65 protein-coding genes, 2 riboswitches and 1 other annotated feature (1 of these 68 running past the window's edge) are annotated in these 57671 nt (G+C 35.9%); of the genes, 12 read left to right on the forward strand and 53 right to left on the reverse strand.

Annotation, left to right across the window (positions count from 1 at the left end; genetic code table 11):
- Nucleotides 1-212 (forward strand): transposase (locus HF990_RS06235; RefSeq protein ID WP_168412228.1); only part of this gene is annotated, 212 nt, incomplete at its 5' end.
- Nucleotides 213-271: 59 nt separating this feature from the next.
- Here HF990_RS06235 and HF990_RS06240 read toward each other — a convergent pair.
- On the reverse strand, nucleotides 272-1372 hold the full coding sequence (locus HF990_RS06240; protein WP_168412229.1) for a Glu/Leu/Phe/Val dehydrogenase: 1101 nt from the start codon (nucleotides 1370-1372) through the stop codon (nucleotides 272-274).
- A gap of 289 nt (nucleotides 1373-1661) precedes the next feature.
- Between HF990_RS06240 and HF990_RS06245 the strand changes: the two genes are divergently transcribed.
- Nucleotides 1662-1922: a DUF2627 domain-containing protein gene (locus HF990_RS06245; RefSeq protein ID WP_016837762.1), complete on the forward strand. Its 261-nt coding sequence runs from the start codon at nucleotides 1662-1664 to the stop codon at nucleotides 1920-1922.
- Nucleotides 1923-1978: 56 nt separating this feature from the next.
- Here HF990_RS06245 and HF990_RS06250 read toward each other — a convergent pair whose 3' ends face one another.
- From HF990_RS06250 to HF990_RS06380, 27 genes are all read right to left on the reverse strand, one after another.
- Nucleotides 1979-3544 carry a FapA family protein gene (locus HF990_RS06250; RefSeq protein WP_016837761.1) on the reverse strand — a complete coding sequence of 522 codons (1566 nt, stop codon included), beginning with the start codon at nucleotides 3542-3544 and terminating at the stop codon, nucleotides 1979-1981.
- Nucleotides 3545-3706: 162 nt separating this feature from the next.
- Nucleotides 3707-4498 (reverse strand): sporulation transcription factor Spo0A, encoded by a 792-nt coding sequence (gene spo0A, locus HF990_RS06255; RefSeq protein WP_016837760.1) that lies wholly within the window; start codon nucleotides 4496-4498, stop codon nucleotides 3707-3709.
- 264 nt (nucleotides 4499-4762) lie between these two features.
- Nucleotides 4763-5719 (reverse strand): SpoIVB peptidase S55 domain-containing protein, encoded by a 957-nt coding sequence (locus HF990_RS06260; RefSeq protein ID WP_168412230.1) that lies wholly within the window; start codon nucleotides 5717-5719, stop codon nucleotides 4763-4765.
- 145 nt (nucleotides 5720-5864) lie between these two features.
- Nucleotides 5865-7583, reverse strand: a complete 1719-nt coding sequence (gene recN, locus HF990_RS06265) for a DNA repair protein RecN (RefSeq protein ID WP_096550976.1) — start codon at nucleotides 7581-7583, stop codon at nucleotides 5865-5867.
- 15 nt (nucleotides 7584-7598) lie between these two features.
- Nucleotides 7599-8048: a transcriptional regulator AhrC/ArgR gene (gene ahrC, locus HF990_RS06270; RefSeq protein WP_016837756.1), complete on the reverse strand. Its 450-nt coding sequence runs from the start codon at nucleotides 8046-8048 to the stop codon at nucleotides 7599-7601.
- Nucleotides 8049-8155: 107 nt separating this feature from the next.
- Nucleotides 8156-8974 (reverse strand): TlyA family RNA methyltransferase, encoded by an 819-nt coding sequence (locus tag HF990_RS06275; RefSeq protein ID WP_168412231.1) that lies wholly within the window; start codon nucleotides 8972-8974, stop codon nucleotides 8156-8158.
- Nucleotides 8971-10872 carry a 1-deoxy-D-xylulose-5-phosphate synthase gene (gene dxs, locus HF990_RS06280; RefSeq protein WP_016837754.1) on the reverse strand — a complete coding sequence of 634 codons (1902 nt, stop codon included), beginning with the start codon at nucleotides 10870-10872 and terminating at the stop codon, nucleotides 8971-8973. The genes HF990_RS06275 and dxs overlap by 4 nt, the downstream gene beginning before the upstream one ends.
- Nucleotides 10873-10964: 92 nt before the next feature.
- Nucleotides 10965-11849 carry a polyprenyl synthetase family protein gene (locus HF990_RS06285; protein ID WP_016837753.1) on the reverse strand — a complete coding sequence of 295 codons (885 nt, stop codon included), beginning with the start codon at nucleotides 11847-11849 and terminating at the stop codon, nucleotides 10965-10967.
- Nucleotides 11850-11853: 4 nt separating this feature from the next.
- Complete coding sequence (locus HF990_RS06290; protein WP_016837752.1) at nucleotides 11854-12081, reverse strand: exodeoxyribonuclease VII small subunit; 228 nt, start codon at nucleotides 12079-12081, stop codon at nucleotides 11854-11856.
- The gene (gene xseA, locus HF990_RS06295) at nucleotides 12074-13429 is read right to left on the reverse strand and encodes an exodeoxyribonuclease VII large subunit (protein ID WP_016837751.1); all 1356 of its coding nucleotides are present in this window, start codon (nucleotides 13427-13429) and stop codon (nucleotides 12074-12076) included. The genes HF990_RS06290 and xseA overlap by 8 nt, the downstream gene beginning before the upstream one ends.
- Before the next feature lie 109 nt (nucleotides 13430-13538).
- Nucleotides 13539-14393, reverse strand: a complete 855-nt coding sequence (gene folD / locus HF990_RS06300) for a bifunctional methylenetetrahydrofolate dehydrogenase/methenyltetrahydrofolate cyclohydrolase FolD (RefSeq protein ID WP_016837750.1) — start codon at nucleotides 14391-14393, stop codon at nucleotides 13539-13541.
- 56 nt (nucleotides 14394-14449) lie between these two features.
- On the reverse strand, nucleotides 14450-14833 hold the full coding sequence (nusB, locus tag HF990_RS06305; protein WP_016837749.1) for a transcription antitermination factor NusB: 384 nt from the start codon (nucleotides 14831-14833) through the stop codon (nucleotides 14450-14452).
- Nucleotides 14834-15037: 204 nt separating this feature from the next.
- Nucleotides 15038-15172, reverse strand: a complete 135-nt coding sequence (locus HF990_RS06310; RefSeq protein WP_016837748.1) for a YfhE family protein — start codon at nucleotides 15170-15172, stop codon at nucleotides 15038-15040.
- A gap of 71 nt (nucleotides 15173-15243) precedes the next feature.
- Nucleotides 15244-16734 (reverse strand): glycerol kinase GlpK, encoded by a 1491-nt coding sequence (gene glpK / locus HF990_RS06315; RefSeq protein WP_026019025.1) that lies wholly within the window; start codon nucleotides 16732-16734, stop codon nucleotides 15244-15246.
- A gap of 186 nt (nucleotides 16735-16920) precedes the next feature.
- Nucleotides 16921-17334, reverse strand: coding sequence for an Asp23/Gls24 family envelope stress response protein (locus HF990_RS06320; protein ID WP_016837746.1), 414 nt, complete (start codon nucleotides 17332-17334; stop codon nucleotides 16921-16923).
- Nucleotides 17335-17458: 124 nt separating this feature from the next.
- Entirely contained in the window at nucleotides 17459-18445 is a 987-nt protein-coding gene (locus HF990_RS06325) for an LLM class flavin-dependent oxidoreductase (RefSeq protein WP_168412232.1), read from the reverse strand.
- A 127-nt stretch (nucleotides 18446-18572) separates the two neighbouring features.
- Nucleotides 18573-19949, reverse strand: a complete 1377-nt coding sequence (accC, locus tag HF990_RS06330) for an acetyl-CoA carboxylase biotin carboxylase subunit (protein ID WP_016837744.1) — start codon at nucleotides 19947-19949, stop codon at nucleotides 18573-18575.
- Nucleotides 19950-19961: 12 nt separating this feature from the next.
- Nucleotides 19962-20495 (reverse strand): acetyl-CoA carboxylase biotin carboxyl carrier protein, encoded by a 534-nt coding sequence (accB, locus tag HF990_RS06335; protein ID WP_016837743.1) that lies wholly within the window; start codon nucleotides 20493-20495, stop codon nucleotides 19962-19964.
- A gap of 177 nt (nucleotides 20496-20672) precedes the next feature.
- Nucleotides 20673-21212: a SpoIIIAH-like family protein gene (locus HF990_RS06340; protein WP_016837742.1), complete on the reverse strand. Its 540-nt coding sequence runs from the start codon at nucleotides 21210-21212 to the stop codon at nucleotides 20673-20675.
- A complete protein-coding gene (locus HF990_RS06345) occupies nucleotides 21209-21610 on the reverse strand; it encodes a hypothetical protein (protein WP_016837741.1) in 402 nt (133 codons plus the stop codon). The genes HF990_RS06340 and HF990_RS06345 overlap by 4 nt, the downstream gene beginning before the upstream one ends.
- Nucleotides 21611-21814: 204 nt before the next feature.
- The gene (locus tag HF990_RS06350) at nucleotides 21815-22726 is read right to left on the reverse strand and encodes a stage III sporulation protein AE (RefSeq protein ID WP_016837739.1); all 912 of its coding nucleotides are present in this window, start codon (nucleotides 22724-22726) and stop codon (nucleotides 21815-21817) included.
- A 12-nt stretch (nucleotides 22727-22738) separates the two neighbouring features.
- Nucleotides 22739-23116, reverse strand: coding sequence for a hypothetical protein (locus tag HF990_RS06355; protein ID WP_016837738.1), 378 nt, complete (start codon nucleotides 23114-23116; stop codon nucleotides 22739-22741).
- A gap of 3 nt (nucleotides 23117-23119) precedes the next feature.
- Nucleotides 23120-23323, reverse strand: a complete 204-nt coding sequence (locus HF990_RS06360; RefSeq protein ID WP_016837737.1) for a hypothetical protein — start codon at nucleotides 23321-23323, stop codon at nucleotides 23120-23122.
- Between the two features lie 110 nt (nucleotides 23324-23433).
- A complete protein-coding gene (gene efp, locus HF990_RS06365) occupies nucleotides 23434-23994 on the reverse strand; it encodes an elongation factor P (RefSeq protein ID WP_016837736.1) in 561 nt (186 codons plus the stop codon).
- Nucleotides 23995-24010: 16 nt separating this feature from the next.
- Nucleotides 24011-25072: a M24 family metallopeptidase gene (locus HF990_RS06370; protein ID WP_168412233.1), complete on the reverse strand. Its 1062-nt coding sequence runs from the start codon at nucleotides 25070-25072 to the stop codon at nucleotides 24011-24013.
- A 14-nt stretch (nucleotides 25073-25086) separates the two neighbouring features.
- Nucleotides 25087-25515 carry a type II 3-dehydroquinate dehydratase gene (aroQ, locus tag HF990_RS06375; protein ID WP_016837734.1) on the reverse strand — a complete coding sequence of 143 codons (429 nt, stop codon included), beginning with the start codon at nucleotides 25513-25515 and terminating at the stop codon, nucleotides 25087-25089.
- A 38-nt stretch (nucleotides 25516-25553) separates the two neighbouring features.
- A complete protein-coding gene (locus tag HF990_RS06380) occupies nucleotides 25554-26006 on the reverse strand; it encodes a hypothetical protein (RefSeq protein WP_016837733.1) in 453 nt (150 codons plus the stop codon).
- A 133-nt stretch (nucleotides 26007-26139) separates the two neighbouring features.
- Here HF990_RS06380 and HF990_RS06385 point away from each other — a divergent pair, with 133 nt between their 5' ends.
- Together HF990_RS06385 and HF990_RS06390 are read left to right on the forward strand one after the other, a co-directional pair.
- Nucleotides 26140-27072, forward strand: coding sequence for a DUF1385 domain-containing protein (locus HF990_RS06385; RefSeq protein ID WP_016837732.1), 933 nt, complete (start codon nucleotides 26140-26142; stop codon nucleotides 27070-27072).
- Between the two features lie 128 nt (nucleotides 27073-27200).
- Nucleotides 27201-27962, forward strand: coding sequence for a TSUP family transporter (locus tag HF990_RS06390; protein ID WP_016837731.1), 762 nt, complete (start codon nucleotides 27201-27203; stop codon nucleotides 27960-27962).
- A 116-nt stretch (nucleotides 27963-28078) separates the two neighbouring features.
- Here HF990_RS06390 and HF990_RS06395 read toward each other — a convergent pair whose 3' ends face one another.
- Nucleotides 28079-30643, reverse strand: a complete 2565-nt coding sequence (locus tag HF990_RS06395) for a vitamin B12-dependent ribonucleotide reductase (protein WP_168412234.1) — start codon at nucleotides 30641-30643, stop codon at nucleotides 28079-28081.
- A 253-nt stretch (nucleotides 30644-30896) separates the two neighbouring features.
- On the reverse strand, nucleotides 30897-31676 hold the full coding sequence (locus tag HF990_RS06400) for a lipoate--protein ligase family protein (protein ID WP_168412244.1): 780 nt from the start codon (nucleotides 31674-31676) through the stop codon (nucleotides 30897-30899).
- Nucleotides 31677-31833: 157 nt separating this feature from the next.
- On the opposite strand from HF990_RS06400, the gene HF990_RS06405 reads away from it, so the two are divergent.
- The gene (locus HF990_RS06405; RefSeq protein WP_016837728.1) at nucleotides 31834-32220 is read left to right on the forward strand and encodes a rhodanese-like domain-containing protein; all 387 of its coding nucleotides are present in this window, start codon (nucleotides 31834-31836) and stop codon (nucleotides 32218-32220) included.
- Nucleotides 32221-32378: 158 nt separating this feature from the next.
- Here HF990_RS06405 and gcvPB read toward each other — a convergent pair whose 3' ends face one another.
- The 10 genes from gcvPB to comGA all read right to left on the reverse strand — a co-directional run bounded on the left by gcvPB (nucleotide 32379) and on the right by comGA (nucleotide 40945).
- A complete protein-coding gene (gene gcvPB, locus HF990_RS06410; RefSeq protein WP_016837727.1) occupies nucleotides 32379-33842 on the reverse strand; it encodes an aminomethyl-transferring glycine dehydrogenase subunit GcvPB in 1464 nt (487 codons plus the stop codon).
- On the reverse strand, nucleotides 33835-35181 hold the full coding sequence (gene gcvPA / locus HF990_RS06415) for an aminomethyl-transferring glycine dehydrogenase subunit GcvPA (RefSeq protein WP_016837726.1): 1347 nt from the start codon (nucleotides 35179-35181) through the stop codon (nucleotides 33835-33837). The genes gcvPB and gcvPA overlap by 8 nt, the downstream gene beginning before the upstream one ends.
- 20 nt (nucleotides 35182-35201) lie before the next feature.
- Nucleotides 35202-36302, reverse strand: a complete 1101-nt coding sequence (gene gcvT, locus HF990_RS06420; protein WP_016837725.1) for a glycine cleavage system aminomethyltransferase GcvT — start codon at nucleotides 36300-36302, stop codon at nucleotides 35202-35204.
- An 88-nt stretch (nucleotides 36303-36390) separates the two neighbouring features.
- Nucleotides 36391-36471, reverse strand: a riboswitch (glycine riboswitch).
- 3 nt (nucleotides 36472-36474) lie between these two features.
- A riboswitch (glycine riboswitch) is annotated at nucleotides 36475-36565 on the reverse strand.
- A 123-nt stretch (nucleotides 36566-36688) separates the two neighbouring features.
- A complete protein-coding gene (locus HF990_RS06425; RefSeq protein WP_168412235.1) occupies nucleotides 36689-37204 on the reverse strand; it encodes a shikimate kinase in 516 nt (171 codons plus the stop codon).
- Nucleotides 37205-37390: 186 nt separating this feature from the next.
- Nucleotides 37391-37840 (reverse strand): competence type IV pilus minor pilin ComGF, encoded by a 450-nt coding sequence (gene comGF / locus HF990_RS06430; protein WP_016837722.1) that lies wholly within the window; start codon nucleotides 37838-37840, stop codon nucleotides 37391-37393.
- Nucleotides 37813-38124, reverse strand: a complete 312-nt coding sequence (locus tag HF990_RS06435) for a hypothetical protein (RefSeq protein ID WP_016837721.1) — start codon at nucleotides 38122-38124, stop codon at nucleotides 37813-37815. Before HF990_RS06435 ends, comGF begins: the two co-directional genes overlap by 28 nt.
- Nucleotides 38114-38539: a competence type IV pilus minor pilin ComGD gene (gene comGD, locus HF990_RS06440; protein WP_016837719.1), complete on the reverse strand. Its 426-nt coding sequence runs from the start codon at nucleotides 38537-38539 to the stop codon at nucleotides 38114-38116. Before comGD ends, HF990_RS06435 begins: the two co-directional genes overlap by 11 nt.
- 15 nt (nucleotides 38540-38554) lie before the next feature.
- Nucleotides 38555-38860: a competence type IV pilus major pilin ComGC gene (comGC, locus tag HF990_RS06445; protein WP_016837717.1), complete on the reverse strand. Its 306-nt coding sequence runs from the start codon at nucleotides 38858-38860 to the stop codon at nucleotides 38555-38557.
- A gap of 13 nt (nucleotides 38861-38873) precedes the next feature.
- Complete coding sequence (gene comGB, locus HF990_RS06450) at nucleotides 38874-39941, reverse strand: competence type IV pilus assembly protein ComGB (RefSeq protein ID WP_016837715.1); 1068 nt, start codon at nucleotides 39939-39941, stop codon at nucleotides 38874-38876.
- Nucleotides 39914-40945, reverse strand: coding sequence for a competence type IV pilus ATPase ComGA (gene comGA / locus HF990_RS06455; protein WP_016837713.1), 1032 nt, complete (start codon nucleotides 40943-40945; stop codon nucleotides 39914-39916). The genes comGB and comGA overlap by 28 nt, the downstream gene beginning before the upstream one ends.
- Before the next feature lie 264 nt (nucleotides 40946-41209).
- Here comGA and HF990_RS06460 point away from each other — a divergent pair, with 264 nt between their 5' ends.
- Both HF990_RS06460 and HF990_RS06465 read left to right on the forward strand, forming a co-directional pair.
- On the forward strand, nucleotides 41210-41911 hold the full coding sequence (locus HF990_RS06460) for a helix-turn-helix transcriptional regulator (protein WP_016837711.1): 702 nt from the start codon (nucleotides 41210-41212) through the stop codon (nucleotides 41909-41911).
- Between the two features lie 111 nt (nucleotides 41912-42022).
- Nucleotides 42023-42268: a DUF2626 family protein gene (locus HF990_RS06465; RefSeq protein ID WP_016837709.1), complete on the forward strand. Its 246-nt coding sequence runs from the start codon at nucleotides 42023-42025 to the stop codon at nucleotides 42266-42268.
- Between the two features lie 151 nt (nucleotides 42269-42419).
- On the opposite strand, the gene HF990_RS06470 is transcribed toward HF990_RS06465, so the two are convergent.
- Complete coding sequence (locus HF990_RS06470) at nucleotides 42420-43058, reverse strand: MBL fold metallo-hydrolase (protein WP_168412236.1); 639 nt, start codon at nucleotides 43056-43058, stop codon at nucleotides 42420-42422.
- Between the two features lie 207 nt (nucleotides 43059-43265).
- Between HF990_RS06470 and HF990_RS06475 the strand changes: the two genes are divergently transcribed.
- Nucleotides 43266-43445, forward strand: a complete 180-nt coding sequence (locus HF990_RS06475; protein ID WP_016837707.1) for a DUF2759 domain-containing protein — start codon at nucleotides 43266-43268, stop codon at nucleotides 43443-43445.
- A 251-nt stretch (nucleotides 43446-43696) separates the two neighbouring features.
- Here HF990_RS06475 and HF990_RS06480 read toward each other — a convergent pair whose 3' ends face one another.
- The 4 genes from HF990_RS06480 to rpmG form a co-directional block, all read right to left on the reverse strand.
- Nucleotides 43697-45592 (reverse strand): LTA synthase family protein, encoded by a 1896-nt coding sequence (locus tag HF990_RS06480; RefSeq protein WP_168412237.1) that lies wholly within the window; start codon nucleotides 45590-45592, stop codon nucleotides 43697-43699.
- Nucleotides 45593-45916: 324 nt separating this feature from the next.
- Complete coding sequence (locus HF990_RS06485; RefSeq protein WP_016839241.1) at nucleotides 45917-46132, reverse strand: YqgQ family protein; 216 nt, start codon at nucleotides 46130-46132, stop codon at nucleotides 45917-45919.
- Entirely contained in the window at nucleotides 46129-46716 is a 588-nt protein-coding gene (locus HF990_RS06490) for a 5-formyltetrahydrofolate cyclo-ligase (RefSeq protein WP_168412238.1), read from the reverse strand. The genes HF990_RS06485 and HF990_RS06490 overlap by 4 nt, the downstream gene beginning before the upstream one ends.
- A 61-nt stretch (nucleotides 46717-46777) precedes the next feature.
- Nucleotides 46778-46927 (reverse strand): 50S ribosomal protein L33, encoded by a 150-nt coding sequence (gene rpmG, locus HF990_RS06495; RefSeq protein WP_016839239.1) that lies wholly within the window; start codon nucleotides 46925-46927, stop codon nucleotides 46778-46780.
- Nucleotides 46928-47083: 156 nt separating this feature from the next.
- On the opposite strand from rpmG, the gene HF990_RS06500 reads away from it, so the two are divergent.
- Nucleotides 47084-47473, forward strand: coding sequence for a hypothetical protein (locus HF990_RS06500; RefSeq protein ID WP_016839238.1), 390 nt, complete (start codon nucleotides 47084-47086; stop codon nucleotides 47471-47473).
- On the forward strand, nucleotides 47470-47964 hold the full coding sequence (locus HF990_RS06505) for a hypothetical protein (RefSeq protein ID WP_016839237.1): 495 nt from the start codon (nucleotides 47470-47472) through the stop codon (nucleotides 47962-47964). Before HF990_RS06500 ends, HF990_RS06505 begins: the two co-directional genes overlap by 4 nt.
- Nucleotides 47965-47968: 4 nt before the next feature.
- On the opposite strand, the gene HF990_RS06510 is transcribed toward HF990_RS06505, so the two are convergent.
- Entirely contained in the window at nucleotides 47969-48919 is a 951-nt protein-coding gene (locus HF990_RS06510; protein WP_168412239.1) for a LysR family transcriptional regulator, read from the reverse strand.
- Nucleotides 48920-49099: 180 nt separating this feature from the next.
- Here HF990_RS06510 and HF990_RS06515 point away from each other — a divergent pair, with 180 nt between their 5' ends.
- Complete coding sequence (locus HF990_RS06515) at nucleotides 49100-50290, forward strand: MFS transporter (RefSeq protein ID WP_016839235.1); 1191 nt, start codon at nucleotides 49100-49102, stop codon at nucleotides 50288-50290.
- 21 nt (nucleotides 50291-50311) lie between these two features.
- The gene (locus tag HF990_RS06520) at nucleotides 50312-50782 is read left to right on the forward strand and encodes a glutathione peroxidase (RefSeq protein ID WP_016839234.1); all 471 of its coding nucleotides are present in this window, start codon (nucleotides 50312-50314) and stop codon (nucleotides 50780-50782) included.
- Nucleotides 50783-51140: 358 nt separating this feature from the next.
- Here the strand turns inward: HF990_RS06520 and HF990_RS06525 are convergent, their stop codons facing one another.
- From HF990_RS06525 to HF990_RS06555, 7 genes are all read right to left on the reverse strand, one after another.
- Nucleotides 51141-51710 (reverse strand): anthranilate synthase component II, encoded by a 570-nt coding sequence (locus HF990_RS06525; RefSeq protein WP_016839233.1) that lies wholly within the window; start codon nucleotides 51708-51710, stop codon nucleotides 51141-51143.
- A complete protein-coding gene (trpE, locus tag HF990_RS06530) occupies nucleotides 51707-53083 on the reverse strand; it encodes an anthranilate synthase component I (RefSeq protein WP_016839232.1) in 1377 nt (458 codons plus the stop codon). The genes HF990_RS06525 and trpE overlap by 4 nt, the downstream gene beginning before the upstream one ends.
- Nucleotides 53084-53144: 61 nt before the next feature.
- Nucleotides 53145-53356 (reverse strand) — a binding site (T-box leader).
- Nucleotides 53357-53432: 76 nt separating this feature from the next.
- Entirely contained in the window at nucleotides 53433-54095 is a 663-nt protein-coding gene (gene phoU / locus HF990_RS06535; RefSeq protein ID WP_168412240.1) for a phosphate signaling complex protein PhoU, read from the reverse strand.
- 16 nt (nucleotides 54096-54111) lie between these two features.
- Complete coding sequence (gene pstB / locus HF990_RS06540) at nucleotides 54112-54957, reverse strand: phosphate ABC transporter ATP-binding protein PstB (RefSeq protein WP_409373610.1); 846 nt, start codon at nucleotides 54955-54957, stop codon at nucleotides 54112-54114.
- A 12-nt stretch (nucleotides 54958-54969) separates the two neighbouring features.
- Nucleotides 54970-55851 carry a phosphate ABC transporter permease PstA gene (pstA, locus tag HF990_RS06545; protein WP_016839228.1) on the reverse strand — a complete coding sequence of 294 codons (882 nt, stop codon included), beginning with the start codon at nucleotides 55849-55851 and terminating at the stop codon, nucleotides 54970-54972.
- 1 nt (nucleotide 55852) lies between these two features.
- Nucleotides 55853-56797, reverse strand: a complete 945-nt coding sequence (pstC, locus tag HF990_RS06550; RefSeq protein ID WP_016839227.1) for a phosphate ABC transporter permease subunit PstC — start codon at nucleotides 56795-56797, stop codon at nucleotides 55853-55855.
- A 70-nt stretch (nucleotides 56798-56867) separates the two neighbouring features.
- A protein-coding gene (locus HF990_RS06555; RefSeq protein ID WP_016839226.1) for a PstS family phosphate ABC transporter substrate-binding protein crosses the window boundary here: on the reverse strand, nucleotides 56868-57671 show its 3' portion. The gene runs 162 nt beyond the window's last position; only the last 804 of its 966 coding nucleotides appear in the window; its start codon lies beyond the right edge, outside the window; it ends in the stop codon at nucleotides 56868-56870.

The following is a 57671-nucleotide window of genomic DNA, read 5'->3' on the forward strand; positions in this document are numbered from 1 at the left end:
CAGAACGATGGAAACAGCTTTATCAAGAACGTACAGCAGTCGAACGCGTTAACGCTTATTTAAAGGAATACTTTCAATTAAACAATGTCCGTCATCGTACAGGAAAGAAAGCAAAAATGCATTTCAATCTGGTGACGTTAATTTATAATACCTGCAAACTAGCAGTTGATCGAATCAATGCTTTATTACAGCAACAAAACCAAGTTGCATAATTAAAAAAAAAACGAAGTTTTTAGTATAGGGGTACTCTATACTTCAGAAAAACTATGATTTATGAAATTGATTCACTTAAGATGTTTTTTTCCTTTTGTAAAAATTGTTTTCTTGATTTTAGTACACTGTTAATTCTTTCTTCAGCCAAACGATTAGCAGCTAAATAAGTTGGGATGTTTTCATCTTTTGAAATTTTAAAAATTTTTGTTAAAGAATCATAAATTGTTTCTACTCGTTTCATTGCTCTTTCTCTGTTATATCCGTAAAGTTCATCTGCAACATTAATTACTCCACCAGCATTAATTACATAATCTGGTGCATAAATGATTCCTTTTTCATGAAGAATTTGCCCGTGGCGAGATTCTTTTAACTGGTTGTTTGCACATCCAGCGATGACTTTTGCTTTTAATTGCGGTATCGTTTCATCGTTAATGATTGCACCAAGTGCACATGGTGAGAAAATATCAACATCTTGTTTGTAAATCTCATTCGGACTTACCGCAACTGCACCAAAGTCATTGACAGCTCGCTCTATTGCTTTTTCATTAATATCCGTGACAATCAGTTTTGCGCCTTCTTCATGCAAGTATTTACACAAGTTATATGCAACATTACCTAATCCTTGAACAGCAATTGTTTTGCCTTTTAGGCTATCATCTCCAAATGCTTCTTTAGCACTTGCTTTCATTCCCAAATAAACTCCGTAAGCGGTTACAGGAGATGGGTTACCAGATGAACCAAATGAAGGTGATACACCTGTTACATAATCTGTTTCTTCATAAATCAAGTCCATATCTTCAACAGTTGTACCAACATCTTCTGCTGTAATATAACGACCATTTAAACTTTGAATAAATCGTCCTAACGCGCGGAACATTTCTTCGTTTTTGTCTTTAGCTGGATCACCAATAATTACTGTTTTACCACCGCCAAGATTTAAGCCACTTACTGCATTTTTGTACGTCATACCTCTAGCAAGTCTCAATGCATCCTCGATGGCTTCTTCTTCAGATTGATAAGGCCACATGCGAGCGCCACCTAATGCTGGTCCAAGCGTTGTATCATGGATTGCGATAATCGCTTTTAATCCAGAATTTTTGTCCTGACAAAATACCAATTGTTCATAATCATATTTTTCCATGTACTTAAAGATTTCCATTCAAAAAACCTCCCTAAAAATATAATGGAGTAAAATCTCTAAAATTAGCGACAAATTTTCTACAATTTGCACTATTTTACTTTACAATACTTTTTATTTTTTAATTTATCAACTAGAAATATTGAAAAATATACTTTTCCTAATTTTCTGATTTTTTGTACTATTAAAAATTATAATTCTAATATAATTTTTATGACAAAAATGTGCAAAAGATTAGCAATTTTTTGTCGAAACTTGACACTATTTCTTGGCGATGTAAAATTGAATTAATTGCGAAGGAGGTTATTTCATGGCCCGATTAATTGCCTTTATCATTTTATTGATTCCCGCATTAATTGCTGGTGCAGGTATCAAGTTTATGCGCGATACTCTATACGGCATATTAAATTCCCCTTTTCCTTGGTTATGGTTCCAATTTCTTATAGGTCTTATCTTTAGCATCATCGGAATTGGATTTTTTGCGGGCTATTTATTGCATCGAGATCGAAAAAGGGGAAGAGTGGCTCCAAGGTTTCAAAAAAAGGATGAAACAAAAGAAATTAAACAATAGATTATTATATAAATAAAGCGTTCAATGAGAGACAAGTCCCTCCACTGAACGCTTTTTTATATATTTAATTCGCCAAATTCCAGTAAAAATTTCCCTTTTGTTGTCTTCGTTATTAAGGACGATTGTTTCCCTATTTGGATATAAGTACCAGGATACGCTTCTTTTTTAACAATGATTTCCTCTTTGCCGATGGATTTTATCGCTGCAATCATCTCTTGAATTTCATTGTCCAATTCAATTACTTGCTGCTTCTTATCTTCCAATACTTCTTTCATTTCTTTATAAACCTTCGCTTGAGCAGGTGTTAGCCGATTTTTTAATGCTGCTAGTTTCTCTATCTTTTCAGATAATTTCTCCATTTCTTCTTGTGTCGACTTTAATAATGCTGCTTTTTCTTGAATAATCTTGTAACCTTCTTGCCGATTCACTGATTGGATAATTAATTCCGTCCGCCTTTCCATCCGGTTACCCGATATAGCGGTCACAATAGTGTTTCTCGCAATTGCCTTGCCACCAATAATTTTTCCTTTCCGCTCATCCACTAAAATCGAATCAGCTTGCAATGAGGAGTTTAAAGAATAAAACCCGATGACAATATTTTTTTTCGCATATAAATTTGCTTCATTGACATGTTTTACGTAAATGTTGCCACCAGCTTTTACAGTTGTTTGACCTAATCCAAATATACCACCTTTTATGTAAATATCTCCTTCTCTAGATTGGATTAATTTCGCACCTGTAACACCTTCTGTACCCTCAATGGAAATATCACCCGTTGCAATGACACTAAAACCTTTTTGAACAGTTCCACTAATGCTAATTGAACCATCAAATTCAAGATTTCCTGTCTCTAACCCAACATCTCCATCGATTGGCAAATGATTATTAATCATTAATAATCCTTGTCTTTCCTCTACAACGCCTTTATTTAATGCCCGAATGACAATTTTTCCATCCTCTTCTACTTCATATGCAGATTTACGATCATACTTTAATGGTATATCTTTACCTGGAGGAGCTGGAATTTCTTCTCCGTAAACATTTTTTCCATTTATACCAGGTTGGGCGGGGATTTTCTCTCCTAACCAGTCATTTTCATTGATTTCAAATATAAAATTCATATCAAAATAATCAGCTTTTCCATCTTCCCTTATGACAGGTTTTCTCTCCGGAATCTTTATGTATGTAACCTGTGCATCTTCACCTTTAATTGGTTCCGTTCCTTCAGCAATTACAATTGGTTTCCCGATAGTAATCGATTCTAGATTAAGCTCTTTTATTCCATGGACAATCTGTCTTTGAGTCAATATGTCATTTAGTTCTTTTTGAAATTGACTTGGATTTTCCAAAATGGTTGATTCATAAACAATAAGATGGGCTGTCATCTTATCTTTTGATACTTCAATTTCCATTGGAGGCAACCAGTAACCAATTTCGACAGGATTCGACGCTTCTTCTTGTAGAGATTTTTTTAAATTCGAAAAATTTGACAGTTTCATTCGAGTAAGAGAGCCTAATATTTCATCGAATTGTTTAATTGGAAAACCCTTTTTATAGTTTTGAATATAAACTTTACCATTTTCTTCGATTAACTCAAAATAATCATTGGAAAATATACGCACATATGCTCACCTCTTGTACTATAATATAATTTTTTTATTTAAAGTGTAATACCTTTTATAAAATTAATACGATAAAGTAATAAAAAGTCACCTCAATAAAGAGGTGACAATTGGACGGAAAAGCTATTGTTAATAATAATATGACAATGACAGAAAATACGATTATGAAGCCACTAGTTCAATACGAATTTTATCAGCAATCATGGCAATAAACTCGCTGTTTGTAGGTTTTGATTTTAAATGATGGACTGTATATCCAAACATTTGAGAGATGGATTCATAATTTCCACGGTTCCATGCAACTTCAATGGCATGACGGATTGCTCTTTCAACACGAGAAGGAGTTGTACCAAATTTCTTTGCAATTTCCGGATATAAAATTTTTGTAACAGAACCTAACAATTCAATATCGTGATATACCATTTGAATAGCTTCACGTAAATATGCATAGCCTTTGATATGCGCAGGTACGCCAATTTCCTTAATAATTGATGTAATCGTAGTATCCAATTGTCTCTGATTCACTTTTCCATTTGGTTCAGGCTGTAACACACTTTGTCTCTTGACAGTTTCACGCTTTTGGCCTGCGCAATGCAAAATTTTCTGAACGAGCTGATCAAACTCAAAAGGCTTTAACATAAAATAGGAAGCCCCGTATGTAACAGCCTGTTTCATTACATCTTCTTGTCCAAATGCCGTCAACATAATGACTTGAGTATCGCGAAAACGATCATTTTTATACATTTCTTGAAGAACGCCTAAACCATCTAAATGGGGCATAATAATGTCCAACAACAAAATGTCTGGGTTATATTCTTCTAACATATTTAGACACAATTTACCGTTTGAAGCAGTTGCAACTATTTCAATGTCTGGATGATTTTCAAAGTATTGTTCCATTGTTCTCACTAAATCTCGGTTATCATCGGCGATTGCAACTCTAATTTTCGTCATGTAAAATCCCCCTTATAGCCTTCTCCCTAATATTGCATTTTTAATACTTATATGTCATAGTTTCGGTTTACTTGACACTATTCTTTTCGACATTTTATCGGAAAAACCTTTATCGAATATAAAAATGAGAAGGTAGTCGTAATCTTTCTGTATATTTTGACAAAAATCACCATTTATTTCTAATTGCATTTTTTCGTCATACAATGTTTTTAATTTGATTATCAAAAAAAGACTATACCAAAATGTTGGCATAGTCTTTTCAGCTTAATTTGGCTTCTTTTTTAACATCTCTGATAAGGTTATAGCTGCACCCCGAGCTGGTTGTTCGACAAACATATGTGTTACAGCACCAACAAATTTACCATTTTGCAAAATGGGACTTCCGCTCATCCCTTGTAATATGCCACCTGTTTTGGATAAAAGATTTTGATCGGTTATTTCAAATTGTAAATAATTATCTTCAATCTTCACAATTTCAATTGTAAAGGATTCAACTTTTGAACCTTCAATAGCTGTAAGAAGTTCTGCTTTTCCTAATTGAATTTCATCATCATGCATAATCTCAATAGGCTTACGCATTATTTCTTTTACATCTAATTCCCAATTACCAAAAATACCATATATATCATTGGATGAAATATTTCCTAAACGTATATCGTCATGATTAATGACAGAAATTTTATAACCAGGATTTCCAGGGCTCGATTTTTTTATTTGCTCAATAGACGCTAAAAAAATAGAACCATCTGTAAATTCAGGTGGTTTATTTAATACACCGTCGATGATTTGATGACCTAATGCACCGTATTCTTTCGATTCAGGATCAATAAAGGTTAATGTACCGATGCCATCCGTTTCATCTTTTAGAAAGGGAAGTATATTATTTGCTTGATCGTTCGTTAGCGTAATGGTTCTTGTATGATTGGTCGATTGTTTAATGGTAAGGCTTATTTCCGAATCAGTCATGGATTCCTTCAACATCTCGATGGATTGTATTGGCTTTCCGTTGACTTCTTTTATAATATCACCTTTTTTTAACCATTGTCCATTTGGTAATAATACATCATGAGCTACATATATAAATGGTAATTCTAACTGTATCCCTATCGATTCACCCATCGGAATTAGCTTTTTTGCTTCGGCTGCTGCTGAAGGTGACAAAAGTGCAAGTGCGATGGTGAGCACAAGATAAGTCAACAGATTACGCAAATGGCATTTCATAGTCCACCTCCTCAAATTGTTTGTAACATTACTATGTGTAACTGTTCTTTTAATAATGTGAGGTAAATATTTGTCGCTTAGGTACTTTCAAAATTAGTAAAAGTAGATTTTGTAATATAAGGAGTCATCAAATGATGACTCCTCCTTATTGCATCGAGGTAGAACTTTTTAATTGTTCTTTGATTTCATTTTTCTTTATAAGTGCCAATTGCAATAATTCTCGCGCATGTTGCAACGTTAATTCTGTAATTTCAGTTCCACTCATCATGCGACTAATTTCTTCTACTCGTGTATCATTTTCAATTACTTGAACTGTCGTAAAAGTACGGTTTTGTTCAACTTGTTTTGATATTAAGTAATGCTGATCTGCCATTGCTGCAACTTGAGGCAAATGAGAAATGCATAATACTTGTGAATTGAATGAAATATTGGCGATTTTTTCAGCAATTGCCTGTGCAACGCGGCCGCTTACACCTGTATCCACTTCATCAAAAATGATGGATGTAATTTGAGATTTCGATGAAAAAATGGTTTTTAATGCAAGCATTATTCTCGATAATTCTCCACCGGATGCAATTTTTGGCAAAGATTTAGGAGGTTCTCCTACATTGGTGGATATATAGAATGATATATAGTCTTTCCCATTTATGTCGAAATTATTTAAACGCTCAAACTGAACGATAAATTTCGCTTTTTCCATATGTAAATCACGAAGCTCATTCATTATGGCTTCACTCAATATACCTGCACATTTTTTTCGAACTTTCGTTAATTCATCACACAATTGGTCTAATTCAGATTCCATTTTTCTTAAATCTTGTTCTTTTTGTTGAATAGCTTCATCTCGATTTAATAGTGTGTTTAGTTCTTCTTTAATTTTTTCATAATATGTAATAATCTCTTTTACGGTACTTCCATATTTTCGTTTCATCATTTGATATTGTGCAAGCCGTGATTCTATTTCATTTAATCGTTCAGGGTCAAATTCAAGTTCATCAATGATATTTTTGATTTGATATGAAGCATCTTGCAACGCATAGAATGAAGATGATACAGCTTCAAAGGAATCATGAAATTGCTCATCTAATGAAACGATATCTTCCAAAGCGCTCATCGCTTCTCCAATACAATCTAGTCCTTTTAATTCTCCAGAAATTGCATCGTATGCATGAATGGCTCGTTCATAAATCTTATGAAAATTTTGCAATCGTTTCCGTTCTTCAAGTAAAGCCTCTTCTTCTTTTTCTGATAATTTTGCATCTTCTAGCTCTTGAATTTGGAATTGATACAAATCAATACGTTGAGCTGTCTGTTGTTCATCGATATTGATGGCATCGACTTCTTTTTTTAATAGACGATATTCATGATAGAGGCGATGATATTTGTCTTTGATTGGCTGGATTTGTTTTTCCGCAAATTGATCAAGTAAATCGATATGGCACTTCTCATCCATTAATTCTTGGCTTTCATGTTGTCCATGAATATCCACTAACGTGGAGCCGATATCACGTAAAATTGATAATGTAACAAGTTTTCCATTAACTCGACATACGCTTTTTCCGTTTTCATTAATATCTCTCCGTAATATAATGGTACCTTCTTCATGGTCTATACCGGCATCAGATAATTTTTCAAAAACAGGATGATTGTCAGAAACGAAAAACAGTCCTGTTAATTCCGCTTTTTTTGCACCGTGTCGCACAAATTCTTGACTTGCTCGTCCACCAGCTAACAAATGAACAGCATCGATAATGATGGACTTTCCGGCTCCTGTTTCACCTGTTAGAACGGTTAATCCATCATTAAAGTAAACGGTTAATTCGTCGATTATGGCGAAATTACGTATATTCAGCTCTTTCAGCAAACTGACCACCTCATATTATATTAAATCTAAAATGCGTTGCTGTATGATTTCCCTCTGCCCTTCATCTCGTACAATGATGAGAATCGTATCATCACCGGATAATGTACCTAATACTTCCGGCCATTCTAGATGGTCAATCAAAACTGCAACAGCATTTCCGTTTCCTGGAAGTGTTTTCAACATTAAAAAATGAGCGACGCCATCAATGCTGACAAAAGAATCGGTTAAAGCCCTTTGCAATTTTTGCAATGGATTAAACCGTTGATCTGCCGGTAAACTGTATTTGTATCGCCCATCAGGAAGTGGTACTTTCACTAAATGTAATTCCTTAATATCTCTTGAAACCGTTGCTTGTGTAACATTAAAACCTGCTTCTTTTAAAGCAGAAACTAGTTCATCTTGCGTTTCAATTTCATTGTTAGCAATAATTTCACGAATTTTCATATGCCTTTGACCTTTACTCATAAATAGCACCTCTTAATGTATATAAATGTATATTTATACTATCATTATAAGTTCTTATTCAGCAAGTAAAAATAGGGAATGACGATTGCCATTCCCTAGCATACAACTTAATTTAATTCTTGGTGAGCTAATTCAACAACTTTTTGAAAATCAGTGAATGCCGAAACATGTTGTCCTTCTGATGGTTTTTGTAAATGGAATAAAAATTCAATATTCCCTTCCCCTCCCGTAATTGGAGAGTAGGTAGCATTTTTTACTACAAAACCAACATCTGTCGCCATTTTTGCAGTGTTTTCCAACACTTCTAAATGGGTTTTGGGATCACGAACAATGCCCTTTTTCCCCACTTTTTCTTTACCAGCTTCAAATTGTGGTTTAACAAGTGCCACTACATCACCGTTCGGAAGTAAAATGTTGTGCAAGACTGGTAAAATAAGCGATAAAGAAATAAAGGAAACATCAATCGTCGCAAAATCTGGTAATCCCTTTGTAAAATCTTCCGGCTTTGAATAGCGAAAATTTGTTTTTTCCATTACCGTGACGCGTTCATCTGTTCTTAATTTCCAAGCTAATTGGTTGGATCCTACATCTAAGGCATAACAATGTTTAGCGCCGTTCTGAAGAGCACAATCAGTAAATCCCCCAGTAGATGAACCAATATCTAGCATTAATTTTCCTTCCACGGACAAATCGAATTCTTGTAAAGCTTTTTCTAATTTTAAACCGCCGCGACTGACGTATTTTAATTGTTCACCTTTTACTTCCAACGGCGCATCAATCGAGATTTTTTCTCCCGGCTTATCAATTCGCACTTCTTTTGAAAAAACAATGCCCGCCATGATTGCTCTTTTTGCTTTTTCCCGGGTTTCACATAATCCCCTCTGTACGAGAAGAACATCTACCCGTTCTTTCGGAGATTTCGTCATACGGTATTTTTACCTAACGATTTTTTAATTAAGGATTCAATGCGAGCAATTGTTTCTTCTTTTGTAATGTGCAATTCTTCCAATAATAAATCGACACTGCCATGGTCCACAAAACGATCTGGAATCCCCATTCGTTCTATTTCAACTTGGTTGTATTTATTATCGCTGGCAAACTCTAAAATGGCACTGCCAAATCCACCTTTTAATACGCCTTCTTCAATCGTTAATATCGGCATATTTTTCCCCATGATGTCATGAAGCATGTTGTCATCAAGTGGTTTGATAAATCGAGCATTCACTACTTTCACATGTATATTACGACTAGCTAGCTCATCTGCAGCTTCTAAAGCCATCGAAATAGTCGTACCGAACGTTAAAATGGCTGCATCTCGACCTTCTCTCAGCACTTCCCAAGAACCAATTGGAATCGTTTTTAGCTCCTCATCAAGGGGAACGCCTACCCCATTGCCGCGGGGATAACGGAGAGCGATTGGTCCTTCATTATATTCAATAGCAGTTTTGACCATATGTTGCCCTTCGTTTTCATCTTTCGGCATCATGATTACGATATTTGGGATATGGCGTAAAAAGGCAATATCAAAAACACCTTGATGGGTATCGCCATCTGCACCGACAAGTCCCGCACGATCAATGCCAATGAAAACATTTAAATTTTGGCGAGCGATATCATGCAGTACTTGATCATATGCTCGCTGTAAAAATGTCGAGTAAATTGCTAAAAATGGCTTCATATTTTGTGTCGCTAATCCCGCAGCCATTGTCGTTGCATGCTGTTCTGCAATTCCAACATCGAAGAATCGATCTGGAAAATCTTTTTGAATACCTTCCATTTTCGAACCTACTGGCATTGCAGGTGTGATCGCTACAATACGTTTATCTTCTTTCATTAATTTTCGAACGGTTTCCGAAACTAAACTAGACCAAGAAGGGCCTTTGGCATTATTTTTGACGAAGGCTCCTGTTTCAATTTTATAAGGTCCTGTACCGTGCCAAGTACCAACTTTATCTTCCTCAGCCGGCTTATATCCTTTTCCTTTTTTTGTCACTACATGAACAAGAACCGGTCGATCTTCTACTTTTTTGGCATATTCTAACGTTTTTTCTAAAGCATCGAAATCGTGGCCGTCAATCGGACCTAAATATTTAAAGCCCATTTCCTCAAAAAACACTCCGGAAACAACAAGATACTTTAAACTGTCCTTCACACGATCAGCCGCATGAGCAAGTTTTCCACCAAATACAGGCACTCGCTTCATCAAAGATTCTAATTCTTCTTTCGCCTTAGAATATTCCTTAGCAGTTCTTAATCGGCCTAAAATATTGTGCAATGCACCGACATTTGGCGCGATGGACATTTCGTTGTCATTTAAAATGACAATCATTCTTCTTCGATCGTGCCCAATATGATTCAATGCTTCTAGTGCCATTCCACCAGTTAAAGCCCCATCGCCAATAATCGGAACAATATAATTGTTTTCCTTCTTTATATCTCTCGCAACGGCCATTCCCATTGCTGCTGATAATGAAGTTGAACTGTGACCCGTTTCCCATTCATCGTGCTTGCTTTCTGCTCGTTTTGGAAAACCACTTAACCCTTTATATTGACGTAATGTGTCAAATTCTCTTGCTCGTCCTGTCAAGATTTTGTGTACGTATGCTTGGTGACCTACATCCCATAGAAACTTGTCAAAAGGGCTATTAAAGGCTCTATGCAATGCAATAGTTAATTCAACTACCCCTAAATTTGGTCCGATATGTCCACCTGTAATTGAGCATTTTTCTATTAGAAAATCTCGAATGTCTTGAGCAAGTTCCTCTAATTGTTGCTTATTTAACTTTTTTAAAAAGGATGGACCAGTAATTGTCGTTAAATCCATCTCTCACACACCTTTTCATCAGTTTATTCACATCGAAGTTTTAACCATTATATCAAGCTAATATCAATGGCAAAAGCGATTTATTTTATCTATTAATTATTTCTGGATATGATATAGTTCGCAAATTCTCTTAATAATGTCGTGTCTTCCGATAAATTATCCAACGCGTTCAGAGCGTATTGATAATGTTCATTTAATTTTTGTTTTGCACCATCCAGTGTGAGTAGTGCAGGATAAGTACTTTTATTGCTCTCTTCGTCCTTTCCAGCTGTCTTTCCTAACTGTTCTGATGTGCCTTCCACATCTAAAATATCATCTTGTATTTGAAATGCGAGGCCAATATGTCGTGCATATTCTATTAACGCTTTTCGAGCTTCCATTGTTGCATCGGATAATACTGCACCCGCTTCAATGCTAAAACGAAGAATTGCTCCTGTCTTATTTAAATGGACTTGTTCCAGTTCCGATAAATTCAATTGACGGTTTTCACCATCTAAATCTAGAACTTGTCCCCCAACCATGCCTTCCGCACCGCTAGCAACACTTAATAAGTTGATTAATTCAACCTTTTTATCAGCAGAAATATTTTCCATTCGCGCTAAAACACCAAAAGCCAATGTATTTAAAGCATCTCCGGCAAGGGTAGCCATCGCCTCTCCGAATACAACATGATTCGTCGGTTTACCGCGTCTTAAATCATCGTTATCCATACTAGGTAGATCATCATGGATGAGGGAATATGTATGAATCATTTCAACCGCAGCACCAACAGTATAAACTTCTTTTTGTTTATAGTTAAACATTTCGGAAACGGCAACGACAAACAATGGACGAATTCTTTTTCCTCCTGCCCTTAACGAGTATAACATAGATTCTTTTAATGTATGCGGTGCAACTAATCGTTCCACTTGGTATTCAAGTTCACGGTTAATATAGTCAAGATGTTCATTTATAAATAGCTTTAAACGATTATTCATTGTATTATTCCTCTCCATTTGTTGGTTCGAAAGGCTTCTTCTCGCCATTTTCATTGACAATTGAAATCAATTGTTCTTCAGCATTTCTTAGCTTTTCGTGGCAGTATTTTGACAACTCCATACCCTTTTTATATAAGTCAATGGCTTCTTCTAGTGGAACATCTCCCTGTTCTAATTTACGAACAATCTCCTCTAATTCCGTCATTGCATCGGCAAATGTTTGTTTAGTCATCTTTTTCACCAACTTTTTCTTGAATTTCTATTACCTTTGCATGCACGATTCCATCCTGAAGATGGATCGAAAGGTCATCTTGTTTTTCTAATTGAGAGATCGATTTAACGACCTTTTCATCTTTATATGTAACGCTAAATCCTCTTTCCATAATTGTCAAAGGATTTAATGCTTGAAGGGTGCGAATCGTGTAATGGAAATTCTCTTTTTTTCGATTTAACGCTTGAAAAGCAGTTCTTGTCAACAAGTACGAAATTTGTTCTAATTGTTTCTTATAATAGACAATTGCATTTTGTGGTGAATGAATTTTTAACGTACCATCGAGTTGAGATAATTCATTTTTCTTTTTCATCAGGAACATTTGACTGGCTCGTTGTAAATTTATATCCGCTTGAATCAATCTTTCTGTAAAAGGCCGATACAACCGTTCAGGTTGAGATAAAGGATACGATTGTTGCAATTTATTAAGACGATTTCTTTCATAAATCAACTTGCTTCTTACGATTTGATGCATTTGGGATTGAAAAGCTAATATTCGTTGATATAGTTCCTGAATGTTCGGTACAGCTAGCTCTGCAGCGGCAGTCGGTGTTGGTGCACGGAGATCTGCAACGAAATCTGCAATCGTCGTATCTGTTTCATGACCCACTGCACTAATAATTGGTATACGACTCTCAAAAATCGCTCTTGCAACAATTTCCTCGTTAAAGGCCCATAAATCTTCAATGGATCCTCCCCCTCGACCTACAATCAGTACGTCAGCAAATCCTTGTTCGTTCGCCAATTGAATATTTTTCGCTATAGATTGTGCCGCACCATTTCCTTGGACAAGGGTAGGATAGATGATTATTTCTGCAAGTGGATATCTTCTATTAATGGTTGTGCAAATATCGCGAATTGCTGCACCTGTTGTTGCTGTACATACACCGATTACTTTTGGAAATTTTGGAATTGGTTGTTTAAAGTTTGGATTAAATAATCCTTCTTTATGTAATTTTTCTTTTAATTGATTAAAAGCGATAAAAAGACTTCCGATACCATCCGGTTCCATCGATAGTACATATAATTGATATGAACCTTGAGCTTCGTAAACATTAACATCTCCACGTATAAAAACTTGCATGCCATCTTCAGGTTTGAATTTTAATTGGCTTGCATGTGTCCGGAACATCAGTGCATTAATTCGAGCGGCATCATCTTTTAAAGTGAAATAAATATGCCCAGAAGTATGTATTTTTACGTTGGATAGTTCACCTTTCACATAAACTTCTCGTAAGTGTGGATCCGCATCAAATTTTCTTTTAATATATTTTGTTAAAGCTTTCACTGTTAAATAAGAAGATGGCATCGTGTGTAACTCCCCTTTTGCAAGCCTGTTATAGTACAAAAATTGTAACCATTAGAAAAGCTGTTTTCCTAGAAAAACAGCTTTCTCTTTCATTGTACAATTTTTATCGTTATTTGTCGCCTAATGTTTTTTCTGCCGATTTAACTGTATTATACAGCAACATCGTAATCGTCATTGGCCCCACTCCACCTGGTACAGGGGTAATATATGAAGAGATTGGTTCCACTTCTTCATAGTTTACATCGCCAACTAACTTGTTGTTTTCAACTCGGTTGATACCTACGTCTATAACGACAGCACCTTCTTTAACATGTTCACGCGTAATGAAATTCGGACGGCCTACAGCGGCAATTAAAATATCCGCTTGCTTCGTAATAGAAGGTAAGTCTTTCGTTTTTGAATGGGTATATGTAACTGTTGCATCTTTTTGCAGTAACAGTTGGCCCATTGGTTTACCAACGATATGGCTACGACCCACTACAACTGCATGTTTTCCTGCGATTTCGATGCCAGAGTACTCTAATAATTTCATAACGCCAAATGGAGTACATGGTAAGAATGTATCTTGCCCCAACATCATTTTACCAACGCTAACTGGTGAAAAACCATCGACATCTTTATCTGGTGAAATTGCGGCGATCACCTTATCTTCATTAATGTGTTTTGGCAATGGCAATTGTACTAAAATACCATGAATCTCTTTTCGTTCATTTAACGTGTGAATTTGCTCTAATAACTCTTCTTCACTTGTATTTTCAGGTAATTTAATCACTTCTGAATAAATGCCAATCGCTTCACATGAACGATGCTTATTTCGTACATACGTTTGAGATGCTGGATCTTCACCTACTAAAATAACAGCTAAACCTGGTGTTACTCCCATTTCCTTTAATTCTTTCACTTTTTCTGCAATTGACTCGCGGATTTGTTGCCCTATTGCTTTTCCATCAATAATTTGAGCCATGATTCTTCCTCCCAGTGCTTTCTCTAATTTCATGGAACTTTTAAAAATGAATGTTCTTACTGTTCAACAAACTTAGAAAGTACTCCATTGACAAATTTGCTAGATTTGTCATCTCCAAAAGTTTTTGCTAATTCGATTGCTTCATCCAACACGACTGCTGAAGGTGTCTCATCCATATAAAGTAATTCATATAAGGCTAATCGCAAAATAGTTCGTTCTATTTTAGGCAAACGATATAACGACCAATTCTCTAATTTTTCTTCAAGTTGATGATCAATTTCTTGTAGTTTTTTAGTTACACCATATACTAACGTTTTAAAAAAAGGATTCATTTCATTGTCTTCTATAATATGACTAATTGCCTCTTCTAGCGTTAAATCGGTATTTTCTAACTGAAATAAAACTTGTAACGCTTTTTCACGAATCTCGTGCCGTTTCATAATTTAACTCCTTCATTTCTAACATTCGTACCTATTATAACTATTGTTTGCAAAAAATACATTAGCAAATCACAATTTGATAAAAATACAACAATTTCTATTATAACATTACTTTTTCATGTTAAAGAAATAAAAAATTTTTATGGCGTACATGAAATGTAAAAAGCTCCATCAGCAATTCGACTAATGGAGCTTTAAAATTCTTTACATATTCATTTTGTTGTTGATGTTTTTTTCTGTTTCTTTCGCCTGCTTAAAATCTTTCTTGTAATGAACTTCTTGCGCTTTTGTTAATTTGTTGTTTTTCTCGGATAATTTTTCGTGGATTGGCTTTTTCATTTTCTCTCTCCTTTCTCACTTATACTTCGTTAGTTTAAACGTTTGGAGGAGAGATATTCTTTTACCATCTTTTATTTGAAATATCTTGCCGCATTGACAGCCTTTTTCCAACCTTGATACAGTTTCTCTCTTTTTTCTGAACTCATATTTGGTTCAAATCTTCTTTCAAGATTCCAATATTGTGCAATCTCATCTTGATTTTTCCAAAAACCAACTGCCATTCCAGCAAGATAAGCAGCACCCAACGCCGTTGTTTCATTCACAGAAGGACGCTCAACCGGTACGTTTAATAAATCGGATTGAAACTGCATCAATAAATTGTTTTTCACAACGCCCCCATCTACCCGTAAAGACTTTAATGGAATTTCTGAATCCGATTCCATCGCACTACACACATCTTTCGTTTGATAGGCTAATGATTCCAAGGTTGCTCGAATGAAATGCTCCTTCGTCGTTCCTCGCGTTAAACCGAATATAGCGCCTCTTACATCGCTATCCCAATATGGTGTTCCAAGCCCAACAAAAGCAGGTACTACGTAAACCCCTTCTGTTGAATCAACTCTTTCTGCATAACGTTCGCTTTCACTGGAATGTTGAAACATGCGAAGTCCATCCCTTAACCACTGGATGGCAGAACCAGCTACAAAAATGCTACCTTCTAATGCATATTCCACTCTTCCATCGATTCCCCAAGCGATTGTTGTAAGTAGTCCATGTTTTGATTGTACAGCTTTTTCACCGGTATTCATCAACATAAAGCAGCCGGTACCGTATGTATTTTTCACCATACCTGGAGTGAAACATGCTTGACCGAATAAAGCTGCTTGTTGGTCACCAGCTATGCCACTAATCGGTACCTCAACTCCAAAAAAGTTCTTTTTTGAAACATATCCATAAACTTCTGAAGATGGACGAACTTCCGGCAGCATTGTACGAGGCACGTTTAATATTTCGAGCAACTCTTCATCCCATTTTAAATCATAAATGTTATACATTAAAGTTCTAGAAGCATTGGAATAATCCGTCACATGTACAGATCCTTCTGTTAATTTCCAGATAATCCACGTATCAATTGTCCCGAATAGTAAGTCTCCTTTTTCAGCTTTTTCTCTTGTCCCTTCCACATGATCTAAAATCCATTTCACTTTCGTTCCTGAAAAGTAAGGGTCAATTAATAATCCTGTTTTATTTCGAAATAATTCGTTATAGCCTTTTTCATTCAACTCGTCGCAAATTTCTGCAGTTTGTCTTGATTGCCATACAATGGCATTATAGACCGGATTCCCGCTGTTTTTATCCCAAACAACCGTCGTTTCCCGTTGATTTGTAATGCCAATTGACGCAATTTGCTCTGGTTGTATATTTTTTTCAGATAAAACTGACGCAATTACCGATAAAACCGAACTCCATATTTCATTCGCATCGTGTTCGACCCAGCCTGGTTTAGGAAAATATTGATTGAATTCTTTTTGAGCAATATGAACAACTTCTCCATGTTTATTGAACAAAATTGCTCGTGTACTAGTCGTTCCTTGATCTAGAGATAAAATATATTGTTCCACATCCTTCACTCCTTCCACATTCCACCCATTGAATAATTTATTCTTGATGGATAGTAAAAATCCTTTGATTTCCATGAATTTCGATAACACATTTCAGAAAAATTGTTAAATAAATTGTTAAATAAAAAACATCAAAGGACAACTTTGACAGTCATCCATTTGATGTTAATAAATGTTTATATAATTCTAAATGGAAATCTCCTCTTCGGCATTCGTTTCAAATTGAATTGCGGTAATGTGAACATTTACTTCGCTCGTCTCAATGGATGTCATGTTATAAATGGCTTGGCGAATGGCTGTTTGAATGTCTTTAGCTACTTTAGGAATTGAATTTCCGTATTTTATTGAACAATATACGTCAATCAGTATTTCACCATCTTCGCTGATTGTTGCTTTAACCCCTTTTGAATGTACTTTTTTCCCAAATCGTTCAGCGACTCCAGATGCAAAATTACCGCGAGTAGATGCAACACCTTCTACTTCATTCGTTGCAATCCCCGCAATCACTTCAATGACTTCTGGGGCAACCTCAATTTTTCCAAGTTCTTCTTTGCCGGAAGGAGCAGGTTGTATAAATGCTTTTGCAGACTTTTCAGCCATCTTCTTCATCCTCTCTTTTCTTTGCAAAACTGTTTATCACAGTTCTCAAATTGCACCGATTAATTATTATTATACAAAATTTTCTTCATCCCCTGTACTAAAACAAAGAATTTCACGAAATATTCTAAGCCTGTTCTTTGAAACTTTGTGCAAGCAATTCAAAGGACTTTCTTCTTTTCTCTTGATCGTAAATCGGACCATTTACCATGATTTCATCAACAGCTCTTCTTTGAGCTATAAATTCCATGATTTGTTTATAAACAGTTTCTTTGGATCCCGCAAAAGTATACTTTAATGTGTGTAAAACTTGCTTTTTCTCTTCTTCGTTCCATAATTCATCCATGTTTGTAGGTGCAGGTGTTTTTCCACGCTTTCCTCGAATCATCCCTAAAAATTGTTGGTATAATGAGCTTGCTAAAAATTCTCCTTCTTCATCAGTATCAGCAACAAAAGCATTAATGCTGACCATCGTATAAGGAGCATCTAAAAATTGTGAAGGTCTAAAATTCCGGTGATATGTATCGATTGCATCGTCTAATAAATCCGGAGCAAAGTGACTTGCAAAAGCAAAAGGTAATCCTAAAACGCCTGCGAGTCTTGCGCTATATAAACTGGACCCTAAAAGCCATATCGGAATATTTAAGCCTTTTCCAGGCACTGCAATAACCGCACGGTGTTCATCATCAAAATAGCTCATCAATTCATCCACTAATTCATCAAATTGATATGCTCCTGCCTCATCTCTTCTTAACGCTCTCGCCGTTAACATATCCGTTCCAGGTGCTCGCCCTAGTCCTAAATCGATTCTTCCCGGAAACATGGACTCTAATGTTCCAAACTGTTCAGCAATGACGAGCGGTGCGTGGTTTGGAAGCATGATTCCTCCTGCCCCTACACGAATTTTATTCGTTGCTCCTGCTAAATAACAAATGAGAACAGCAGTTGCTGAACTTGCAATTCCTTCCATATTATGATGCTCAGCTACCCAATATCGATGATAGCCACATTTTTCTGCAAGTTGAATTAATGCGCGACTATGAAGAAAAGCATCCGCTGGAGTTTCACCTTCTAATACAGGTGCTAAATCAAGGACTGATAATTTCGGTAACATTATTTCACTCCCTTTCTCGTTAAACTTAGTATAGCGCTTTGTTAAGGAAAAAGCATAAAACACGCTTCTGAGAAAGTGGTTATTAAATAAAAAAAGAGCCTTCAAATTGAAGGCTCCGTAAGTTCAGTTAGTTTTTCACAGTTTCTTTTTTTGTATTTAATACATCATTTTCTTCAAGGAATTTTGTATTGAATTTCCCTGATTTAAACACTTCGTTGTTCATTAAAGCATGGTGGAATGGTATCGTTGTATGAATACCAGGCCCTTCAACAACAAATTCGCTCAATGCACGATTCATACGAGCGATTGCTTCTTCGCGTGTATCCGCATGTACAATTAATTTTGCAACCATTGAATCGTAGTATGGCGGAATTGTGTATCCAGGATATACTGCAGAGTCAATCCGTACTCCAGGACCACCAGGTGTAATATATGTTTCAACTGTACCAGCAGCTGGCATGAAGTTTTTGTATGCATTTTCCGCATTGATGCGGCACTCAATAGCCCAGCCTTTTAATTGAATATCTTCTTGTGTCAATGTTAATTTTTCGCCGGAAGCGATTTTGAGCTGTTGCTGAACTAAATCGACGCCAGTAACCATTTCTGTTACAGGGTGTTCTACTTGAATACGAGTATTCATTTCCATGAAGTAGAACTTGTCCTCATTATAATCATAAATAAATTCGATTGTTCCAGCACCTTCATAGCCACAAGCTTTTGCTGCCTTTACAGCAGCTTCCCCCATCTCTGCACGTCTTTCTGGAGATAATGCAGGAGATGGTGCTTCCTCAACTAATTTTTGCATGCGTCGTTGTACAGTACAGTCACGCTCGCCAAGATGGATCACATTTCCATATGCATCTGCTAATACTTGGATTTCACAGTGACGGAAGAATTCGATGTATTTTTCTAAATATACACCAGGATTACCGAATGCTGCTTGAGCTTCTTTTTGAGTAATTTCAATACCTTTTACTAACTCTTCTTCTGTACGAGCAACTCGGATTCCTTTACCACCGCCACCAGCAGTCGCTTTAATAATGACTGGATAGCCAATTTCAGCTGCCCATTTTTTACCTGTTTCAATATCAGGAACAATGCCTGTACCAGGTACTAAAGGTACTCCTGCTTCTTCCATTGTCGCACGGGCAACGTCTTTCATCCCCATGATGCGAATGGATTTGGAAGAAGGACCAATGAATTTAATGCCAGCATTTTCACATGCTTCAGCAAAATCTGCATTTTCTGCTAGGAATCCATAACCTGGATGTATCCCATCGGCACCCGTTTTCTCTGCAACGCTTAATACGGCTGGAAAACTTAAATAGGAATCTTTTGATAGTTTTGGACCGATGCAATATGCTTCATCAGCAAGTTTTACATGTAAGCTATCACGATCCGCTTCAGAATATACTGCAACCGTTTGAATTCCTAATTCTTTACAAGCACGAATAATACGAACCGCAATTTCTCCGCGGTTAGCAATTAATACTTTTTTTAACATTTTGGTCACCTCTTATTCAGTAGGTTTCACTAGGAATAGTGGTTGACCGAATTCTACTAGCTGTTCATTTTTCACTAGTACTTCAACAATTTCACCTTTAACTTCTGCTTCGATTTCGTTAAATAATTTCATTGCTTCAACGATACATACAATTGTATCAGGTTCCACTTTGTCCCCTACTTTAACGTAAGGAGGTGAATCAGGTGATGGTGCTGCATAGAATGTTCCTACCATCGGTGAAGTGATTTTATGTAATGTAGGATCATCTAAATTTACAGGTTTTGCTTCAGAAGTACTTGCTGCAGGTGCTGCGCTTTCAGCTTGTGGTTTTACTTCTTCAACTTTTACTTCTTCTTTTGGTTGTGCTTGTACTTGTGGTTGAGCTTGTTGTACAACAGTTTGTACCTTAGGTGCTACCACTTCTGTTACAACACCTTGATTTTTCTTTAATTTAATTTTTGCACCATCTACTTCATATAAGAATTCGTCAAGAGATGATGAATCAACTAGTTTAATAATCTCACGAAGTTCTTGTACTTTAAACAATGTAGACACCCCTTCTTTTTATTCAATACAATAATCATTTTATATCCTTTCAACAGATTTTGAAACAATATTTTTTAATTTTCTATAAAATGAGCAAAAAACAGTGCTTTCGTTACGTAAACGAAGCACTGTTCACCTTCTGTTATACAACATCGTTTCTCCAATCAAAATTATATCTCAATAATAATTAGATTGAACACTTACTGTCACATCTTGAATATCATCAATTTGTTGACGGACAACATAGATAATTTCACTCGCTTGAGCTTTCGAAATTTCATCGGATAATACTGTCACTTGTACTTTATCATCTTTTACATGTACTAATGCATCAGAATAGCCAAGGTTTTCAATTAACATTTCAAGCATAGCCTCAGCAGATTCTCTCTTAATTAACTCATTCATTTGATTATATGCTTCATTTTTTTCCTCTGCAGAATATTCACTTGAAGCAATTTTTTGTTCTAATTGCTCTCTTAATTGGCTACGTTCATTGGCAATTTCCATTCTTAAATCTTCAAATAAATGGCTTTCAGATACTGTAGGCGTTGTTAATTTTTCATCTGCATTTGTTAAAGTTGTTTCTTCAAGGGTATCATCCGTAAAAATTGTCATTAAATCCACATTACGATTTGGTTCAAATACATAATACACTGAAATGACAGCAGCTAAACTTAATAATGTTAATAGCCAAACAGTTCTTCTTTTTACTTTCATTGTTCATCTCCTTTACTTTCCATCGGTACAATCATAATTCTGTGGGTAGGCATTTGCATAACTTTACTGATCGTTTCAAGAAGTTGCCTTTGGACTTTTGGATCCTTCGCACCTTCTGAAACAATGAGCAATCCTGATACAGTAGTGGTATTGTTACTTGAACGAAAATAGTTGCTTAAAGTTCCATCCGTATTTGAAGGGTTTTCATCGTAATGAAAATAAACCTTTACTTGTCCAACGCCTTCTATTTCACTTAAAGCTTGTTCAAGTCTACCTTCTGCTGAAACAGTATCATATCGCTCACCGGATGCATCACTCGTTGCTGAAATGTACGCAATGAACGCTAGAACTGCAATAGGTATGATTAATAGATTTAACTTTGTCCATTTCTTTTCCACCTCACGTTCTTAGCGCCCCCCTTCCCTCATGTTTCAAAACATTGTATGAATGAAGTACAAGCTCTATGCTTTATAGTTTGAGAATTTCTAATAAAGTTGTAATGACAATTAATAGTGTTGCTAGTTTGACATAGACCATAATCTCTTTTTCCTCAGCCAGTAATAGCAAGCACTTTCCTATTAGTATGATGGCGATTAATTTGATCAAAAGCTTTTTCCCACCCCGAGCTGCAAAATTACCATGAAGATGAGCCAAATGAAAACGAAAGCGATTCCTAATAGGATTGCTGAAGCGCATAAGACGAGTAATGACTTTCCAATATCATCAAGGAGACCGCTAATCGTTCCACCAGAAAAGGGCTCGACGATTGCAGCTAAAATTTTAAAAGTCATTGCATGAATCAACAGCTTTCCAGCAGGATAAAACGCGGCTATCCAAAATGCAGTCATAGCACTAAATCCCGCTAAAGTAGTGGCAGCAGATTGGTACTTTTGGAAGATTGAAAAACCTTCAACGATTAGTGAACCAACAATTGGAATCGTTTGTTCAATTACTTTTTTCACAGGGCTCGCAATCGCTTTATCTACGGTAAAAAAGGCAACTCCTGCAAAAGATAAAAATGCGACCATCAACAATAACGATGCTGTAATTAATGTCATGACGGTTCCTCGTATTAAATCGGAAGCTTTTGAAAAAGACATTTCTCCAATAAATCTTGTACAAAAATCCAGTAGCAGCGCGATGACGATTCCTGGAATAAGCACTTTTTGACATAACAATATTAAAAATTCAAATATCGCGATAACAATAGGACTCCAAGCTATGAAGGAAAATACCGCATTGAGCACAACGATAATGGACATGAGAATCGGTGTGATCGATAAAAAGAATTCGGCAGCGACATTCACAACTTCACCAATTAAACCGAATGACTCCATTACGGTTTGTCCAAGTGTCAACACGAGGACAATAATAAATAATGTATCTCCCCATTTTTTAAATTGCGGTACAAAAGCTTCTAATATCAGAAATAATATGGTGTATGTGACTACGAGTACAATGGATTTACCTGCAATTTTTAATGGATCGATAAAAATGTTCAATAGTTCATCCATTATGAAAGCCCCTTATTGAAGCTTATCTAGAATTGAAGAAAAACCAGAAAGAACTTTGGCAAACTCACCAACCCAATAAGATAGTAATACGATCCGGACCGAAAACATGACGAATTCTCCCATCGTCTCATGCTCTTGTTCATCAAAAAGCATCTTAAAAAATATACCTAATTGATAAAAAAGAGCAGAATAGACAAGTTGAGGAACATATGGTACTGAATTTACATATGACAGGATTTGTCCAATTAATGGAAGTACAGATTTCGATAATAGAAAATGTAATATTATAAAAAAGAAGATGATGGCAATGAGCGAATGAAGTTTTGGGACCGTTTCTTTAATCAGTATGATAATGAGTAGTAGAATTACGGCATAAATCAAAATCGTCATATGTCAATTCGTCAACCATTGGAAAAATAGCATAATTTCACCGAAAAAAAGCCGTAAAAATCGGATTAGTTCTGCAGCCATGTATAGGTATGCGATAAAGAATATATAGAATGTAAATTCCTTCTTCCCAACTTGGTCAAAGAAAACATGTAACAGTGCAATAATTAGCCCTACTCCTGCCACCCTTAATACATCCTGTAATTCCATTTGACTCCTCCTTGTGAAAGCAATATATGAGCTTGTTCAAATAAATAGACCAAAGAACAATAAAAAAAGCGGACGTGCTTTTGACGTCCACTTAATTTTTATTGAAATTATTAGTTAGCGCGGGAAACATACGATCCATCAGAAGTGTTGATTACTAAAATATCACCTTCATTAACAAAGAATGGTACTTGTACGATAAGACCAGTTTCTAAAGTAGCTGGTTTAGAACCTCCAGAAGCAGTATCACCTTTGATACCTGGTTCAGTTTCAACTACTTTTAATTCCACAGTATTTGGAAGTTCTACCCCAAGCATTTCTCCTTGATATGACATAATGTAAACTTCCATATTTTCTTTTAAGAATTTTAATTCATAATCGATTTGATTTGCATTTAATTCGATTTGTTCATATGATTCTAAATCCATGAAAACATGGGAATCACCTTGTGCATATAAATATTGCATTTTGCGGTTTTCTACCATCGCTTTTTCAACTTTTTCACCTGCGCGGAATGTTTTTTCCGCTACGTTACCATTTCGTAAGTTACGTAATTTGGAACGAACGAACGCTGCTCCCTTACCAGGTTTTACGTGTTGGAAATCAAGTACTCGGTATAATTCTCCATCTACAATAATTGTTAGACCAGTACGAAAATCGTTAACTGAAATCATGAATATTCCTCCATCATTATAGAATAATTAAATCTTTCGTCGAATGAGTCAATCTCTCATTGCCCGTTGCTGTGATAACAATATCGTCTTCTATGCGAACTCCGCCGATACCCGGCAAATAGACACCAGGTTCAACTGTCACGACCATATTAGGCTCTAATGTTTGATTATTACGATAGGAAAGAGCTGGACCTTCATGAATTTCTAAACCAATTCCGTGGCCAGTTGAATGTCCAAAAGCCTCTCCATATCCTTTTTCAGTTAAATAATCTCTCGCAGTTTTGTCCGCTTCAATACCAGTCATGCCTGGTTTAATTTTTTCTAACGCTAATAATTGCGCTTCCAAAACGACATTATACATTTCTACCAATTTTGTATTAGGTTTACCAACCGCAATTGTACGCGTAATGTCGGAAACATACCCATTATAAACGGCACCGAAATCAAGTGTGACAAAGTCTCCTTGCTCAATGATTTTGTTTGTAGCAACACCATGAGGTAAAGCGCTTCGGAGACCACTTGCGACGATGGTATCGAAGGATGAAGACGTTGCACCTTGCTTGCGCATGAAAAATTCGAGCTCATTCGATACTTCTAGCTCTGTAACGCCAGGTTTAATAAAGTTTAAAATGTGCGAAAATGCAGCATCAGCAATTTCACATGCAACCTTTATAATCTTAATCTCTTCATCAGTCTTAATCAAGCGAATTTTTTCAATTAATCCGGATAATGGTACTAGCTCCACATTCAACAGATTTTGAAAAGATTCATATTCTCCATAAGTTACTGTATCTCTTTCAAAACCTAATGTTTTAATTTTACATTCATCAACAAGCTTCTCTACTTCTTTTAGTATGGAACCTTCCTGCTGAATAATGCGAAATTCTTTCACTTGATGATTTGCTTGCTCCGTATAGCGAAAATCGGTAATAAATACCGCATCGTTTTTCGTTACAAGGGCTGCACCGCTCGATCCTGTAAAGCCTGTCATATATCGGCGGTTGTATGGATTTGTAATAAGCAATGCGTCCACATGATGACTTTCCAATTCTTTTCGTAATTTGACGAGTTTATTCATGGACATTTCCTTCCTTATTTTTGTAAAAACTTTCGTAATGCCAATTCATATCCAAATGTTCCGAGACCACAAATTTGACCAACACATTCTGCCGCAAGTAGGGATTTATGACGAAATTCCTCCCTTTTATGTATGTTAGAGATATGAACTTCAATAACTGGTACGCTAATACTTGCAATGGCATCTCTAAGTGCGACGCTTGTATGCGTGTAAGCTCCTGGATTAAATACAATCCCGTTAACTCCTGTATCCTCCGCTTCATGTATCCAATCAATTAATTGCCCTTCATGATTGGATTGTTTAAATTCCAGTTCCGCACTAAATTCTTTCGCCAAAGCAACGCATCTTTTTTTTACATCTTCCAAAGTTTCAAAACCGTAAATTTCTGGTTCCCTTTTACCCAGTCGATTTAAATTAGGCCCGTTTAACACTAACAACTTCATCGCCGATTCTCCTTTAAAATTAGAGGAAATTACCACTTTTATTTTATCACAGACTCCTTATACGGCAACCTATTTCGTTCCAAATGAGCTTGATAATGGAAAGAAGCTGTTTCAATAATAAATCTGGCCGTTATCACCACCATTACAATAAATGGAATGGACAGTTTTTTAAAAGAAGATAATTCTGCTGGTAAATCGTAAATAATCCATTCTGCAATAATGGCAAAAAGTCCACCTATGACAAGGGAAGTAATAAATGGAGGCACATTTTGTACATATTGCATTATCAAATAAATTATTAAATTAACGACAAAAATCACAACCGCTAAAAAAAGCCAGTTGATAAACGGATGACTACCTTCAAAAAATTGATATTTTTTGGAAAATCCAATGGGATTCCATTGAATGAATTTGAAAAATGATAACATTTTTAAACTAGCTGTAAGAAAAATCGATGCAAATAAACTAGTAATGAACGCTAAATACAACATGCCAACCACTCCTTTTTTTATATATTTTTACCAATATTGATTTTTCGTATGCGTACGCTAGTACAATTGCTGAAAATTTAGTACAATAAAAAAAGTTGATAGAAAGAAATATTGTTAGAGAGTGGTGTCAGCTGTGGGCAATCAAACACCTATTTATGGAGGACAGGCGCTACTTGAAGGTGTCATGTTCGGAGGAAAAGAACATACCGTTTCCGCAATTCGCCGAAACGATCAATCCATTGAATATTACTATGCGAAAAAACCTAAAAAGCCTTGGATGCAAAAGCTTAAAAAAATTCCTTTCATCCGAGGAAATATAGCCATTATTGAATCCGCTGGAATCGGTTCGAAACATTTACAATTTTCTAGTGATCGTTACGATGTGACGCCCGGCGAAGAGGAAGATGGCCAGGAATTATCAAAGCTAGAAATGATATTCGGCGTTGCAATTGTCGGGATTCTTTCTTTTTTATTTGGTAAATTTGTCTTTACTTTAGTTCCCGTTTTTATTGCCGAATTATTTTCTCCATGGGTTTCCGGTAAATATCCACAAATCTTTTTGGAAACTGGCATTAAACTAATTTTGCTTCTGATTTATTTATATTTCATCTCGTTAACGCCTATCATTCGTCGAGTTTTTCAATACCATGGAGCCGAACATAAGGTCATTAATTGTTACGAAAACGGACTTGAATTAACAGTTGAAAATGTGCAAAAACAATCAAGATTACATTACCGTTGTGGTTCAAGCTTCATTTTATTTACGGTCATTGTCGGGATGTTCATTTACTTATTCTTCCCCGTTGATCCATTATGGTTCCGTGTGCTGATTCGTATCTTATTAATCCCTGTCGTATTAGGCGTTTCCTATGAAGTATTGCAATTTACTAATTCTTTAAGAGATATTCCAGTATTATGCTATTTAGGATATCCAGGATTATGGTTGCAGTTATTAACAACAAAAGAACCGGATGATGACATGGTAGAAGTTTCAATTGCTTCCTTTAAGAAGCTACATGAAATCGAAAACAATCCAGAAATCATCGCCCAATTGAATCACGACTAATCAATGAAAAGACGTCACAGCATATGATTGCTGGAACGTCTTTTTTTATACCAAAAAAACCAAAATATTTACTCTCCCCTACCAATTCGGTAACATTACTTTTATAAAAAAATATAGGGGATAGAGAAATGGAAATTGATGTCATAACCGTAATACTTCTTATATTTTTTGGTTTTTTAGGAGCTTTTTTAAATGCCATTGTAGGTGGCGGAGGTTTAATAACCGTACCAGCACTGATGTTTGTTGGACTCCCACCAGCTAGTGCCATCGCAACGAATAAATTAGCAGCAACGATGGGAAATTTAACAAGCACCTTAACTTTCCTAAAAGCTGGTAAAGTAGATATGAAACTGTTAGGGCCAATTGTTCCTTTCGTTTTTATCTTTTCCATGCTTGGTGCCTGGACCGTTCATTTATTGGATCCAGCAATTTTAAAACCCCTTGTGATTATCATGCTGCTTCTAGTTTTCATTTACACAGTAATAAAAAAAGACTGGGGGCAAATTGAAAAGAAAAAAGAATTGACGTGGAAACGAAAAATCGTTTTCCTTTGTTCTTTACTCGCCATCGGATTTTATGATGGTTTTTTTGGTCCAGGAACAGGTTCTTTTATCATTTTTGTATTTTTAATGATGGGTTTTGATTTTTTACAAGCATCAGGAAATGCAAAATTATTAAACTTTACTAGTAATCTTGCAGCATTAGTGATGTTTTTCATACTCGGGGAAGTATTGTTCATCTATGGAATAATCATGGGGATTTCCATGATATGTGGTGCCTATGTAGGAACAAAGTTTGCATTAAAACAAGGAACAACTGTTGTTCGTATTCTATTTATCGTCACGACATTAATTTTACTAGCGAAAAATAGCTATGATTATTTTTTCTAATGATCGTTTGCTGATTTTCGCAAATTAGAAAATATTTAAGCCTGACCATTATTGGTCAGGCTTTTTCTTTATTTTTTATTGTTCACACACTTTTTACAGTATGACTTTGTCATAAATTATAAACCACATTTTAGTTGGGCACCACATACGGTACATGTGTTACATCCACCAATTTCTTCTACTGTTCCTTGGCGGCAAACTGGGCATGTATCTCCTACTTCGGAACCGATATTCACGTTTGTTTGTTGAAGCGGAGCAATTGTTTCTACCAATACGACTGGCTTTTCAACAGGCTCATCCTGCAATTCTTCAAATGTTAACTGCTCTTCTTGCGTCATTTCCGCTTTTAATGTTAACACTTGCGAATCACGACTACCGTCAACGTAAACCGTTCCACCTTTTGCTCCACCTCTATATAAACGTTCATAAACTTTTTCTACTTGTTCCACCGTGTATCCTTTCGGTGCATTTACCGTTTTAGAGATAGATGAATCTACCCAACGTTGAATAATACATTGAACATCTGCGTGAGCTTCTGGCGTCAAATCCATCGCTGTTACAAACCAGTGAGGTAAGTGATGTTCACTTACTTCAGGATGCTTTTCTAAGTATTCTTGAACAATTTCTGCTTTTACTTCGATGAATTTTCCTAGGCGACCAGAACGATAATATGTGAAAGAGAAATAAGGTTCTAAACCAGTTGCAACTCCCACCATAGTACCTGTTGAACCAGTTGGAGCAACAGTTAACAGATGGGAATTTCGGATACCATATTCAAGTACCCCTTGACGAATATGTTCTGGCATGCGTTTCATGTAACCAGTATTAATGAATGCTTCACGTAAGCGTTTCGTTTCCTCTTCTGTTTCACCTACTAAGAATGGGAAGCTGCCACGTTCTTTTGCTAGTTCAATGGACGTTTCGTAAGCAGTTGTCGCAATCATTTCGAAAACTTGATCGACAAGCTTGTTTCCTTCTTCTGAACCATATTCTTTTTCGCAGTAAATTAGTAGATCAGCTAAGCCCATTACTCCAAGACCGATACGTCGCTCACCTAGAGCTTGTCTACGGTTTTCTTCAAGGAAATACGGAGTTGCATCAATGACATTATCTTGCATGCGAACGCCAACGCGAACTGTTTCTTTTAATGCCTCAAAGTCCACTGTTTTTTCATCTTTCAATGCAAATTGAGCTAAATTCACTGCTGCTAAGTTACATACTGAATACGGTGCAAGCGGTTGCTCACCACAAGGGTTTGTCGCAACAACTTTTTGGCCATAAGCGCGGGCATTTGTCATTTCATTCGCATTATCAATGAAGAAAATACCTGGTTCTGCAGCATAAGTTGCACATATATTAATTAATTTCCAAAGTTCTCGTGCTTTAATTTTGCGATAAGTGCGCACTCCGTAACCGAGAGCTTCCCACTCGCGCACGTCACCAATTTTGTGCCATTTCTCATTGTAAATTGCCATTTCTTCCGGCGTATAGTTTTCTACATCTGGGAATCGAAGTGGGTATTCTTCGTCTTTTTCAACCGCTTCCATAAATTCATTTGTAATAGTAACAGAGATATTGGCACCTGTTAAAAAGTCTGGATTATGCACAGTGTACGTTCCGCCATCGCGAAGCTTTGTTTCCGCCTCTTTAATAATTGCTTCGCTAAATCCTCCTAAACCAGGGATGTTTTTATAGTTTAGGATTCCTTGATACATCGCTTCTTCAAGCGGCGTTAATGGTTTGAATTTTAATTTTTCTTTCGCATGGCGAACGATTGATTCATCTTCCATATTTTCAATTAAATAGCGCAAAATGCGAGGATTTTGCATTTTGGAAATGATAAATTCAACAATATCTGGATGCCAATCAGCGAGCATGATCATTTGTGCTCCCCGACGCGAACCACCTTGTTCGACAAGATGTGTAAGTTTCGCAATATCATCAAGCCATGATACAGAACCGCTTGATTTCCCATTTACTCCTCTTGCAAGCGTATTGCGAGGTCTTAGTGTTGAACCATTTGTACCAACACCGCCTCCGCGGCTCATAATTTCCATTACCTTTTTGCGATGTTCACTAATACCTTCTCGGCTATCCGGAACGAAAGGCATTACATAGCAGTTGAAGTATGTGACTTGCGTTCCTGAACCTGCACCGTATAGAACTCGTCCAGCCGGCACGAACTTTAAAGAAGCTAATTGCTCGTAAAATTTTTGGAACCATTCATTGCGTTTTTCTTCTGTTTGTTCAACAGACGATAAGCCTGTTGCATTTCGTTTCGCAATTTGTTCATAAAAAATTTCTAGAGGCTTTTCAATAACATCTAGAGAACGAACGATGATACCTGTTTCTTGTTCTTTTGGATCATCTAGTACATTTCTGTATTCTTCTTCAATTAATACTTCTGCTTTATTAGCATTCCAATCAATTGATTGGATATAACCTAATCCTCGAGCTGGAAACTTTGGATCTTCTTTAATTGTTAATACAACAAAATCTCCAGGTTTTAATGTTTTCTTTTCCGTATCCTTGAATGAGTATCGGTCAATCATGACTAATCTCGATACACCTTTATGCGTTACATGCATATCTGGAGTAATTGAATGAACTTGTGGAAATTGTTCAATATCTTTGTTTAGTTGATCAATGAGGATGGTCGTATAAGAATCTACCATTACCATCTGCCAGCCTCCCTTAGCACATATATAATTTATCTATCATTTCCCATATATAAACAATAAAACACAATATATTGTATGTCTAGTAAAATGAACATACAATATATTGTTTCGTTCTGCTACTTAGAAAAGATTACCTCATAACTAGAATCGATTCAAGGGGTTGACAAATAATAATTTCTATGAATCTTAGAAATTTCTAAGTTTGGAGCTGAATATTAAATTTTAGTCACAATTTTTGAACTATAATTTTTAATTACTTTCTGAAATTCCATTCATCATTTGCATATTTTTCTTCTTCTAATTTTCTCACATATTCCTTTTGTTCTTCTGTTAATTCATATGGAACAAGTTCAATTTGTAAAGCTTCTTCAAATCCTTTTTTGAATGCATCAATGCATTCCTCAATAGTGATGCGTCGTGTTGTTAAACGGTTAATTGCAACTGCTCTTTCCGGCAATTGTTTTCGCATCCGCTCTTTTGCCTCTTCGGAAGGGAATTTGAACAGAGACAACAGCTTGTCCTCATCGAGATCCAATAAAATCGCACCGTGCTGTAAAACGACACCCTTTTGTCTAGTTTGCGCACTTCCAGCAACTTTCTTTCCTTCTACAACGAGTTCATACCAGCTTGGAGCATCAAAACAAACTGCACTTTTTGGTTTTTTCAATGCTTCTTGTTTTTCCTCCGTATCAGGGATGCTGAAATATGCATCTAATCCTAAATTGTGGAACCCTTTTAACAAGCCTTCGCTTAAAAAACGATAAGCTTCTGTAACCGTTTCAGGCATATTTGGGTATTGTTCTGTAACGATGATGCTATATGTCAATTCGCTGTCATGAAGAACTGCTCTTCCACCAGTAGGTCTCCGAACAAAGCCAATATTTTGCGCTTTTAAAGCATCAAAATCAATGTCTCGATGTGCTCTTTGGAAATATCCAATAGAAAGGGTTGGCGGATTCCACTCGTAAAATCGAATGACTGGTGGAATTTCGCCTCTACTATGAAAATCGAGTAATGCCTCGTCTAATGCCATATTATAAGAAGGACTGCATGGTCCTGAATTAATGAAATACCATTTCGTTTTCAACTTGTTTTCCTCCTCACAACTTTTTTATTGTATCAAACTGAATGGACGAATGCCAATTTCTTATTTATAATGTTCTATGTAAATAGAAAGGAGAATTTTAGAAGTGGCGACAGTATTATATACGATTGCAACAATCCTAGGACTTATCATTATCTATGTTTTAGTAAGTTCATTCCGTTTAAAAAAATCTGTTACTAATTTGACGCAAGAAGAATTTATTAAAGGATATCGAAAAGCTCAATTAATCGATGTTCGAGAAACAAAAGAATTTGATTCTGGTCACATTTTAGGTGCACGTAATATTCCTTTTTCTCAATTGCGTCAACGTTACAAAGAAATTCGTCCAGATCTTCCTGTATATTTATATTGTCAAAATATGACAAGAAGTTCTAGGGCAGCTCTTTTCTTAAAGAAAAAAGGTTACAATCAATTGTATCAACTTCAAGGCGGTTTCAAAACTTGGACTGGTAAAATTAAAACAAAAAATTAGTTTACCTGTTGAAATTCCTATATTTAAAGAAATGACATGATTACGCCAACAATATTTATGATATTTTACTCATGTCATATATCATCTTTTAAATAGCTTGTTTAAAAGTAGTAAAAAATATCCATGAGATGCACTCATGGATATTTTTATTTTGAACGCTATTGTTTTTGATAACGCAAAATTGGATTTCTAGCAGCTTGAGTTTCATCTAATCGACTCACAACAGTTGTATGTGGTGCTTCTTGTACAATAGACGGATTCTCTTCCGCTTCTTTTGCGATTTGGATCAGTGCATCACAGAACGCATCTAATGTTTCTTTCGATTCTGTTTCTGTAGGCTCAATCATCATTCCCTCTTCCACATTTAATGGGAAGTAAATTGTTGGTGGATGATAACCGAAATCAAGTAGTCGTTTCGCAATATCTAATGTGCGAACACCAAGTTTTTTCTGACGACGTCCAGATAATACAAATTCGTGTTTACAATGACGATCATAAGGAAGGTCAAAGTAAGGTTGTAGTTTACGCATCATGTAGTTCGCATTTAATACTGCATATTCTGTTACTAATTTTAATCCTTCAGGTCCCATTGAACGAATATACGTATAAGCACGTACATTGATGCCGAAGTTTCCGTAGAATGGTTTTACACGGCCAATGGATTGTGGACGATCATAATCAAAATGGAACGTGCCATCTTCTTTTTTCACTAATACTGGTTTCGGCAAGAATGGAATTAAATCTGCTTTTACCCCTACAGGGCCAGAACCAGGACCTCCACCGCCGTGTGGACCTGTGAATGTTTTGTGTAAATTCAAGTGTACACAGTCAAATCCCATATCGCCTGGGCGTACTTTTGACATAATAGCATTTAAGTTTGCTCCATCGTAATATACTTTCCCGCCCACGCTATGCACGATATCCGCAATTTCAATGATGTGCTCTTCAAATAGCCCGAGCGTATTTGGGTTTGTCAGCATAAGTGCCGCTGTATCTTTCCCAACTACTCGACGTAAATCTTCCAAATCAACTAAACCATTTTCATCCGATTTTACTGTAATTGTATCAAATCCAGCAACAGTAGCACTAGCTGGGTTTGTTCCGTGTGCAGAGTCTGGAACGATTACTTTATTACGGTGACCTTCCCCATTTGCTTCATGGAAAGCACGAATCATCATTAATGCTGTCCATTCTCCATGTGCACCCGCAGCAGGTTGTAATGTAACTTCATCCATACCTGTAATTTCTTTTAAAGCTGTTTGAAGTTCATACATTAATTCCATTGCACCTTGAACTGTTGACTCGTCTTGTAACGGGTGAATATTTGCGAATCCAGAGAAGCGGGCGACTTCTTCATTAATTTTTGGATTGTATTTCATCGTACAAGAACCTAGTGGATAGAATCCAGAATCTACGCCATGATTGCGGCGAGATAATGCTGTATAGTGGCGCATAATATCCAATTCTGAAACTTCCGGTAATTCAGCAGGTTCTTCACGCAAATATTCTTGTGGAATTAATTCTGATAATTCTACCTCTGGCACATCTAATTCTGGCAAGCTGTAGCCGATGCGCCCTTCCTTCGATAATTCAAAAATGAGCGGTTGATTTTCGTTATGCATTGTAAGCCCCCATTTCTTGCACTAATTGATCAATCTCTTCTTTCGTACGCAATTCTGTAACGGCAATAAGTACATGGTTTTCAAGTTCAGGATAATCGCGGCCTAAATCATAACCACCGATAATGCCTTTTTCTAATAATCTTTTGTTTAATTCACTCACTGGTTTGTTTACTTTTACAACGATTTCGTTGAAGTGAGCACCTTGGAATGGAACTGTAAATCCAGCTTGCTCAAACGCTGTTTTTGCATAACGAGTTTTCACGATGTTTTGCTTTGCCATTTCTTGAATACCGCGTTTACCTAAAGCTGTCATAGTAACGGATGCAGCAAGAGCAAGCAATGCTTGGTTCGAACAAATGTTAGAAGTTGCTTTTTCACGGCGAATATGTTGTTCGCGAGCTTGTAATGTTAATACGAAACCGCGACGTCCGTCTTGGTCTACTGTTTGTCCTACTAAACGGCCAGGCACTTTACGCATTAATTTTGAAGTCGTAGCAAAATAACCGCAGTGTGGTCCTCCAAAACTTTCAGGAATACCAAATGGTTGTGCATCCCCTACAGTAATGTCAGCTCCAAGTTTTCCAGGAGGCGTTAACACACCTAATGCTAATGGGTTTGCAGAAACAATGAATAATCCTTTCGCTTCATGTACTAGCTCACCCATTGTTTTCAAGTCTTCAATTTGACCAAAGAAGTTAGGATACTGAACCATAACAGCCGCAGTATCTTGATCAATCATACCTTTTAATGCTTCAATATCTGTTACTCCATCTTTCATTGGCACATTTACTACTTCGATTGATTGGCCATATGCATAAGTTTCTACAACAGTACGATATTCAGGATGGATTGCTTCAGATACTAACAATTTTTTACGTCTTGTTGAGCCAGCAGCAAGCATCCCTGCTTCTGCAAGCGATGTTCCGCCATCATACATGGAAGAGTTTGCTAAATCCATACCTGTTAATTCGGCAATCATTGTTTGGAATTCAAAAATAGCTTGTAGTTCACCTTGTGAAATTTCCGGTTGATATGGTGTATAAGCAGTATAGAATTCAGACCGAGAAATAACATGGTCCACAATAACAGGTTTGTAGTGATTGTATACACCTGCACCTAAGAATGAAACAGCTGTTTCAGTGTTGATATTTTTATCTGCTAAAGCTTTTAGTTCTTTTAATAGCGCAGATTCAGATGCTGCTTCTTTAATATTATAAAGCCCTTTAAAACGCACCTCTTCAGGAATATCCGCAAATAATTCATCAATGCTTTCTACTCCAATGGTAGAGAGCATTTCTTGTTTGTCTTGTTCCGTTATTGGAAGATAACGATGCTTCATTGTTTGACCTCCATTAATTTTTATTTTTCACGTTTATAAAATGGCTTCGGCACAACATGTGCTTTTACCTTTTTATTGCGTATTTCTACTTCCACTTCTGTACCAATTTCAGTATATTGAATATCTAATAAAGCAAGTCCTAAATTACGTTTCGTACTAGGGATTTGTGTACCAGTTGTAACTTCTCCAATTTCAGTGTCGCCTTTAAATACTTTATAGCCATGGCGAGGAATCCCTTTATCAATCATTTCAATACCAACCAGTTTTCTTGAAAGCCCTTGTTCTTTTTGGTTTTTAAGAGCTTCTTTACCGATGAAATCCGCATCTTTTTGAAGTTTTACTGCAAAGCCGATGCCTGCTTCTAATGGAGAAATATTTTCTGATAATTCTTGTCCATAAAGCGGTAAGCATGCTTCAAAACGCAACGTATCACGTGCTCCAAGGCCGCATGGTATCAATCCATCTTCTTTTCCTGCTTCTAATAGTTTATTCCACAATGCTACAATTGAATTTGGCTCCCCGTATAATTCGAAGCCGTCTTCACCTGTATATCCGCTGCGTGATAACAATACAGAATAACCACTAACTTGAACAGATGCTTTAAATTGGAATGGTTTTAATTCAGATAAGTTCACATCTGTTAATGTTTGCAAGATTTTTTCTGATAGAGGTCCTTGAAGTGCAATTAAGGCATATTCATCTGATTGATTTATAATCGTTACATCGCCTTCTGCATGCTTTTTCATCCATTCAAAGTCTTTTTCAATATTTGCCGCATTGACAACAAGCAAGTATTGGTCATCGCCAAGATTATAGACGATTAAATCATCTACAACCCCACCATTTTCATAGCACATCACATTATATTGTGCGCCGCCAACTGGAATTTTTGAAATGTCATTGGACAATAATTTTTGAAGATAGCCGAGAACATCTTTCCCTTTTACAAAAATTTCTCCCATATGGGATACATCGAAAAGTCCAGCACGATTTCTTACAGCTTCATGTTCATCCTTTATTGATGAAAATTGAACAGGTAATTCCCATCCACCAAAATCAATCGTTTTTGCACCATATTTCGCATATTCATCAAATAATGGTGTTCTCTTTAATTCTCCCATCGTGAAACCTCCCTCATTAATTAACAATTTACTACCAATATCTTTAAACTAGGCAAAAAGGACAGAAAATCCCCTTTTTAAAGGAATTCTCTGTCCTTGCACCTGAAAGTTACACCTATTATAAAATAGGCTTTCCCCTTGGGTGGCTGTTATTCAGCACTCTCCAGAGTTGCGTCCCGTACGAGTCTTTTTGCCTGAGAGATTCATAGTTCTACTACTTGCTCCTTCGGCGACGTAAAAACGTTCTCTCCCCGCACAATCATCCGCACCATATGAAATTTTTCAACAAACAGACATCTTTGCCTATATCCTAACATTGAACGTAATAGAAGGCAATCATTTTTTAAAATTCCTTAAAAAAACGAACATTTTTAAACATCAACACCTTAACATTCGCCTTTTAGTCGATTCACTTGAAAAGCAATATAATTTACCACTTGGCGAATTGTTCGATCTTTTGTAAAGACACGGATGTGAGCGGCTCTTTTATAAAATTTTCTTCTATAATAATATAGTCGTTCCAGTTCTTTTTTAGTCGAACGTTGTGCAATTGGTCGATTTTTATCATTTTTTATTCTTTTATAAATGTCTTCAAATGATGCATCAAGAAAAAAGATTAAACCTGTCCGTCTCATAATTTGTCGATTTTCTTGTCTCATTGCAACGCCGCCACCAGTCGCAATAATGCAAGCTTCGTCACGAAAGTTTTTTAAAAATTCAGTTTCTAAATTTCTAAAATATTCTTCTCCAAACTTTTCAAAAATTTCTGGAATCGACATGCCTTGTTGTCTGACGATTTCTTTATCCATATCATAAAAGGGCAATCGTAGGGCATAGCTTAATTGGCGTCCGACTACACTTTTTCCGCACCCCATAAACCCTACTAAGTAAATCTTTCGCATAATTAGACACCTTTCTACTAAAACTCTGCGGTTTCTCCAAGTAAATTTATCGTAGCACGAATGTTTATGTTTTCCAATGAATTTATAATAGAAAATTGAGTTAAGTAGGTTGAACTGTAAAAAATTACAACAGTGATAAGAAAAAACAAAAAGACAATCGCAACGGGAAATATTATGCCTTTTTCGTTATTTATGATATTGTACAAGTAACGCTCTCTCCTTTACAATACCATTCAAGAATTCTACTTTTATCGTTACAATATTGTCTGAAAGGGAAAACTCGGCATGTCGAATACCAATTAATAGTGGCACATAACCTTGATCATTGATTTGCAAACGAATCACATCTGTAATCTTGTTTATTTTTATCGTTTTTGTGGAAGAGTCTATGATATATAATGAATTATTCATTATATAAATATCCTCTGCATCAAGTAAATATTGTTGTAAATCATGAATAAAGATTTCCCATTTAATTTGTTCTTCTGCCACAATCGTGTCGTGCCATTGTTGAATTAATAGATAAAAAATAAAAATTACTTGAGCGAGTAACGAAAAAATCACCAATTGAAACAGCGCCTCGATAAATGTAAATCCATTTCCACTTCTTACAATTCGCCATCGCCATTGATGCATTTGTATCGTACCCCATCTAAATTGTTAAATCGTACACAAACCGCATCTGTTTGAAAATACCAAGCATATTCTACGTTGTCGATCCATTTTTTCCCTTCGAAAATACCGGTATTTTTAGCAATAATAACTGCTTCATAGGCCACTTGGGATGCATGTAATTCCAACGATTGATTGTATAGAGAATGCTGAAGTTGAAAAATGAACGGAATAAAACTTATGGCTACTATAATAATCATAAGCGTTAGCAACGATTCTAACATGGAAGTCCCCTTTTCATTCCACATAACGAATTCGTCCTTTATTGATATTAATGACAATATGTTTTTGTCCGAAAGGAGTGTAAAAAGTGAATTTCCCAAAATTTTTTACATTTCCATCTGGATCAATTCGAAGAGTTAATAAATTACTATACTGATCAAACTCAATGATTTCCGGTAGTTTTCTCTCTAAAATCACTTCATCTAGTTGATGGTATATTCTATAAGTATCTTGATTTACAAAAGAAACAAAACAGCTCCTTTGCTTTTCCAAGGCCAACATTTGTGCCATTTGAATGTCCAATGTAAATTGGTGGAAAAACTGTTCCACAACCATTTTTTCTGTCATTTTAAAAGAAAAGGTTGTCCCTAACATACCAACCAATACGACAATCATTAAAACGAATAATATTTCTAATAGCGTATACCCCTGTTCTTTCAATTGCTCTATGCTCCTTTATTGATTGGTTAATGTCACAGTTCCATCCGTCTCAATGGTAAATCCCTTGCCATTCGGACATTTATCCATCCCCTCTCTTAAGTATCCCTTGTTTACTAATTGATCTAATGTAGGGATGGTTTTGTATTCAATTTTGTATGATTCTACCTGCCCTTGTATCATGCGGATATATGCTTCACAACCTTTATCATCAATCGTATTCCGATGTTTCGTTACGTTTGGAACAGTTACTAATATTAAGATAGATATAATAAATAGCACAATTAACATCTCAATTAACGTAAAACCCTTTTGATTTTTCATGATTTCACCTCTATTACATGATTTCGACTAAGTCATACATCGGCAACAGTATACTTAAATACGCTGCAACAATGCATATCGCAATCAAAATAAAGAAAAGAGGTTGAATGCTTGCCAAGCAAAATTTGATGGTCGATTGGATCCTCTCATTTAGCAATTCGCTGAATATGAGCATTTCCCGGCCTAAGTATCCATTTTTTTCACCGTGTTGAATCAATTCATCAAACTTCGGCATAAACAGTTGAAGTATCTTCACAGCCTCTGACAATGAATCACCGAACTTCACCCTTTGTTTCAATAGTGCTGTGATATATGATAAGTGGCGACTTATTTGTTGTTGTTCTAAAATAGACAATGCTTGTTGAAGTGATATACCTGATACTAATAAACTTCCAAGCAAATGAGAGAATTGTCTTGTTAAATTCACTTGATAAACATACTTCACTATAGGGATTTTCATAATGATGTTTAGTTGATGAGCGATCTCTTTTTTTCGAATGGAATGAATTGAAATAAATATCAAGAATAACGAAATAATGAAGAGGAGTATGAGAAAATCTGGTATATGAAGCAATACAACAGCGAAGTTTATACTATTGACCTTTTCTGAATGATTCGAAATCACGAGTTGCTCTATGTTTGGTAAAAAATAACTTCGAAACAATATAAAAACCATTGTTAATAAAATCATCAAGAAAGCGGGATACATTAGCAACTTCACAATTTTCCGCTGCGTATCTTCTTGAAATTTTATTTGCTTACTTACGTGGTGCAATGATTCAGCTAAATCCCCTTTTTCTTCTGCAATAGCTATCAATAATAAAAAATGTTTTGGAATTGAAAGTTGTTGTAAAATATCCACTGCCGATGAACCGTTATTGAACTGTTGTTGTAATAAAGCATTCCACTTTTCCAATTCTTTAACGTGATAAGGAAGTAACATAAATAAGGCATCTGAAAATGTATATCCTTCTTTCAGTAATATGCTTGTCCTATTTAGGAGCGATGGAACATCCCGAACTTTCTCCTTATAATTTCTTTGAATGGGGAAATTCATTCTTTCGCTGATTTGCTGTAGCACGACAAATCCCCCAATTCTTCAATTGCAGCTTTTTGGAATTCCAATGTTTCCTCAACTGGCAAGTGATATTCAATTCCTTGCGCTGTATTTATAATTGCTTCTTGTAAAATATCTTCCGACAAAATTTCATAAATTGCTTTCCTGCTATCGCTATCATGTAACTGAATTAAACATTGGGCAATAATTGCAATCAAAGCTTGCCGAATTTCTTCTATGGAAACATTTAAATCCATTAAACGATATAGACAATTCACCGAATCTTTTGCATGTATAGTTGATAGCACCAAATGACCGGATAATGCAGCACGCATGGCGATTTCTGCAGTCTCTTCATCCCTGATTTCACCAATCATAATGACATCGGGCGAATGTCTTAAAATTGCTTTTAAACCAGCTGCATATGTAATACCTGCAAGCTCATTTACTTGAATTTGAAGCATATACGACTGGCTGCTTTCCACTGGATCTTCGAGAGAAATTACATGTCGCCCTAATGTGTCACTGCAATATTTTGCTAATGAATATAATGTCGTAGTTTTGCCCGATCCTGTGGCGCCACAAAATAATATCAATCCTTGTCGATTGGAAATCAATCTTAATAATTTTTCTGATGAATGGCGATCGTAACATAATGAAGCAATCGGATATGAGGCATTTTGTAAAAACAAACGGATAACGAGGCTTTCTCTTTTATATACGGAAGGTAAAGTAGAGACTCGGAAGGCATACAAACGATTGGAAAACATTTCTTCAAATGAACCGCTTTGCGGCTTTCGCTTTTCACTAATATCTAAAGAAGATTTATATTTGAAAAAGGAAATCATTCGATCCCCTAATTCAATAGGGAAATGACCCGCAGGAAATAATTTTCCATATTTGCGAAACTGAATGGTGTAATGGTTTGGAGTTGGCTCAATTAAAATATCACTAGCACCGAAATGTAAAGCTTTTAACAATAATTGAGTTGATTTTGTTTCAATAACGGACTCCACTTTCAAACGCATCACCACTTCCCTAAATTCGTGACCGCTGAATTTAGCAATAGTATAAGACGAAGTTTATATTTGGAAAAGGCTTTTTCTTAAAATTTTTATTTGACCCCTTTTTTCTGTTGAAACTTTATTTTTGAAAAGTTTATGGCAGATTTTATTACAAATTTTGAATATTTTGCTAATCCCCAATAATCACCACGTATTTTCACTATCATTTTATTAATAATAAAGCTAAAATTGAAGTAGCATAAATATTACTGAAGGTGGGATAACAGCATGTTGCATCCATTAAAAATTACGAGTACTTTAGCGGATGAAACTCGTTTTCAAATATATGAATACATGTTGCAACAAAAAAAAGCATTTACTGTACAAGATATTGCAGATAAATTTAATATACATCCAAATGTGGCAAGATTGCATTTAACGAAATTATCGGAGATCCATCTCATCACTGCTGATTTTTTAAAATCAGGTAAAGGTGGAAGACCTGGTAGAATTTATCAAGTATCTGAACAAGGGGTTGAGTTGACTTTCCCAAAACGAGATGAAAAACATCTCGTTAAATGGGCACTTCAACTTGTGTGTGAGTTGGGACAAGATGCATTGAAGACAGCGAAAAAAATTAGTTATCAAGATGGCTTAAAAGAAATTCAAAAAAGATTATCAAAGATAACTAAACCTCTTAGCTTTGAAGAAAAATTAGAAATCTTATCTGAAGCTGCTCTACTAGTTGGCTATATTCCAAAAATTGTAGATACTGCTGAAGGAAAGAAAATTACGCTAACGATTTTTAACTGTCCATATAGAAGTCAAATAAAAGAACATAGCGATATAGTATGTGAACTACATAAATCATACTTACAAGGTCAAATCGACACACTATTTGAAAAAAATGAATTTGTTCAATTTGAAAGTATGGTTCATGATTGCGATTTTTGTAAATATGAAATATGTGTGCCAAATGTTGCTCTGTAAAAGATACACTTGATTGTCACAAATCTATCGAAGTATCAGTTTACAATATTGTCAATTATCATTTATAATAAACATTGAGATTATTGTGTCGTACAAAAGGAGGGATTCGACATGGCTAATATGTATAAAGTTTTAGCATTCTGGACAGGTATTTTTGCCGTAATGTTCTATCTTGGTCATATGATCGAGGTTTCGCTATTATTCGTAGGTAATTCTGTATTATTCTTATTATTAGGCTTCTTAAACCTTTCAGAACGCATGTACATGTACATTTTCGGAGCTTATTTGACAATATTCTTTGCTGGTTTTACTTATTACACAACGTTTATCCACGTACCGGGTGGACTTGGACACTAATAAATCAGGAAATGGGGCTGTCTCAAAAGTCATTTTGAGGCGGCCCTTTTTGCGACGAGGATAGTGGAAGTTTGTTTCGACTATCACAGGAGGAAAAAGCAAGCAAGGGTGCCTGGAAAGTTCTCGACTTTCTAGACACCCTCTTATTAAGTTAAAAGCCATGTAAAAATGGATTCGTATCCATTTCATGAGCTGGTGTTGTATAGCCTCCATGTCCCGGATAAATAATAAAATCATCAGGCAGCACAAGCAGCTTCTCATGAATGGATTTTAATAACACTTCCAGTGATCCACCAATTAAATCTGTTCGACCGATGCTTCCTTGAAACAGCGTATCGCCTACAATTGCAAACCCATCGTCTTCGAAAATATATGAAATGCTTCCAGGGGAATGCCCTGGCGTAAATACCGCATGAAATTTCATGCCTCCTACAACAAAAGTCTGCTCTTTTTCGATGATATAATCCGCCGGTTGCAGACGGTACGTTTGTAGATCCACATATTTTCCTGAACCATTTTTATTTGGGTCCATTAACCAGTCCTCTTCTTCTTTATGAATATAAACAGGAATATGAAAAGCCTGTCTTAATTCATCGACAGCACCTATATGGTCAAAATGAGCATGAGTTAAAAAGATGGCTAGTGGTTTCAGCTGTTGAGATTGAATTGTAGAAATGATTCTATTTCCTTCTTCACCTGGGTCAAAAATGATGCATTCTTTTGATTGGTTGCTCACTATATAGCAATTTGCTTGCACTGGACCGACACTTAATGTTTTAACATCCAACAATCTAATCACCTCTAGCGTATTATACTATGGTTTGGAAAAAATGAACATTGCCAACCAATTCATTCTTAACTTTTAAACGAATCATTCGTTGTTCATATAAACGTCACTTTTAAAACTCGACATTTTATGACCGTTGCTATAAAATAGAGAAGGAATATTGTTTTACCGACATACTCTTTGGATGTCGAAAGGAGTGTAATATTTTTCATGAACTTATTAATGGTTATTTTCGGTTTAATTGCAATTCTTTCATTAGTTGCGGCATTCCGCGCAATCAAAGACAAAAACGTTTTAGCAATTATTTTTGGATTAGCATCTGGAGTAGTGTTTGGTTGGTTTGTCATCATGACTGTATTATACCAAGGCTATCCACCAGTACATCACTAATGAAAAGAAATAAAAAACGAGGTGCATTGCCGCATCTCGTTTTTTATTTAAATTAATTTTTTAAAAGGAAAAAAGGTTTCTAGAAAATCAAAGCATTCTAGAAACCCCCACATTCTATAATCATAGCCCTTATAACTCTTTTCTACTACAGAAGCAGAAATAAGTCTCCGCTATCCTCTTTGCCATTACTCTGTAGCTAAGCATGCACCACAATCGAAAGTGACCTTTTTAAACGGTCACTTTATCAACAATTATTTAACCGCTTCAGATATTAAATTTCCCGTTTCTTCATCATAGAAGCGCAATAAGTCACCATTGATGATTTTATCTGAATATCCAAGCTCTTTTTGAGCTCGTTCAATATAAGGTGCACATCCTTGAATATCCACCTTCTCTCCTGTTGCACGATCGAAGCATGTTTGATCCGCAAATACATACTGATCCGTCACAAAGCGTCCATCACGGAAGATGACAAAGTCTTCGTGTTCATCAGAGAACAAGTCTGCACCTAATTGCATATCATTGGAAGTGTCAATTCCCAACAAATGTAAAATGGTTGGTCTTAAGTCAATTTGACCTCCAACCTTTTCGATGATTCGCCCGTCACCAGATCCCGGAACGTGAATGAATAGCGGCACTGACTGCAACAATGCGCTATCGTATGGCGTAATTTCTTCTTTTTCTAAGTACATAGCCATCGCTTTATTATGGTTTTCAGAAATTCCATAGTGATCTCCGTACATAACAATAATGGAATTTTCATACAACCCTTTTTCTTTTAAATGTTCAAAGAATAATTTGACCGCCTCATCCATGTATCGCACAGTTTGGAAATAACGGTTTAACGTACCTGAATTAGAGTTGTACTCAGGAATCATTTTATCTTCTTCATCCAATGTGAATGGGAAATGGTTTGTTAATGTAATTATTCTTGTATAGAACGGTTGCGGCATTTCAGTCATAATTTCCGCTGATTGTTCAAAGAATGGAATGTCTTTTAATCCCCAGTTTACAGAATTATCTTCGTTTACATCATAGCTATCAATATCATAGAATTTTTGCATTTTTAATGATTGATATGTCATATCACGATTCCAGAAAGATTTATTGTTTGCGTGCATGACACTTGTAAAATATCCATTTTTCCCTAGCTTTTCAGCCATCGAATTAAACGTATTTCCACTATGCGTAAAGAATACAGCACCACGGTCTAAACCAAACAGTGAATTTTCCAATAAGAATTCAGCATCACTTGTTTTGCCAAGTCCTGTTTGATGATAGAAATTATTAAAGTAATACGTATCTTTATCGTGAATTAAGGAATTCAAGAATGGTGTAACTTCGTATCCATTCATGTCATTTTGCAAGACAAAACTTTGCAATGATTCCAGTTGAATGACAATCAAATTTCGACCTTGATATTTACCAAACATGTCTTCATTAATGGCTGCTTGGTTTGCTTGAACATAGTTATTGACTTCCACTAGTTCGCTCCCATCTGCAAGAGCACGTTGAGCGGAAGATTTTGATTGAATGTAAATATCATATAAATGATAATTATAAGTTCCAATATTTTTTACTAGTAATTCGCGGTCAAAACTACGAGTTAAAAGCTGTGGCCGTTCTGTTTCAGAAAGACCTAAATTTAAAAATAACACAGCTAATGATAGGACAAAATATGCGCGACGAACTTCTTTTCGAACGCTATATAATGTCTCCATTTTTGGTAAGTATTTAATTGCCAACAAAATAACAAATACATCAATAAAGTATAAAAGATCCTTAAAATTAAGTATTTCAGCTACAGACGTTCCTAATTCTCCGAAATTGCTTGTTTGGAATAATACAGGAAGCGTAATAAAATCGTTGAAGAATCGATAGAAAGCAACATTTGTATAAAGTACAATACTTAACACCATACTTGTAATGACAATCCAACGATTCCGCGCCTTTTCTGTTTTGAAAAATAAAGATATTCCGTAAGCAAAAAGTAAAAAGCTAAGAGGATTTATAAATAAAATGAACTCTTGCATTCCATTTTCTAAATCGAATTCAAAGCTGGTTCGATAGACGATTGCAGTCTTAATCCAAGTTGCGATAATGGCTACTATTAAAATCGTATGTTTAGGCCATTTCCATGACTTCATCTTGCATCCTCCTCTTCTTACTTATTCAAAGTCACAACATTCGCACATATACTTCATATGTTTAGAAGAAGGCAAATAATATCTTAATCTTTTTCTTGCCATTATTCAATGAATTGCACTACGAAAAAATTAAAAGAAATTAGGATATAAAAATTATATATTACCTTCCCTTTACAAACCCCCAAAAATATTTACGTCTTTTTTACAAAAAGGTTCCCAAAAATAAAACAGTGGCTTCTCCACTGTTCTTATGAAAATGACTTAACAAGTCTACACCTTTTTAACAATTGATTCAATCATTATTTTTTTCTTTTATTGGCTATATTAGTTATTTAATTTCATTTTTCTCTCTTCTTCTTTTTTTATTTCGTTTCGAATTATCAATAGAGCCGATTGGAATTCTTTTGGATCTATAACTTGCGACTTATATAATTCGCGAATTTCATCTTCCATCATCATCAAATCCCCTAAGCGATCTCCTGTATAAATAAACGAACCATATTGCTTCAATATGTTGCGAATATCGAGTATCGTTTTCATTCAGCTATCTCCTTTCGATTGTTGGCACAATGTATGAGAGCTTTTTCAGTAATAATGAAATCAACTGGAATATCATGAGATTCTTTTGGCAATTCTTCGACAATTTGTAAATGAAAAGCTAGTGATATCTTATGCCCGTTATAATTCGTTAAATACCGGTCGTAATAACCGCCTCCGTAACCAATTCGATATCCAAGCTGATCAAATACAATCCCTGGTACAATCATTAAATCAATTTCTTCAGGAGATACATATGTTGTTTTTTCTGGTATAGGTTCTTGTAAATCCATATATACCGTTTCCAGCTGGGAAAAGCTAGTGATATTATAAAAATCCATTGTTCGTGTTTTTGGATTGCATTTTGGAACAGCTACACGCTTACCAAGTTGCCAACATGCCTTAATAATTTCATAAGTATCCACTTCAGGCTGTCTTGAAATAGTCAACGCAATCGTATGGCATTGTTCTAGGATGGGTTCATTGAATAAGCGCTTTTTTATCATTTCTGAAAGTAAATGATATTGATCATTGGACATTTCGTTTAAAGAGGATTTAATAGTATTTCGCAATTCTTTTTTGTTCATTTCAATCAATCCTTTGCGTATAAGTAAAAAGCCAAAACCGGAATTGGTTTTGGCAAAATCATTACTTCGTTTCACGGTGAAGAGTGACTTTCTTCTCGCGAGAGCAATATTTTTTTAGTTCTAGACGTTCTGGATTGTTACGTTTATTTTTTGTAGAAATATAATTACGTTCTCCACATTCTGTGCAAGCTAATGTAATGTTTACGCGCATTATTAACCCTCCCACTCTCTATCATGAATTTATATATAAGCATGATTTATACGACTAAGTCATTATAACATAAATTGAAAAAAAATCTAGCATCATTTATTAATTAAAATCCTTATGTTAAAATAATTCAAAAATGTAAAATTCGGAGGAGCGATTGTGGAACTATCAACGTTACTAATCATCATCGGCATTATTTGTATTATTGCATCTTTTTTCCTAAAAGATACATCAAAAAAATTAGAACGAGATGTTGAAGAATTGTCTCTGCAATTTTATCAAGAAACAAACGGAATTAAAAGAAGATTAAAAGTGATCGAAGAAGAATTATTACTCGAGCCTTCTTTTAAAGTAAAGCCGGCGACAAAACCTATTACAACTAAATCAGAAAATGTACCCAAACAACCGAATAAGCCGGTCAATCAAATTTTAGTTCGACAAGTCATCGAATTAAATAAGCAAGGATACCCAATTAGTGAAATCAGCAAAATGTCAACATTATCTGAAGAACAAGTTCTACATATTCTTAATCACGGAGGTCAATCATGAAAAGATCGACTGTTCGTGGGTTTGGCCTTGCTTGTTTAGTCATCGGCATCCTTTATACAGGGATGGATCGTTTCTCTCATACAGAATCAGAGTCAAAGGAAATTGCTAATTACGAAGAAAAAATTGCACAGCTAGAATCCCAATTAAAATTAGCAAAACAACAATTACAAGAACTTGAAAATCAATCATCTTCCAATTCAACCGAAACGCAAGATGAACCCGAGGTAAATAATGAGCCTTCTGAAACGACTACATCGACACAACAGGAGAATGTAGTAGAAGGCATTCTATATATTTATTCCGGCCTAACACCTTATGAAGTTTCAAAAAAATTGGAAGATATGGGCGTTATTAAAAATGCGGTTGAAATGGAGTTATTTTTAGCACAACCGGAATATGCCCGCTCAATTCAAAAAGGGCAATTTAAAGTCAATTCCACGATGACCATTGAAGAAATTGCTAATTTAATTACAGGCAAACAAAATTCTTAATTCATCAACCCAAACGGATGGAAGATGATTCTGTTTGGGTTTTATTAATAAAAAACTCTCGAACATATTCAATAAATTGCTTTACTGCTCCACTCATATAACGATTTTTTAAATAGCTTAGTCCAATTTCCCTTTTGCAGTCTTTAGCATCTACTTGTATGATGTGTACATTATATTGGTCTAGCCCTTTAATATGTGGAATTAACGAAACTCCTAAGCCGCTCTCCACAAGTCCGGCAATGGTATGTACTTCTTCCCCTTCAAAAGCAACATTTAATTGAAACCCTTCTCGTTTAAAAATCTCATCAACATATTTCCTCAATGAATTTCCTTTTTTGATAGAAATGAAAGGCTCCATTGCAAATTCAGCAAGCTTGACTTTTTTCCGATTTTTTAATGGATGTTGTTTCGGAACAATTAAAAATAACTCCTCTTCCCATAATTTTTCCCAATGGACGTCTTTACTAGTTTCAAGAGAAGATACTAAACAAATATCAAGCTCTCCCGTTTCCAATTTTTTCATAATGACACTAGAATTGCTTTGAGTTAATTGAAAACGCATATGAGGAAATCGCTTTTTCGCTTTCATCATTAAGGATGGAATAACTTCGAGCCCCAACGTATGCATAAATCCTAATGAGACTTCACCAACATCAGGTGACACAAGGTTGGTTAAATCTTCTTTTGCCCGTTCGATTTCTTTTATAATCAGATTCGTTCGTTCTAGGAAGAATTTCCCGTATCGGTTTAATTTGATGGAGCGGCCATTTCGATCGAAAAGTTCAACTCCTAAATACTCTTCCAGCATAGCAATCGATTTGCTGAGGGCAGGCTGGCTAATATGTAAAATTTCTGCTGCTCGCGACATATTTTCATATTTTGCAACAGTTTGAAAATAAATGAGTGCATTGATATCCAATTGATTGTCCCCTTCTCCTTCATATTCTTTATCCAAATTATAGCATGTCCTAAAAATGTCACAATGAAATGGCATATTTTAAAGAATCATCTACTTATAACTCAAAGTTATTAGTGAAATAAAAACTATGAAATTACTATTTTAGAAAATCACCATTATAATTATCGGTAAATTGATTGTTCAAAAAAATGTCAAAATTAAAAGAGGCGAAGAACAGTGTATATCCAAAAAGGAACTCGAGAATTTACATTAACGAATTTAGCATTGTTTGCAGCAGGATTTATTATTTTTGCAAACTTATACATTACGCAACCTTTATTTCCGCAATTTTCTGAAGAATTCCATGTTTCACCTGCTGTAGCCAGTTTATCATTATCAGCTTCTACTGTCGCCCTATCCTTTAGTTTAATTTTATTTGGATCATTATCGGAAGCTTGGGGACGAAAGCGATTAATGACCTTTTCCATCTTTGCAGCATCGTTCATAACAATTGTGCTAGCATTCTCTCCTTCTTTTGAAATTTTATTGTTATTGAGAGTCATACAAGGCATTGTTTTTGCGGGAATTCCTGCCATTGCGATGGCCTATTTAGGAGAAGAAATGGATCCTTCTAGCCTGGGTATTGCAATGGGACTATATATAAGCGGAAATTCCGTTGGTGGCCTTAGCGGGCGGATTATCATGGGAACGGTAACAGATTTATTTTCGTGGCAAGTAGGAATGCTTTTTCTTGGTATTTTAAGTTTAATTGTGAGCTTCTTTTTCATATGGGCATTGCCGGCATCTCAACATTTTGAACCAAGACCTTTACAATTAGCTTCCTTGACGAAATCACTATTTTCCCATTTAAAAGATCCAGGTTTAGTCTGCTTGTTCGGAATTGCATTCACATTAATGGGGGGATTTGTCACTTTATATAACTATATTAGTTATAAATTGCTAGATGAACCTTACAACCTAAGTACAACTATCGTTGGCTGGATTTTTATAGTTTATTTAGTTGGAACTTTTAGCTCTGCTTGGTTTGGTAGTTTATCGGATCGGTTTGGGCGTCAAAAGGTGCTGTTAGTCGGGATTATGATTATGTTATCGGGAGCTTTATTAACACTTCCCGTCAATTTAATAATTAAAATACTTGGGATTGTTGTATTTACTTTCGGCTTTTTCGGGTCACATTCCATCGCAAGTTCTTGGGTAAGCAGCCGGGCAAAAAGCAATAAAGCTCAAGCCTCTTCCCTTTACTTATTTGCCTACTATTTTGGTTCAAGTGTTGGTGGAACAACAGGTGGATTCTTTTGGTCTAGTTTCGGATGGAACGGGGTAATCGCATTCATCAGTGCGTTTATCATTACTTCTCTCCTATTAGCTGTTATACTGAATTTAAGCAGTAGAAGAACTGAGAATTAATAGTGAAAGTGAGGAGCTCTCATGGAATTTTACGATATCGAAGTAACAACTGCTAAGGGAGAAACATATCCATTAAGCCGCTATAAAGGACAAGTAATGTTAATTGTGAACACTGCATCTAATTGCGGTTTTGCTCCACAATTTGATGAACTAGAAAAAATTTATCAAAAATATAAAGATCGTGGGTTTGTCGTTTTAGGATTCCCCTCCAATCAGTTTAAACAAGAATTAGACTCTGCAAAAGATGCGGAAGAAGCATGTCGAATCAATTACGGGGTGACATTCCCAATCCATGAAATTGTAGCGGTTAACGGAGAAGAGGCACACCCTTTATTTAAATTTTTAACCCGTAATACAAAAGGCGTTCTCGGTTCGAAAGTAAAGTGGAATTTTACGAAATTTTTAGTGGATCGAAACGGTGAAGTAGTCGCTCGTTTTGCCCCGATGGATAAACCATCCAAATTTGAGAAAGAGATTGAGAAATATTTATAATAACGCTTTATATTTCTGGAATGGCTATTATAAAGTGCAGATTGACCATTATCCTATTGGTATTGACTATTTTTTGCTTGACTTTGGCAATTATCACTTCTTTATATCAGCATGTTCAGCTCATTGACAAATTTGGCCATTTATCCTATTGAGTTTGGCTATTATTTACTAAACTTTGACTATTATCTTTCAATCAATTTTCTTGATAATTGGCTATAACTGTCACAATTTTGACTATTATCCTCCTCAGATTGACTAATATGAATTGAAGTTTGACTAATAACCATCTATTAGGACTATTATCTTCAATAAAATAACAGGCTTTCTAGAACGTTATACATTCTAGAAAGCCTTTTTACTATGCATTCGCTAAAAACGCCTTGACGATATGATTTCCGCTTGGTGTACCGATTGACTCAGGATGGAATTGTACGCCATAGATAGGTAGCTGTTTATGTTGAATAGCCATAATTTCTCCATCATCTTTTGACGTTGCAATTACCTCAAAGTCTTTACTTAATGTCGTAGGTTCAATGACTAATGAATGATAACGCATCACTTCTACATCATTAAAACACTCTTTGAACAATCCCTTTCGTTCATAGTTTAATAGCGACGTTTTTCCATGCATGATGCGGTTTGCTTGCACAATCTCACCGCCAAATGCGGCACCGATAATTTGATGCCCTAAACAAACACCAAGGATTGGAAACTCCGTGTACAGTTCTTTTACAAGATTGACCGTTTGAGGAATATCATCAGGTCTTCCAGGTCCTGGCGATAATACAATCGCTTCAGGTTGCATATCACGAATTTCGTCAATCGTGATGTCATCGTAGCGAATAACCTTCACTTCTTTTCCGAGCGAGGCAATTTGTTGATATAAATTGTATGTGAATGAATCGTAATGATCAATTAGTAATATCATCGCTCTACCTCCAACAAAGCCTTCATTTTATTCAGTGTCTCTTCATATTCAGATTGCGGAATGGAATCATACACGATTCCTGCCCCAGCTTGCACATATGCTTTTTCGTCTTTTACGATCATCGTACGTATCGCAATTGCCAAGTCTAAATTGCCATTGATTGAAATATAACCAATTGCCCCTGCGTAAACCCCTCTTTTTTGTTGTTCCAGTTCATTGATAATTTGCATGGCGCGAATTTTCGGAGCTCCGGAAACCGTTCCAGCAGGCAAGCAACTAGTAATGACATCCACTACATGAACATCATCTCTTTTTTCACCGATTACTTCGGAAACAATATGCATTACATATTTATACTTTTCTATTTTCATATATTTTGAAACGTTCACTGTACCGACCTTCGAAACCCTCCCCAAATCGTTTCGACCTAAATCAACGAGCATGCGATGTTCCGCAAGTTCTTTCTCATCACTTAGAAGAAGTTCCTCTAATTTTCGATCATCTTCCTTTGTTTTTCCACGAGGTTTCGTTCCAGCAATCGGATTCGTCTTAATGAATCCATCGGTGATTTTTACTAAACTTTCTGGGGAAGTACCCAAAATTGTATAATCATCAAACTCTAAATAGAACATGTATGGTGATGGATTCGAAGTACGCAGACTGCGGTATAAAGAAAAAGGATTTCCTTTAAAATCTGACGAAAAACGTTGAGATAATACAACTTGAAAAATGTCACCACATTCAATATATTTTTTTGCTTTTTCTACCATTTTCACAAATGTTTCTTGGTCAATGGATGGACGAAATTCAACTGCACTTTTTTCTACTTCAATAAGCGTAGTACCATTTTTCAATTGTTCTTCAATCTGATGGATGTATTCATCCATTTCCTCTCTTGTTTTACCTTCTTGGAATAAATCAATGGCCACGATCGATACTTTTTGTAGTAAATGATCGATGACAATAAAACGATTATAAAACAGAAGATGCACATCTGGCATATTCAACTCATCTGATAAGACAGGTCCGATGTTTTCAGAATAAAAAGCCGTATCATAGCTAAAATAACCAATTGCTCCTCCAAAGAAGGAAAAAGGGAGTGGTTCATTGGAAATAGGGATTATATCTCTCAACTTTTGAAAGACCGAACCTTCCCTCTTTTCCTCCTCCCCTTCTTTCCTAAACAAGTAACTCTCTTTATTGCCAATTAATTCTGCAATCGGATCATAGGCAATAAAGGAATATCTTCCGCTTTCCTCATGTTTCGCAGCAGATTCAAATAATACTTTATTTTTTCCTGAGACACTAAGGAAAACAGAAATAGGGGTCATCATATCTCCCTGTAAAGTTTTCATTACATAATTTACTGTCATCTCTACCTTCTCCTCTCAACTCAACTAACTAAGCTATCAAAATAAAAAAACTCCCCTAAAATTAAAGGACGGGGAGCCGTGGTACCACCTTTATTGACATAAGAAGACTTATGTCCACTCAAAGTTTGTAACGTAAACGATACGCTAGCACCTACTAAACTTTCAATGCTAGAGCTAGAAAACCCATTCGTATTATGTCTTGCACTAGCTCGCACCAACCGCTAGCTCTCTTAGCCAATCCATAATACTACTCTTTTTCATCATCGCTTCCGTATTTGGTTGAAATAATTTTATTATAAATTTTTTCATTATTCAATAAAAACCCTTTTGAAAAGGTTAGAATACTACATTAACGGTTTAAATCTAAGTAAAGGCCTTTTTTCAAATAGAGGATATATTCTGCCATATTCGTTGCCAAATCCGCACACCGCTCAATAAATCGACATACAAAAGATAAATACGTGATTTGCGAAACACTTTCAGGGCTAATGGCAGAAAGTTTCATTAAATGTGCAATCATATTACCATACATTTCATCGATTTGATCATCCATTTCAGCAATTTCTTTTGCATTTTGGACATTTTCTTCCACAAATGCATTAACGACTTGCCGAAGCATCGATATCGTTTTATAGCACATATCTTCCATTAACTCTACTGACGTAATAAACTGTTTCTCCCCAATGCGAATGGCTTCCTTTGATATGTTCACTGCATAATCTCCAACCCGTTCCATATCTGAAGCAGCTTTTAATAAAACGATAAGACGACGAAGATCTGTTGCAACAATTGGTTGTTGTTTGGTCAGAAGGAGCACTACTTTATTATGAATCTCTTCTTCCATCTTGTTCATTTCCACATCTTCTTCTATTATTCGTTTTGCTAATTCCATATCTTTTTCAATAAATGCTTGAAACGATAATTCAAATTGATGAATACTTTTATCGCACAAAGTTAAAAATGCTTGTTGCACAGATTCCAATTCTTTGTCCAATCTTTCTCGAATACTCACACACCCATCACTCCTATTAGCCGAAACGCCCTGAAATATAATCTTCTGTACGCTGATCACGTGGTGTTGAGAATATTCGATCTGTGATGTCAAATTCCACTACTTCTCCATTTAAGAAAAAGACTGTTTTGTCTGAAATCCGGGCCGCTTGTTGCATATTGTGTGTCACAATAATAATGGAGTAATTCTTTTTTAAGTCCTGAATGAGGTCCTCAACTTTTAATGTAGAAATTGGATCAAGGGCAGATGTTGGTTCGTCCATTAAAATGACATCTGGTTCTATCGCTAGACACCGTGCAATACAAATACGTTGTTGTTGTCCTCCTGATAAACCATAAGCATTGTGATGAAGACGATCTTTCACTTCATCCCAAATCGCTGCACCTCTCAATGACCTTTCTACAATTTCATCTAGTATTTTTTTATTTTTAATGCCATGAATTCTCGGACCATAAGCAACGTTATCATATATGGATTTCGGAAAAGGGTTTGGCTTTTGAAACACCATCCCAACTTTTGTACGCAATTCCTCTACTGCATAATCAGCAGCAAAAATATTGCGACCACGGTATAAAATTTCTCCGTTTATTTTCACTGATGGAACAAGTTCCACCATGCGGTTCAACGCTTTAATAAAAGTTGATTTTCCGCATCCTGAAGGCCCGATGATGGCAGTCACTTCATTTTCTTGAACGTTAAATTGAATATCTTTTAACGCATGGTGCTCACCATACCAAAGATTAAAATTGTTCGCATAGAAAACGGATGCTTTACTGTTTGTCTGGAAATTTTCATTCACTTTGAACTGCTTTTCAACAACACGCAAAGGTTTCAGTTCATTGTTAATCATTGTTTGTACCACTTTCACCCATCCTTAATATCGTTTTTGGAATTTATTTCGAATCAACACGGCAATCGAATTCATCAGCACAAGGACAATCATCAACACAATAATTCCCGCTGCAGCAACATATTGAAATGCTTCTTGCGGGCGTTTTGCCCAATCGTAAATTTGCATCGGCAAAGCTGTAAATTCACTAAGCAAACCCGTAGGCAAGAAATGGATAATCACAGGGATTCCGATTACAACTAATGGCGCTGTTTCTCCAATTGCACGAGATAAAGCTAAAATGCTACCCGTCAAGATTCCCGGTATGGCAGATGGCAATACAACTCGAGTAATCGTTTGCCATTTTGTTGCGCCCATACCATATGAAGCTTCCCGCTGTTCTTTTGGTACAGCACGGATCGCTTCTTGTGCAGCTACAATAATGACAGGTAAAATTAATAAACTCATCGTTAATCCAGCAGCTAGAATACTTTTTCCTAAACCAAACATGCGGACAAAAATGGTTAATCCTAATAAACCAAAGACAATTGATGGTACACCAGCTAAGTTGGATATATTTGTTCGAATAAAATCATTAAATCTATTATTCTTTGCATACTCTTCCAAATATATTGCTGTTGCCACCCCAAGTATGATGGAAGTTGGAGCTACAACGAGCATCATACAAATCGAACCAATTAATGCCGCTTTTACTCCAGCTTTTTCAGGAAAACGCGAACCGAAATTGTTAAAGAAATCCCAATTTATGTATCCCGCTCCTTGACATATTATTCTTACAATTAATACAACGAGGGTTAACAATGCAAAAGAAGTAGCAAGGAAGAATATCATTTTCCAAATTTTATTTTTTCTTAATCGAGACTGCATACGCTTCATGACGACGGTATCGTCAATGTATTTCGTCATATCAATATTCCTCCCTGAAGCGTTTCGAAATATATTGAGCTACTAAGTTCATCAATAAAGTGAATATAAACAACGTAAATCCAACGGCATACATAGAATAGTAAATTGTTGTGCCGTAACCTGCATCACCAGAAGATACTTGTACGATATAGGCTGTCATCGTTTGAATTGAACCCGTGATATTGAAATCAAAAGTTGGGGTTGCACCGCCGGCGAGGGAGACAATCATCGTTTCACCGATAGCCCGAGAAATGCCCAATACAATGGATGCAACGATGCCGGATAACGCTGCAGGAAGTACAACTTTTAACGAAACTTCGAGCTTTGTAGCACCCAGCGCGAGAGCTCCTTCTCGAATAGCATTTGGTACAGAATTCATGGCATCTTCCGATAAAGAGATAATGCTAGGTAAAATCATGATTCCCACTACGATCCCTGGACTAAGAGCATTAAATAATTTCAGCGACGGTATCAAAGTTTGTAATATCGGTGTGACAAACGTCAGAGCAAAAAAACCATAGACAATGGTCGGTACACCTGCTAATACTTCCAAAATCGGTTTCATGATTTTTCGAGTTTTGTCAGAAGCATATTCACTTAAATAAATTGCTACTGACAAACCTATCGGAACAGCTACACCTATTGCAATCAGCGTCACTTTGAATGTTCCTAATATGAGTGGTAAAACACCAAAGGATGGACTGCCACTTGAAAATGGATACCATTCTGTTCCAAATAAAAACTCGACAATTGATACTCTCCTAAAAAACTCAAAGGTCTCGAAAATTAATGTAAAGACAATGCCTAATGTGGTAACAACAGAAATCAGTGCTGCTAATAGGAGTAAAATAGGCATTATTTTTTCAATGATTTTTTTGCCCTTTTTATTTCGAGATTTCTCAATCAATTGTTGGATTGATTGCTCTTTCTCAATGCTTTGAGCCATTTCATAATCTCCCTTCTAACCCTGCAAAGTGTGTGGGTGAAAGCCCCCCACACACTAACAATCTAAAGGATTATTTAAATTGTTCTAACGTTTTCAGCTCTTCTCTATACTTATCATCAGGTAAACGCACATATCCAACAGCTTCAGCCATGTCTCCAGCGTTTTCTAAAGTGAATTTCATAAAATCGTAAAATGATTCATTCTCAATGATTTTTTTATTGTTTACGAATACAAATAACGGACGAGAGAGCGGCGTGTATTCCCCGTTTTCAATTGTTTCATTTGATGGTTCTATACCGTTCACGCGTACCGCTTTTAATTTATCTTGATTTTCCAAATAGTAAGCATAGCCAAAGAATCCGATCGCGTTTTTATCAGAAGCAACGCCTTGAACAATTACGTTATCATCTTCAGACAATTGAGCTGATCGAACTAAATCTTCACCTTCCAAAATCACTTCGTCGAAATAGTCAAAGGTACCTGAATCTGTTCCTGGTGCATAGTAGACAATTTCTTCATCTGGCCAAGATGGATCAAGATCAGACCATTTTTTCACTTTTCCGTCTTCAATCCAAATTTCTTTTAATTGTTCAATTGTTAAATCCGTAGCCCAATCGTTATCTGAATTAATTACGACAGTGATACCGTCATAAGCAATTTCAAATCTTGTATATTCAATACCCGCATCTTTTAAAGCTTGAGCTTCTTCTTCTTTAATTTCTCGTGAAGCATTTGAGAAATCCGTTTCGCCGGCGATGAATTTTTCAAATCCTCCACCAGTTCCAGATACCCCAACAGATACTTGTACATTTGGTTCAACAGCAGCATATTCTTCTACAAGTGCTTCAACAATAGGGGCAACAGTTGAAGAACC

This window comes from Ureibacillus thermosphaericus, assembly GCF_012396605.1.
Taxonomy (GTDB): Bacteria; Bacillota; Bacilli; order Bacillales_A; family Planococcaceae; genus Ureibacillus; species Ureibacillus thermosphaericus.

Coding starts and splice junctions, on each gene's coding strand:
- HF990_RS06240 (WP_168412229.1), bottom strand. CDS start 1,372: ATGGAAATCTTTAAGTACATGGAAAAATATGATTATGAACAATTGGTA.
- HF990_RS06245 (WP_016837762.1), top strand. CDS start 1,662: ATGGCCCGATTAATTGCCTTTATCATTTTATTGATTCCCGCATTAATT.
- spo0A (WP_016837760.1), bottom strand. CDS start 4,498: ATGACGAAAATTAGAGTTGCAATCGCCGATGATAACCGAGATTTAGTG.
- HF990_RS06260 (WP_168412230.1), bottom strand. CDS start 5,719: ATGAAATGCCATTTGCGTAATCTGTTGACTTATCTTGTGCTCACCATC.
- ahrC (WP_016837756.1), bottom strand. CDS start 8,048: ATGAGTAAAGGTCAAAGGCATATGAAAATTCGTGAAATTATTGCTAAC.
- HF990_RS06275 (WP_168412231.1), bottom strand. CDS start 8,974: ATGACGAAATCTCCGAAAGAACGGGTAGATGTTCTTCTCGTACAGAGG.
- dxs (WP_016837754.1), bottom strand. CDS start 10,872: ATGGATTTAACGACAATTACTGGTCCATCCTTTTTAAAAAAGTTAAAT.
- HF990_RS06285 (WP_016837753.1), bottom strand. CDS start 11,849: ATGAATAATCGTTTAAAGCTATTTATAAATGAACATCTTGACTATATT.
- HF990_RS06290 (WP_016837752.1), bottom strand. CDS start 12,081: ATGACTAAACAAACATTTGCCGATGCAATGACGGAATTAGAGGAGATT.
- xseA (WP_016837751.1), bottom strand. CDS start 13,429: ATGCCATCTTCTTATTTAACAGTGAAAGCTTTAACAAAATATATTAAA.
- folD (WP_016837750.1), bottom strand. CDS start 14,393: ATGGCTCAAATTATTGATGGAAAAGCAATAGGGCAACAAATCCGCGAG.
- nusB (WP_016837749.1), bottom strand. CDS start 14,833: ATGAAACGGCACGAGATTCGTGAAAAAGCGTTACAAGTTTTATTTCAG.
- HF990_RS06310 (WP_016837748.1), bottom strand. CDS start 15,172: ATGAAAAAGCCAATCCACGAAAAATTATCCGAGAAAAACAACAAATTA.
- HF990_RS06320 (WP_016837746.1), bottom strand. CDS start 17,334: ATGGCTGAAAAGTCTGCAAAAGCATTTATACAACCTGCTCCTTCCGGC.
- HF990_RS06325 (WP_168412232.1), bottom strand. CDS start 18,445: ATGTTACCGAAATTATCAGTCCTTGATTTAGCACCTGTATTAGAAGGT.
- accC (WP_016837744.1), bottom strand. CDS start 19,949: ATGTTAAAAAAAGTATTAATTGCTAACCGCGGAGAAATTGCGGTTCGT.
- HF990_RS06340 (WP_016837742.1), bottom strand. CDS start 21,212: ATGAAAGTAAAAAGAAGAACTGTTTGGCTATTAACATTATTAAGTTTA.
- HF990_RS06350 (WP_016837739.1), bottom strand. CDS start 22,726: ATGGATGAACTATTGAACATTTTTATCGATCCATTAAAAATTGCAGGT.
- HF990_RS06355 (WP_016837738.1), bottom strand. CDS start 23,116: ATGACGATTTTGATTTATGCCGTAATTCTACTACTCATTATCATACTG.
- HF990_RS06360 (WP_016837737.1), bottom strand. CDS start 23,323: ATGGAATTACAGGATGTATTAAGGGTGGCAGGAGTAGGGCTAATTATT.
- efp (WP_016837736.1), bottom strand. CDS start 23,994: ATGATTTCAGTTAACGATTTTCGTACTGGTCTAACAATTATTGTAGAT.
- HF990_RS06370 (WP_168412233.1), bottom strand. CDS start 25,072: ATGAATAAACTCGTCAAATTACGAAAAGAATTGGAAAGTCATCATGTG.
- aroQ (WP_016837734.1), bottom strand. CDS start 25,515: ATGAAGTTGTTAGTGTTAAACGGGCCTAATTTAAATCGACTGGGTAAA.
- HF990_RS06380 (WP_016837733.1), bottom strand. CDS start 26,006: ATGTTGTATTTAGCGTTCATTACTAGTTTATTTGCATCGATTTTTCTT.
- HF990_RS06390 (WP_016837731.1), top strand. CDS start 27,201: ATGGAAATTGATGTCATAACCGTAATACTTCTTATATTTTTTGGTTTT.
- HF990_RS06395 (WP_168412234.1), bottom strand. CDS start 30,643: ATGGTAATGGTAGATTCTTATACGACCATCCTCATTGATCAACTAAAC.
- HF990_RS06400 (WP_168412244.1), bottom strand. CDS start 31,676: ATGGCATTAGACGAGGCATTACTCGATTTTCATAGTAGAGGCGAAATT.
- gcvPB (WP_016837727.1), bottom strand. CDS start 33,842: ATGCATAACGAAAATCAACCGCTCATTTTTGAATTATCGAAGGAAGGG.
- gcvPA (WP_016837726.1), bottom strand. CDS start 35,181: ATGAAGCATCGTTATCTTCCAATAACGGAACAAGACAAACAAGAAATG.
- gcvT (WP_016837725.1), bottom strand. CDS start 36,302: ATGGGAGAATTAAAGAGAACACCATTATTTGATGAATATGCGAAATAT.
- HF990_RS06425 (WP_168412235.1), bottom strand. CDS start 37,204: ATGCGAAAGATTTACTTAGTAGGGTTTATGGGGTGCGGAAAAAGTGTA.
- comGF (WP_016837722.1), bottom strand. CDS start 37,840: ATGCATCAATGGCGATGGCGAATTGTAAGAAGTGGAAATGGATTTACA.
- HF990_RS06435 (WP_016837721.1), bottom strand. CDS start 38,124: ATGTGGAATGAAAAGGGGACTTCCATGTTAGAATCGTTGCTAACGCTT.
- comGC (WP_016837717.1), bottom strand. CDS start 38,860: ATGAAAAATCAAAAGGGTTTTACGTTAATTGAGATGTTAATTGTGCTA.
- comGA (WP_016837713.1), bottom strand. CDS start 40,945: ATGCGTTTGAAAGTGGAGTCCGTTATTGAAACAAAATCAACTCAATTA.
- HF990_RS06460 (WP_016837711.1), top strand. CDS start 41,210: ATGTTGCATCCATTAAAAATTACGAGTACTTTAGCGGATGAAACTCGT.
- HF990_RS06465 (WP_016837709.1), top strand. CDS start 42,023: ATGGCTAATATGTATAAAGTTTTAGCATTCTGGACAGGTATTTTTGCC.
- HF990_RS06475 (WP_016837707.1), top strand. CDS start 43,266: ATGAACTTATTAATGGTTATTTTCGGTTTAATTGCAATTCTTTCATTA.
- HF990_RS06480 (WP_168412237.1), bottom strand. CDS start 45,592: ATGAAGTCATGGAAATGGCCTAAACATACGATTTTAATAGTAGCCATT.
- HF990_RS06485 (WP_016839241.1), bottom strand. CDS start 46,132: ATGAAAACGATACTCGATATTCGCAACATATTGAAGCAATATGGTTCG.
- HF990_RS06490 (WP_168412238.1), bottom strand. CDS start 46,716: ATGAACAAAAAAGAATTGCGAAATACTATTAAATCCTCTTTAAACGAA.
- rpmG (WP_016839239.1), bottom strand. CDS start 46,927: ATGCGCGTAAACATTACATTAGCTTGCACAGAATGTGGAGAACGTAAT.
- HF990_RS06505 (WP_016839237.1), top strand. CDS start 47,470: ATGAAAAGATCGACTGTTCGTGGGTTTGGCCTTGCTTGTTTAGTCATC.
- HF990_RS06520 (WP_016839234.1), top strand. CDS start 50,312: ATGGAATTTTACGATATCGAAGTAACAACTGCTAAGGGAGAAACATAT.
- HF990_RS06525 (WP_016839233.1), bottom strand. CDS start 51,710: ATGATATTACTAATTGATCATTACGATTCATTCACATACAATTTATAT.
- trpE (WP_016839232.1), bottom strand. CDS start 53,083: ATGACAGTAAATTATGTAATGAAAACTTTACAGGGAGATATGATGACC.
- pstA (WP_016839228.1), bottom strand. CDS start 55,851: ATGACGAAATACATTGACGATACCGTCGTCATGAAGCGTATGCAGTCT.
- pstC (WP_016839227.1), bottom strand. CDS start 56,797: ATGGCTCAAAGCATTGAGAAAGAGCAATCAATCCAACAATTGATTGAG.